Origin of the sequence: Microbacterium sp. 1154, from assembly GCF_031455375.1 — a bacterium.
Classification (GTDB): Bacteria; Actinomycetota; Actinomycetes; order Actinomycetales; family Microbacteriaceae; genus Microbacterium.
Window position 1 is genome coordinate 112,511 of the sequence record NZ_JAVDSN010000003.1, and the last position, 57,158, is coordinate 169,668.

The window sequence follows — 57,158 nt, forward strand, 5'->3', positions numbered from 1 at the left end:
GGATCGAAAATATTCGGGAGAATGTTTACACGCCGCTGAACAGGTCTTTTTATTGCCCTTGTGGACTTTCTGCCCCCGTCTTCGCAATATTTCGCAATCCGATCCCGAGGGGGTCCCGAAGACCCTGTGTAAGCCGCTCCACGGCGAACCGCCCCTCGCACCGGGGTGTCCCAAACGGGTCGCAGACGCGATCCGGATGATTTCGGAGGAATGTCATGCTCACCAACAAGAAGCCCGTTGTCGCTGGTCTCGCCCTCGTTCTGGGCTCGGCCTTTGCTCTCACCGCATGTTCGGGCGGCACCACCTCGGGTGGCTCGACCACCGAAGAGAGCTCGATGCCCTCGTCGTCGGCATCGCCGTCGATGTCGTCCAGCGCCATGGACCCCGCCGCCAACCTCGTCGGCCCCGGCTGCGCTGACTACGCCGCCGCCGTTCCCTCGGGCTCGGGCTCGGTCGCCGGTATGGCTGCTGACCCGGTGGCCACCGCCGCCTCGAACAACCCGCTGCTCAAGACGCTCACCGCGGCCGTCAGCGGTCAGCTCAACCCCGACGTCAACCTGGTCGACACGCTGAACGGTTCCGAGTTCACCGTCTTCGCTCCGGTCGACGACGCGTTCGCCAAGATCCCGGCCGCCACCATCGACGGCCTGAAGACCGACTCCGCCACGCTGACCAAGATCCTCACGTACCACGTGATCCCCGGCCAGCTGACCCCCAGCGAGATCGACGGCACGCACGCCACGGTCGAGGGCCAGGATGTCACCGTCGCCGGTTCGGGTGACGCGATCACCGTCAACGGTTCCACCAACGTCATCTGCGGTGGCGTCCAGACCGCCAACGCGACCGTGTACCTCATCGACTCGGTGCTGATGCCCCCCACCATGTAATTCTCGGACGCGCGTTCATCCGCGCTTCCGACCGGTCGATGATCGACCGATCCAGACGGCGAGCGCCGGACCCCAGGCGAGGGGGTTCGGCGCTCGCTTTCGTGGTGCCGGGGGGGGCTCAGGAGCCTCCGACGGTCCTGATGATCTCGTCCTGAACGAGACGCGCGGCGATCGGCCCGGCATTCATGAACCACGGATCGAAATCGACGGCGGTCGTTCGCTGATCCTCGACCGCCCCGAGCGTCGGCCAGAGCGGAGCCTGCTCGATGAACGCCCGCCCCTGCTCCGTGCCGCCGTAGTAAACGCGGTCGGCGTCGGCGAGGTCGATCTGCTCGGCGCTGATCTCCTTGGACGTGTCGTCGAACTGCTGCGATGCGGGGCGGCCCAGCCCGAGGTCCTCGGCGATGCCCCCCGCGAACGACGGGAGACCCATGATGCGCGTTCGGTCGCCGGTCGACTGGAGGAACGACACCGTGGGCTCGCCAGCCGGGTGGGTCTGCGCAAAGGCCGCACTCTCCGTCTGCAGCTCGTCGAGCACTCCCCGCGCGGCACCCTCGTCTCCGAGGGCCTCGGCGATGAGGAGCAGGTCGCTCTTCCAGTTGACGCCGTTCCCCTTGGTCACCACGGTGGGCGCGATGGCGGAGAGCGCGTCGTAGAGCTGCGCGCCCCGCGTCGAATTGATGAGGATCAGGTCGGGAGCGGCCTGCGCGATCGTCTCCAGATCGGGCTCGGTCCGCTCGCCGATGTCGGTCATGGCGTCCAGCGCCGCGGTCTTGTCGGGAAGCGCCTCGCGCAGGTACTGCGGCACGAGGCCGCTGTTCTCGGCGCGGGTCGCGGCGACGGGGACCTGCCCCAGCGAGAGGAGAGCGTCGAGCTGGCCCGTGGAGACGACGGCGATGCGCTGCGGCTTCGACGCGATCTCCGTCGTTCCGGCGAAGTGGGTCACCTCGCGGGGAAAGACCCCATCCGCTTCGGGCGAGCCCATTCCCGGTTCGAGGTCGCGCGAGACGATCCACTGACCGGTCGCGCCCGCCTCGGCGTCGACGGTCGAGGGCGCGGCCGCGGTACCGGAGCATCCGGTGAGGACCAGCGCGGTGACGACGAACCCGGCGGCGAGCAGGCGTCGAGGACGGAAAGGGGCACGGGAGGACGCGAAACGAAGAACAGTCACCAAGTGAGGTTATCCTTACCTTTGTGCTCGACGTCCACCCGCCCGCCACCCCGGGCGTGGCTCACCTCGCGCGGCGCCGACGTTCTTCGCCTGCGCGGGCCCTCGTGTTCACCCTGGCCGTGGGCGGCATCCTGGCCCTTCTGATCCTCGCGAGCCTCGCCGTGGGTTCTCGCGCTCTCGCGCCCGGTGACGTGTTGGCCGCCCTCTTCACAGATCGACGGGATGCCACGGGCGTCATCGTCCACGAACTTCGTCTGCCCCGAACGCTCACGGCGATCTTCACCGGCGCCTGTCTCGGCATCGCGGGCGTGCTCATGCGGGCGGCGACGCGGAACCCCCTGGCCGACCCGGGCCTGCTCGGCGTGAATGCGGGCGCGGCGCTGGGCGTGGTCGTCGCCATCGGATTCTTCGGCGTCGCCACCGCGAGCGGCTACGTCTGGTTCGCGTTCGTCGGCGCCGCCGGAGCGTCGCTGCTCGTCCACGCGGCCGCCCGCGGCGACCGCCGCGACGACGCGATCGGCCTCGTCCTGGCGGGCGTCGCGTTGAGCGCCTGTCTCGGTGCGGTCGTCCGGATCATCACTCTGGTCGACGACGACACGTTCGAGTCGTTCCGCTTCTGGGCCGTCGGGTCGTTCGAGCGTCGTGACCCCACGGTGGCCGTGCAGCTGCTGCCGTTCGCGGCGGTAGGGATCGTGCTGGCCCTTCTCGTCTCGCGCGGTCTCGATCAGCTGCAGCTCGGAAGCGACCTGGCCCGATCGCTGGGCGTCTCTCCGCCACTTGTGATGCTCGGCGCCGGCGCTGCGATCACCCTGCTCTGCGCCGCCGCGACCTCGGCTGCCGGTCCCCTCGCCTTCATCGGGCTGCTCGTGGCGCACGCCGTGCGCGGGGCGGTCGGTACTTCGGTGCGCGTCTCGCTCCCCCTCGCGGCCGTCACGGGCGCCGCCCTAACCCTGGCGAGCGACGTGCTGGGACGCGTGATCGCTCTTCCGGGTGAGGTCGAGGCCGGAATCGTTGCCGCCTTCCTCGGTGCCCCGCTGTTGTTGTGGCTCATCCTGCGAAAGACGAAGACACCGTGAGCCTGGGAACGCCCCTGCGCACGTCCGCTCGATCACGGAGGCGTCGCCGGTACGCCCTGGTTCTCGTGACCACCCTGGTCGTGGCTTCGATCGCCGCCGTGGTGGGCCTCACGACGGGCTCCTTTCACGCGTCGCTGGAGCAAGTGGCATCCGCTCTCACCGGTGAGAGCGACGGACGCACCACCGTCGTGGTGGTGGGGCTGCGGGTACCGCGGGTGCTCGCCGCGCTCGCGATCGGCGCGGCGCTGGGACTGGCCGGCGCCGTATTCCAGACCCTTGCCCGCAACCCGCTCGCGAGCCCCGACATCATCGGATTCAGCGCCGGCTCCGCCACGGGAGCCCTCGTGGGCCTCACGCTGCTCGCTCCGACGGCGTCTCCCGCGGCGGGCGCGTGGATGGGCGGGCTGCTCACCGTCGTCGTGGTCATGGCCATCGCCCGGAGCGTCGGCGTCTCTCGGGAGCGGACCATCCTCGCGGGGATCGCCCTGTCGACCCTGCTGTCAGCTGTCAACGACTACCTGCTCACCCGCGCTCCCCTCGAGATCGCACGGAACGCGACGCAGTGGCTGCACGGGAGCCTCGCGGCCACCTCGTTCGACGATGTGGGGCTGTTGCTCGTGACGATCGGCATCCTGTCGCTCGTTCTGGTGATCATGTACCGGGATTTCCGCGCTCTCGAACTGGGCGATGACACCGCGGTCGCGCTCGGCGTACGCACCGGTCGGGTCCGCCTGCTGCTGATCGTGGTCGCCGCGCTGTTGACGGGCACCGCGACGGCTGTCGCCGGACCCATCGGCTTCATCGCCCTCGCGGCACCCCAGCTCGCCCGACGCACGATGGGAACGAGCGGGATTCCCCTCGTCGGCTCCGCCGTGACGGGCGCGGCAGTGCTGCTGGTCGCCGACGTGATCGCCCAGCGAGCGCTGGCTCCGCTGCAGATCCCGGTGGGGCTGTTGACCGCCGTCGTCGGCGGCGCGTACCTCTTCTGGATCGTGTCGCGCCGACGGAGGTGAACACGAGCGCCCCCGCGAGGCCGGTAGGCTGGTCGTCGAGGGCCTCTAGCTCAGTCGGTAGAGCATCGGACTTTTAATCCGCGGGTCGTGGGTTCGAGCCCCACGGGGCCCACCACGTCAGCGACACTCGAAACTCGCCTAGAGCGATGTACGAGTGCTCCTGCCTCAGTAGTCGCATCCCCGCCCCCGTTCCTTGGGGCGGTTGTCGTCGAGATCTCAGAACGCCGACGGGCGCTAGGGGGGATTCCCCCACCGGGTGCTCGCCGCCATAGTCTGACGAGATGGCCGACCCCCTCGCCGACTTTCTCTCCGGCGACCCGCAGCGCATCTGGCAGGCCTCGTGGGACATCATCGGGACGCGGGACAAGAACGTCCTGGAGCATCTCCGTCCCGCGCTTCCCGCCATCGAACGGGCTACGGCGAACATCGAACTCGGCGGGATGATCTTCTCGAACAGAGACGCCCTGGTCCACGCCCTCGACAAAGTGCAGAACTACCGCGCATGGAAGTGCTGGTGCGACGACTACCGGCGTCTCCTCGCCTTCGACCCGACGAGGGAAGAGGAACGCGGTCACGTGAGAATGCTCACTCAGGATCGTTCGGGGTGGCCGGTGACCTACGAGTGCGAGTGCACCATCTGCGGAAGAGGATTCCGCGTCGATGAAGGCGAGCATCACTCGCGATGGTGGCAATGGACGCCGCGCTAGCTCCCACAGAGGGTCTCGCAGGGAAGTTGCGGTCGCGACTGTTTCGCGCCGATCCTCTTCGGGCGAGAAGTCAGTCTTGATCGAACCGCACGTCGACCATCTTGTGCGTCCACGCGAGCACGTCGGGCGTCACACCAGCGGCGAGCGCCTCGTGCACGTACTGCTCCCACTTCACCCGGAGTTCCTGTGCCGAACTCGGCGGCATCTCCATCGAGGCTTCGATGGCCTGCTGCCAGGTCGAGGCGGAGACGTTCAACGCGGCGATGATCTTCGGAGCCATCTCTTCGTTCGCGCGGGCCGTGCGCTCGTCCAGCGCCCCCAGAGCGTCGAGGACGTACGCGTCGAGAAGCCGGAGGAGGGGCTTACCGGCATATCGCACGGCGAGGTCGGTCGTCATATCCATCTCCCGGTCGGGGGCGAGCGGCATCCACTTCACGCTAACCTCGTGGGGCCCCGCCCGACAGCCCGATGCACCACGACGCGTGAGATCAATTGACGCGCCGATGCCGGCACCGATGACCGGCCACGAGTTGCGCCCCCGGATAAACAGGCGCGCAAACGCAGAAGCGGGTGGAGACACATTCAACCGCCGTAGGTATCCCTCCCCGACTCGGCACAGTCAGCCAGCGTGAGGTTCATCCAGTCGACGGACCCGCCGAAGCCCCTGTTGGCCCAGAACATGACGGCCTCACCGAACGTCAGCTGCAGGACACCGTCGCCCGTTACCTGCCATGTGGCGTCGCCACTATAGAGACCCTCCGAACGGGTTATGCAAGTGTCGGAATCACCCACCTCACCCTGCGGCACATTCCACACCTCAGCCGTGCCGTCTTTTCTCAGTACAAACTTCGACAAGGTCGGGTCGGTCGGATCCTGAAATCCACGAGGCACGTCCGGATCAGTCATTATCCAGGTCGCGGGAAGCGGAACCTGGTCCGGTACCGATCTGTCATCCAACGCACAGGACGTCAAGGCCGCCACCACGGCGGTGCAGCCGATCGCTATTGATACGGACCTCGTGATGCCGGTGAGACTCATGTGCGGGATTCCCCGTTTGGAGTGATGAAGCGCGGGTGGGAATCCCGACGGGACTCACACCGATCAGTGACGCGACCGCCACCTACCGCGAGGTGCCGGTCCCGCATGGATCCTCGAGCCACCTCCCGCTCGGGCCCAACCAATCGAAGCCCGCCGGCTTCGGATCTGCTCGCTCGAGGTCGAAGGTCACACGCAAGCCGTCGAGGTTCTTCGCACTGCTGCCGGTATAGACGAAGATCGCGCTGACACCGTTCGTCACCACGGCAGGGTCCGGCTCTTGCCAAGCCGCCCCTTCAGGGGGCTGCTGGATGCTGAACCGTTGCCCCCTTTCCAGGTCGAAAACCCCACCCGCCACGAATGAAGACATCCCGGATGGTTCAGCACCGGTCGCCTCTATCCGCACCTGCAGGGAGGCGTATCGACGAGTTTTCTCGCCACACCACACGAAGTCGAGGGTCTGGTCGCTCGCCTTCACCCACAAGGGGTCATCGTTTGGCACCGACCACAGAGGAGCACATCCGGCAACGAGCGCAAGACACGCCGTCGCGACAACGGCCACGCTCGCCGCACGGAGAAGGTTCGCGCGCCTACCTCGTTCGAACATGTCCGCCCTCCACGACCGTCACTCGACCTCACCGATCAGAACGAGCGGATGGACCACCGATGCCGGCGAAGTCCTCGAGGCGGTGCACGAGTGCGTTCGTCCGGGCGCGGCCGTAGGGGAACATGCTCGTCACGCCGGATCGGGTGGGCTGGGCCTCGATGACGCTGCCATCCCGCAGCCACAATGCGAGCTGCGGTTCGAAGAAGAACCCGCCGAGGATGTCCAGGCGCGCCACGCGCACCACGTCGGACGGCTGAACGATACGCAATGTCGTGTCGACGGTCGCGGCCGTCAGCGTTCCATCGCCCAGCCACAGCCAGCCTCGAGAGGGCTTCACGGGAGGTCCGTTGGCCGCACCCGCCGGCTGTGAGCTCTGCGAGACGGTCACGCCCGCGAGGAGCACGGCCGCCTCGCTCGAGTGAGGAAGCCGTTCACCTAGGGCGGCGCGGACGGGGCGGAGAGAGATTCCCTGAATGCAGAGCACGTACGCGACGAATGCCACGCTGCCGATGAGCCAGAACCATTGCGGAGTCGACGGCTCCCGCCGGAACAACGGAAGGAAGGTCATCAGCATGCCGAGGGTCAGCCCGCACAGCACGATCCCGACCGACGAGACCGCGCGAAACCGGAACTCGGGCGGCACCGTCGACAGGCGCACACGAGCAACATCGGTGAGGCGCCCTCCGTTTTCCGACGCACTGACCATGAGTCCCCCAGCCCCCAGTCCTGTGTGGAGCGTAACCCACCCGCCCGCGCGATCGTGGGCCCCGCCGGGATGACGGGGCCCACAATCGAGGAGTCAGTTCACCCGCGACCAAGGCCGCAGCACCATCAGCCCCGCACCGACCGTTACGGCATGTGCAGCGTTCTTCTGCCCTGAGCATCCACCAGCCCGGATCGGGCCTGAGTGTCGTAGGCCTCTCGAACGGGTACGGCGATGCCCCAGCGTGTCCATTCACGAACGCTGGTCGTCGTGTCGTCGAAAGCGTTCCACGTTTCATCCCCCACGTGTTCGGGCAGGGGAACGTGAATGCGAAAGACACCCGGAACGGGTGCTGAGCTGGAGAACTCGATCTCTACGCCGCGCTTGAGCGGGCGCAGGTATCGCAGGGTCAGTTCCTTCAGGTACCCGCATTCGAACTCGTCGCGAAGCGGACCGAGAAAATCGAGTCGGCTCATCCGGCTACCCGGCGAACCCATGCGGGGCTCGCGTAAGGGCTGACGCAGTATGCGGTGGTGATGCCGCGGGGTGTCATGCGCGACCTCGTCCGACCCTGGTTGACGTCGTCAAAGAGCCGCCTTGCGGATGCACCCTAGAGCGACGACGAGCTTGTGAGGCCCTCTCAGATACGGCCGGCGTTGTGGGTGTCACGCGAGTAGCTGAGGATGAAGTATCCGATCAGCGGGAACAGCCAGAGTAGGACGATCGAGAAGAGAGCGCCGTGGCCGAATGCTCGCCCCAGCCGTAGGGCGACGATGACGGCGAACACGATGTTGACGATGGGGACGAGGTAGAGCAGCGTCCACCACGCGGACAGACCCGCGGCGCGGACGATGAAGAACGCGGCGACGACGGGAATCAGCGCCGTCCATGCGGGTTGCCCGGCTTTTCTCAAGAGTGGCCAGACCGCAGCGACGAACAGGATGTACCCGATAACACCGCCGATTGCACCGCCGACGGTCGACCCGGAGTTATCCGTGGTTTGCATGTTCGCAAGAAGAGGCGCGGCCTCGAGAAAAGTAAGCATGGCGTGAGTCTAGGGACGAAGCTCCCACCGCGGTGGCGGAGGCACACGCACCGATTCAGCGTCAGCTGTCGTGGGCCCTGCCCCAAGGACGGGGCCCACGACCAAGCGATCAGCTCACCCGCGACCGACGCCGCAGCGCCACCAGCCCCGCACCCGCCGCGATCAACGCGAACGCGCCCAGGCCGAGGCCCCAGGGCAGCTCAGCGCCGGTACGGGCGAGGGTTCCGGCTGCGACCACCTGCACGCCGAGGCGCGAGAGAGTGGAGCCGTCGGCCCGCGAGATTACGAGCGTGTGCGCGCCCATCGCGAAGTCGGCGGGAACCGTCACGCGAAAGGTGACCGCGCCGCGAGCATCCGCGGCCGGGATGCCGGTGATCGTCAGCGGCTGGCTGTTGAGCACTGCGCTGATCTGCTCGCCCGCCGCGAGCCCCGTCACCGAGACCGTGAACGACCCACCCTGCTCGACGCGCGTCGAGCTCGCCGTTGCCGTCGGGCCCGCGGACGGGCTCTGCGATGCCGCAGGCTGGCCGGGCACGGAGGCGCTCGGCGAGGGAGAGACCGCCGGGTCCGGCGAGGTCGACGGGTCGGGAGACGGCTCCGGCGAAGGAGTCACCTCGGTCACCAGGGTTCCCTTCGTGAACAGGGTGCCGACCTCGGTGGCATCCAGCGCCCGTCCGTAGACCCGCACCTCGTCGAGGTCCCCGCCGTAGAGACTGTCCGCCCCGTACTGCGACTTGGCCAGCAGGCCGCCGATGCCGCCGGTCGCCTCGAGGTCGGAGGCGTCGAAGATCGTGGCGATCTCGGCGACCTTCGCGCCGTTGACGTACGTGGTCAGGGTCTTCTTGCCCGTGAGCACGAGGGTGACCTGCGCCCACGTACCGATGGGCAGGGCGGCCGCGCCGGACTTGTTCTCGGTGAAGCCCGACTTGATCGCGGCGGCCACCCCTCCGCAGTCCGCGCTGGTGAAGAGGTAGTTCGTCGTGCTCGATCCGAGCGACAGCGGCCACTCGCAGGCGGCCGCGCCGTCCCACTTCATCCATGTCGACACGGTGAGATCGCGCGTGCCGTCGGGCAGCACGTCTCCCGCGATCGTCGCGTAGGCCGCGTTCGAGCCCGCGCGGCCGCCCGGGAACGACAGGGCGGAGTCCCCGGCCGCATCCCGGGCGCCCGGCGCGGTCGTGGCACCCGCGCCGCGGATCGTCGCGTCGTGCCCGTTCCCCGAGACGTCGGTCACGCGGGAGCCGTCGGTCGTGGCATCCAGTCCGTCGAAGCTGTAGCGCAGCAGCAGATCGGCCTCGGCCGTCACCACCGTCAGCGTCAGCGTCGCCGTGCGGCCGTCGCTCGTCGTGGCCGTGATGGTCGACGTGCCGGCCGACACCGCGGTCACCCGACCGGACCCGTCGATCGTCGCCACCGCGGGGGTGCTCGAGGTCCAGGTCACCCTCTGGTCGGCGTTGGCGGGAGCGACCGCGGCGGTGAGCGAGGTGCTCGCCCCGACGGCGAGGGCGCCCGAGTCGTAGCCGATCGACAGAGAAGTGGATGCCACCGGGCTGCCCACCGCGGTCACGGTGGCGATCGCGGGGGTCACGGAGCCGTCGTTCAGCGCGCCGCGGATCTGCACGCTGTCGCCGGGGGTCTTCAGGGCCGAGAGGTCCTGCGGCTCCCAGGTGACGCCGACGTCGATCGCGCCGGCGGACCGGTCGGCCTTGACCGTCGCGGGCAACGCCACCGAGCTGGTACCCGGGGCCACCTCGTACGACAGCGGTTCGACGGAGGTCACGAGCTGCTCGGGGTTGTACGTCGCGATGAGGCGATCGCGTTCCTCTCGGGTGATGCCGAAGGCGACGCCGTGCCGCGGGGAGGGCGGCAGCGAGTACTTCGCGGGAACCTTCCAGTCGACCTTCCCCTCTTCGAGCGACTCCGTGTAAAGCGGGATGTAGCCACCGCCGCCGTACCAATCGACGAGCACGTAGTTGCGGTCGCCGTTGATGTCGCCGGGATTGGATCGGAAGGCCGAGGGCCCCTCGGTCTCGGGAAGCCCCGCGTTCGCCGAGAGGCACGTGTCGAACTTCGTCCACTCGCCCGACGACGACGGGGCACGCAGGTCGGTGCCCTTCTCCGCCACGATGTCGGGACGGCAGGCGGTCTGCTCGGTGCCCTTCGTGAAGCGATAGTAGACGCCGTCGCGCTCCATGATCGTCGTGTCGATCAGTCCCGCGTTGGTCGCGCGGAGGCCGGGGATGTCGCCGGACTTGATGTACGGCACCGCGGGAGTGAAGTTCACGAAGTCGCGGGTCGTCGCCATGAGGATCTGCGGCCCGTTGCCGTCTTCCTGCGTGTGCGCGTCGTCGAGGAAAAGGCGCGACGACCAGTACACGACGTAGGCGTCGATGGTCGGGTCGTAGTGGGCCTCGGGCGCCCACGTCATGCCCGCGCTCGGCGGTGACACCTCGATGTGACGCTGCTCACCCCAGTTGACGAGGTCGGTCGACTCCCAGATCTCGAGGTAGCGGCTGCCGTTGTCGGTCGGGAAGCCCTTCCGCGCCGCGGAGAGGTCGGTGGCGATGAGGAAGAAGCGGTCGCCCTCCTTCGAACGCAGCACGAACGGGTCACGCAGACCCATGTCGCCCTTCGTCGACTCCAGGACGGGGTTGGCGTTGTTCAACGTGCGCCAGTTGAGCGCGTCGTTGCCCTCCGAGACGGCGAAGCGGATCTTCTCGCCGTCGATGCTGTTGTCGCGGAAGTACACGAACATGTACGCCTCGTCGTCTTCGCGGGTGTGCTCGGACGCTGCGAGCACGGTGACGGGCAGCTCGACGGTGCGGGTCGCCTCCCCCAGGCGGAGGGTCGCGGTGAGCGTCACCGCCGTGTCGGCGGTGCCGCGCGTGACGCGGCCCTTCGCCACGACGTCGGGCGAGACGCCCGAGTCGGTGTCGGTGATGACCGCGGTGTCGGACGACGACCACGAAATTTCGACCTCACCGGCCTGTGCCGACGAGAAGGTGCGCTTCAGATCGGCGCCGGTCGCGGGAAGGGTGATCGAACCGCGCACGTCGCCGGAGAGCCCGGCCTGCGAGGGCAGGGCGTCGGCGACCTGGCGGACGGCCTCATCCTGCTCCGTCGCGGAGAGTGCGCGCACGGTCACCGCGATGGCCGGGGCGACGCGCGTCTGGCCGCCGAGGGTGAAGGTCGGCGTCAGTTGGACCGTCGCGTCTCCGGCGCTGGCGGAGGGACGCGTGACGGTGCCGTCGGCGGCCACCACCTCGGCGTTGCTCGTCGCCCACGAGATCGAGGAGCCGGCCGCCGTGAAGGCCGGGAGCTGCAGATCCCGGTCGACGCTCGAGGTGTCGCCGAGCGACACGGAGTCGGATGCCAGGACGGCGCGGTAGCCGTCTGCTCCGGCGCTGCGGATGTCGTCGGCCGACAGCGCGCTGTTCCAGATGCGGACGTCGTCGATCGCTCCGACGTAGAAGGGGTCGTCCCAGAACGAGCGCCCGAGGTAGCCGCCGACACCGTTCTGACCGAGAGCGGCGTCGATGGTCTGCGTGATGCCGGTGAGATCGGCATCCGCCCCGTCGAGCTGCCCATTGACGTAGTAGCTCAGGCGCTGCCCGGGCTGGAAGACCAGCGTGACGTTGGCCCACTGCCCCACCGGGAGGGCAGCTCCGCCGTTCCCGACGCGTCGCTCCCCCGATCCGTCCGACACCGCCCCATAGGTGCCATTGCAGCTCGTCGAGGCCAGGACGTTCTTCGTCGTCGAGCGGCCGAGGCCGAACGCGAGCTGGCACGCACCGTTGCCCGCGCCCTCCCACTTCGTCCAGAGGCTGACGGTCAGCGCGGTGTCGGTGGAGGCGACGATGTCGTTCGGCAGCGACACGTACGACGCGACCGCGTCGGCGTCGTTGCGGCCGCCCGACAGGTGGATGGCCTTGTCGCTCGCGGCTCCCGTGACGCCGGGGACGATCGTGATCCCGCCGTTCACGACGGATCCGTCGGCCCGAGGCGAGCGGGTGCCGGTGTCGGGAATCGCGGTGCCGGCGCCGAGCGTCCCGCTGAGGGTGTCGAAGGTGTAGTGCAAGCCGGGTTCGGGCACGTTCGCGGCGAGCGCCGCGGGGGTCGTGACGAACGTCGACGCGGCGACCGCGGCGACGGCGCCGGCGGCGAGAAGACGATGGACGCGCATGGGGGCAGGACGCTCCGTTCGGTGCGGGGACGGGCAGGCGATGCGGCGCCCGTCGCCGAGAACGAAAGACCGGCAACCCTGCTGCTCTTCCGAGTCGGCGCCTGTTAGCGCTCACACTCACGAGCAAGCTACAAGTGCCGTGCGACGAGGTCAAGCAACAATGCGGTCATGAGTGAAGGTTCACATTCCGCTTGCGCCTTCCGCCTCGCATTGTTTAGTGTCGGTCGCGACCCAGGCCGGAAACCGCAATCCCGGCCAGGACCGCCACGACGACGTGCGGTCTCGGTCGCCGGACCGGCGACCCGGACGCGACGCTTCGCCGTTCGCCCGAAAGGCTCCCCGCATGCGTTCACGTCGCCCTGCCGCTCTCGCCCTCGCCGCCGCTCTGGTCGGCGCGGGGCTCGTCACCGGCATCGCTCCGGCACAGGCCGCCGTCCCCGCGGCCGCCCTCCTGTACGACTTCGACGGCATCGACACCGGCTCTCTCGCCGCCGGGGCTCAGATCCCGGATGCCGCCGGAGCCCATGCCGGAACCCTGCGCGGCGCCGGCGCGAGTGTCGTCGAGGGCCCGCGCGGCGGATCCGACCGCGCGCTCTCGCTGCCGGGCGGGACGTCGACGTCGGGGGCGGCCTTCGTCGAGATCGCGCCCGGCCTGACCGACACCTCGACGGGCGACGTCACGATCTCGGCGTGGGTCCGCTGGTCGGGCGGGCAGGATTGCGCGTGGGCGTACAGCCTCGGCAGCTCGAACGACCGGTACCTCTTCGCGACACCGCGCTGCGGGGGGAACCTGATCGGCGCCGTGAAATCCGGCACCGAGCAGAGGGCGACCGGAAACGGGCCCGCGTCGTCGACGCGGTGGAGCCACATCGCCGTCGCCCTGCAGTCGGGGCAGCGCGTCACCACCTACGTCGACGGCGAGGCCGTGGCCTCCACCGCGACGACCGCCACGGGCGCCGCCACCGTCGGGTCTTCGGTGTTCTCGGGGCTCGTCGGCAAGTCGCTGTACCCGGGCGACCCGTTCTTCGCCGGCGCCGTCGACGACGTCCGCGTCGATCGCGCGGCACTCGACGCGGAGCAGGTGCGAGCGATCGCGGCTCCCGCGGCAGACGCGATCGCGCGAGCCGATGCGGCCGCCGTCGACCTCGGCGACACCTCCGCCGTCACCGCCGACCTGACGCTCCCCCGCACCGGGGCCGGCGGCTCGTCGATCGCGTGGGCGTCGAGCGCGCCCACCGTCGTCTCCACCGACGGACGGGTGACCCGCCCCGCCCCCGGCTCACCCGACGCCACCGTCACGCTGACACCGACGGCGACCTTCGCGGGCACCTCGGCGGCCGGTGCGCCCGCACAGGTCACCGTGAAGGCGGACTCCGCCGCCGACCTCTCGGCTCGGTTGAGCGCGTCTCTCGTCGTGCCGCCGATCGTGGCATCCGAAACCTCTCTCCCGGCCGTCGCGGGCGTCGACCTGCGCTGGAGCGGCGACACCGTCGCGGACGGGGCGCTCGTGAACCCGGGCTCGGGCGACCGCACCTCCCAGGTCACCGCCTCCGCGACCTGGGGAGCCACCACGTTCTCGAAGACGTTCACCGTGACGGTGCTCGATCCCGCCACGGCGCAGAGCCTGGTCGCGTACACCCGCACGCCGACGAACGACCACGATGCGAACCAGGACACCGTCGCGCGGAGCATCCACCTCGCGGTGGGTTCGTCCGCCGACACCGCGCAGCCCCTGCAGGACAACTACGGCGTGGTCTTCGCGCGCGGCGAGCACGTGGGCCTCGACAACGTCGAGCAGCGCGGGATCGGCTCCCCCTCGCCGTTCTTCTTCGCCGACGGCCGGCTCGGATTCATCGCCACGCGCGTCGAGATGTCGGGGACACCGGATGCCACGGCCTCGAGCGGGGCGCTCGTGTTCCGCGCCGAAGACGACCGGGGTTCGCAGTTCGCGGAGCTCGGCACGATCGACCTGGGGACCACCGATGGAGTCGTCACTCCGCGCGCCGTGTGGGACTCGGGGCAGCAGCGCTACCTCGTGTCGTGGGCCGACCGCAACGGCCAGGCCCGGTACACCACCGTGACCGACCTCGCCCGCACCGAGCGAGTCGCCGACCTCTTCAATCCCGAGGACGACGGCACGCGCAGCCGCGTCGTCTCGACGGGCAACCGCGGAGACGTCATCGCCGGCTCCCCGCTCGGTGTCGCGGATCCGTCCTGGGGCTCGTTCGCGGGTCGCGTCGCGAATGCCGAGCCCGGCGGCATGCTGCCGGTCAACGGAACGATCGCCGCGGCCCTCACCCAGCGGTACGACCGCGTCGTGAACACCGCCGTCTCGGTCGCGCCAGTGACGATCACGGCCGGCGCCGGCGACGACCTCGACCGCACGCGCGCCAACCTCTCGTACAGCGACGGGTCGACCGCGACCCTGCCCGTCGACTGGAACGCCGACGAGCTCGCGGCGGCGCGCGCCGCCGCCCAGGGCACCGTCACGGTCACGGGCACCGTTCGGCAGAAGGACTACAGCGTCCCCTTCGCCGCCAACCGCGCCGACCCGACCATCTACCGGTACGAGCGCGACGGCCGCACGCAGTACCTCTTCATCGCGACCGATGACACGAACAACAACAACATCGCCTCACCCCACCTGCCCATCCGCGTCGCGGACACGCTCGACGGGCTGTCGGATGCCGCGGGCGGAGCCCAGCGCGAGGTCGACCTGTTGAACCGCTGGACGCGTCGCGACACCACCACCGACGGTCGAACCATCGCCGGTTGCTACTGGGCACCCGAGATCCACGAGATCGGCGGCACGCTGTCGATCCTGTTCTCGCCGTGCTTCAACTCGGGTGACTCGCAGGCCAACGACGGCGCCGACTGGCGCACGGTGCAGTCGTACATCATGCAGCTCCGCGACGGCGGGGATCCCGCGAACCCGTCGGACTGGTTGAAGCCGGCACCGGTCCTGCAGGCCGATGGGACAGCGCTCGGTCGCGAGGGCTATAGCAACATCAGCCTCGACATGACCTACTTCGAGGCGAACGGGCAGGCCTACTACACGTGGTCGCAGCGCTACACCTCCCCCGGTTTCGGCGACCCGCTCACGTGGATCGCGAAGGTCGACCCCGCCGATCCCACCCGGATCGTGGGCGAGGCGAAACCCGTGATCTCGCCGTCGCTCTCGTGGGAGCTGCGCCTGGCCGAAGGCTCGTTCGCGATGGAGCGCGATGGCAAGATCTTCCTCATCTACTCGAGCGACGGCGTGAGCCCCCGCTATGTCGTCGGCGGCGTCTGGGCCGACCTCGACAGCGATCTGATGGACATCGACAGCTGGCACAAGTACAACACCCCGCTCATGAAGAGCGTGCCGATGCCCGACGGCGTCTGGGATTACCTCACCTACCCGCAGGGCCCGGGTCACGGCGCGGTCACCACCGACGAGGACGGCAACGAGCTCTACGTGTTCCACACCTGGGGCGACGGCGTCGAAGGCAACGGCCGTGACACCCGCATCGGCCGCGTGCACTGGGCCGCCGGCGACCGACCCGTGCTCGACATGAGCAAGGACGAGCAGGTGCTCCCCGCCCTGCGCACGGTGACGATGAGTGTCACGATCGTCCCCGCCGATGGACCGTCACCCTCCCCCGAACCCACCGCGCAACCCTCTCCCGCGCCCAGCGACTCCGTGTCGGAGGCGACGGCCACGGCGAGCGCCACACGCGTCGCTCCGGGAGAGTCATTCACGGTCACCGCGACCGGGCTGAACGGCGGCGAGCAGATCTCCGCCGTCCTGCGGAGCACGCCTCTTCCGATCGCCGGGATCCCCACCGCCGACGCCTCGGGTCGCGTCGTCTTCCAAGTCACCGTCCCCGCCGGCTTCGACCTCGGCGCTCACACGCTCGAGGTCGTGCGGGGCGATGGCCGCGTCCTCGGCCGGCTCGCCATCGAGGTCGTGGCGCCGGGGTCGCTGGCGGAGACGGGTGTTGCTACGACGGGGGTTGCGGTTCTCCTCGGCTCGGCGGCTCTCCTCACCGGAGGGGCGGCGCTGGCGCTGCGTCGGAGACGTCACGCCCTTTCACGCCGCAGCTGAGCACAGGAACGGGCGCCGCGCGAGCCCCTCGGCCGCGCGGCGCCCGCGTGTGCTGTCACATACCGTCGGCGATCATCGCCCAGATGATCTGAACGTGACGGTCGGCGTTGAGGTCGGACATCTCGTTGTCGTAATTGAGGCCGTAGGGCCAGATGTGCGACCCACCGCAGTTGAGCACCGCACCGGCCCCGTCGAACTCGGCGAGCTTCGCGTTGGCGTTCGCGCCCGTCCACCGCCCGTTCTGGCACATCGCGTACCAGGCGTTGGCCGTGCCGTTGCCGACGGTGTGCGAGATCTCGTGCAGGGCCGTGCGCTCCTGCATGAAGCCGCGGTTTTCGCCGAAGCGGATGGTGCCGTCGATGCTCGCCTCGGCGGTGGGCACCCCGGGAACGTAATAGACGTTCAGGTGGCGATCGAAGTCGCTGAACTCGTTGTAGCGCGAGACCGCGGCATCCATCGCCGCTCGGATGCGGTTGTACGCGTCGGCTTGATCGGCCGTGGGGTTCGCCTCGGTGTAGAGGGTGTAGGTCATTCGACCCGCGGCCTCTGCCGGGGTCGACGTCACCGTCAGTGGGGCGACGACGGCGGCGAGCGCCGCTGCCGCGACGACGACGCGCTGGAAGAGGGGGCGGGATCGGGGGGATGCGTGCTGCATGGTCATTCTCCTTCGAATGGTCCGCGGCATCGGCGCCGCGTCCTGAGACGATAAGCGCAACGCACCACCGTGGAGAAGGAGCGCGTGAGGGTTCTCATCGACTTCTCATCGTGCGGCGGCGTGACGGGTGGAAATTACCGTCGTAACGCGAGGTATTCGGAACACATCACATCGAAGATGACGCATGTGAAGCCTCACATCAGGCGTGAAAACTCTCAGTCCAACAGCTCCACGCCGAACCCTGCGACCACATCCCGCACCTCGACGAGGTAGCGCTGCGCCTGCTCGGTCAGGGGGATGGACGTGCGACCGATCCAGCCGATCTCGATCCTCTCGTCGACGTCGAGCGGGACGGCCACGATCTCGGGGTCGAGATCGTCGCTGATGATGCCGGTCGAGATCGTGTACCCGTCGAGGCCGATCATGAGGTTGAAGATCGTCGCGCGGTCGGAGACCCGGATCTCCTGCCTGCTCGAGAGGGTCGAGAGGATCTCTTCCGCGAAGTAAAAGGAGTTGTTCGCGCCCTGGTCGAAGGTGAGACGCGGGAGGTCCGCCAGGTCGTCCAGCGTCGCGCGCTCGCGACCGGCGAGCGCATTGCGTCGAGAGACGAAGATGTGCGGCTCGGCGCGGAAGAGCGGGTGGAAGGCGAGCCCCGAGTCCCGTAGCAGCTTGTCGAGGACGTTCCGATTGAAGTCGTTGCGGAACAGGATGCCGAGTTCGCTGCGCAGCGTCCGGACGTCTTCGATGATGTCCCAGGTGCGCGTCTCGCGCAGCGAGAACTCGTACTCCGCGGCATCCGTCGCCTTCACCATCCGCACGAACGCGTCCACGACGAACGAGTAGTGCTGTGCCGAGACGCCGAGCAGGCGTCGTGAGGGCGGTCGCCCCAGGTAGCGCTGCTCCAGCAGTTCCGCCTGCTCCACCACCTGCCGGGCGTAGCCGAGGAACTCCACTCCGTCGACGGTCAGGGTGACGCCGCGCGCCGAACGGGTGAGCAGGTCTCTCCCCACCCGCGTCTCGAGGTCGCGCATCGCCGCCGACATCGTGGGCTGCGCGACGTAGAGCAGGTCGGCCGCGGCGCTGATCGACCCCTCAGCCGCCACCTCGATGAAGTACTGCAGCTGCTGCAGGGTGATGCCGCTCGCGCGTCTGGCCATAGACCCAGGCTATATCTCGGCATAGCTGGGCGGAATTACCCGATGACCTGCCGTCGGCGGGACGATGAGGACACGATCACCGCACGGCCGTCCCGGCCCCTTCCGATTGGCTCGACATGGCGAACGACATCACGTTCCGCATCTCCACCACGCGCTTCGACGAGGACTATGCGCCGTCGTCGAGCTCGCGGATCACCACGAACTTCGCAAACCTCGCCCGGGGCGAGCACCGCCAGCAGAACCTGCGCAACGCCCTCGCCATGATCGACCGCCGCTTCAACGAGCTCGCCGACGCCGACAACCCCTCGGGTGACCGCTACCGCGTCGAGCTCGACATCGTCTCGGCCGAGCTGCGGTTCGACGACGAGGGCGACGACCGCGAGTTCCCCCTCCTCGAGGTGCTCGACGTCCACATCGTCGACACCCAGACGGGCGAACGCCACCAGGGGATCGTCGGCAACAACTTCTCGTCGTACCTCCGCGACTACGACTTCAGCGTGCTCCTCCCCTCCGTCAACGACGGCGCCACCGCCTTCACGCTGCCCGAGGACTTCGGCATCCTGCACGGCAAGCTCTTCCAGCACTTCCTCGACTCCGAGGCCTACCGCGAGCGCTACACGCAGTCGCCGGTCGTGTGCATCAGCGTGTCGACGAGCCGGACGTACCACCGCACGGGGGTCGTCCACCCGGTGCTGGGTCACGAGTACGCGCAGGACTCGTTCTCGCTGACCGACGAGTACTTCGGCAAGATGGGCCTGCAGGTGCGCTACTTCATGCCGCGCGGCAGCGTCGCCCCGCTGGCGCTCTACTTCCGCGGCGATCTGCTCGCGGACTACACCGACCTGCAGCTGGCCGGCACGATCGCGACGATGGAGACGTTCCAGAAGATCTACCGCCCCGAGATCTACAACGCGCACGAGCCCGCCGCGGACGTCTACCGTCCCACGCTGGCCCACGAGGACTTCACTCGCACGAACATCGCGTACGACCGCGAAGAGCGCAGCCGCCTGGGCATCACGCAGGGCCGCTACACCGAGGAGCACTTCGTGAAGCCCCACCGCGCCGTGCTCGACGCGTGGCTCGTCTCCGACGCCCTCCCGACCCGATGACCTCCCCGAAGGCGACCACCGTGAACACCCTCGTCCCCACCTCCATCGTCGGAAGCCTCCCCAAGCCCGCCTGGCTCGCCAAGCCCGAGGTGCTGTGGTCGCCGTGGGAGCTCGAGGGCGACACGCTCGTCGAGGGCAAGCACGATGCCCTGCGCAGCGCGGCGAAAGAGCAGGAGCGCCGCGGACTCGACATCGTCAGCGACGGAGAGCAGACCCGTCAGCACTTCGTCACGACCTTCATCGAGCACCTCGAGGGCGTCGACTTCGAGAACCGTGAGACCGTGCGCATCCGCGACCGCTACGACGCGAGCGTGCCGACGGTGGTGGGTGCGGTCAGCCGGCGCCAGCCGGTCTTCGTCGAGGATGCCGCGTTCCTGCGTCAGCAGACGGACCGCCCGATCAAGTGGGCCCTCCCCGGCCCCATGACGATGATCGACACCCTCGCCGACCGTCACTACCGCAGCCGCGAGAAGCTCGCGTGGGAGTTCGCGACCATCCTCAACCAGGAGGCGCGCGAGCTCGAGGCCGCCGGGGTCGACGTCATCCAGTTCGACGAGCCCGCCTTCAACGTCTTCTTCGACGAGATGAAGGACTGGGGCGTGGCGACGCTCGAGCGGGCGGCCGAGGGACTGCGCGCCGAGACGGTCGTGCACATCTGCTACGGCTACGGCATCAAGGCGAACACCGACTGGAAGGCGACGCTCGGGGCCGAGTGGCGCCAGTACGAGGAGTCGTTCCCGCTGCTGCAGCGCTCGAGCATCGACACCGTATCGCTCGAGAGCCACAACTCGCACGTGCCGATCGACCTCATCGAGCTCATCCGCGGCAAGAATGTCATGCTCGGCGCGATCGACGTGGCCAGCCACGAGGTGGAGACCCCCGAAGAGGTGGCCGACACCCTGCGACGTGCCCTGCAGTTCGTGGATGCCGACAAGCTCGTCGCCAGCTCGAACTGCGGCATGGCGCCCCTTCCGCGCCAGGTGGCGTTCGACAAGCTCAGCGCCCTGTCGGCGGGCGCCGGCATCCTGCGCGACGAGCTCGCGGGCGTTCCCGCCTGAGGGCGGCGCGATCCGTGGCAGAGTCGACGGTGACCCCTTCACCGCCGAGGAGAACCATGCCCATCGCCGCCGATGATCCCCGCCTGACGTCCGCCTTCGCCGCGTCGTCCACCCGCTACGACGACGTGCCGTTCCTGCGCGCCGGGGCGAGCGGCATCCCTCTCCCCCGCATCTCGCTGGGTCTCTGGCAGAACTTCGGAAGCGGCCGCACGCTCGACTCGCAGCGCGAGATCCTCCGCCACGCCGTCGACCGGGGCGTCGTGCACATCGACCTCGCGAACAACTACGGCCCGCCCTACGGCGCGGCCGAGACGACCTTCGGAACGGTGCTCGACAGCGACCTGCGCTCCTACCGAGACGAGCTGTTCGTCTCGACCAAGGCCGGGTACGACATGTGGCCGGGGCCCTACGGCGACGGCGGATCGCGCAAGTACCTCGTGCGCTCGCTCGAGCAGAGCCTCACCCGCATGCGCACCGACTACGTCGACGTGTTCTACTCGCACCGGGTCGACACCGAGACGCCGATCGAAGAGACGGTCACCGCCCTCGCCGATATCGTACGCAGCGGCAAGGCGCTCTACGTCGGCATCTCGAACTACCCGGCGGAGCTCACGCGCCGCGCACACGAGCTGCTGGCCGCCGAGGGAGTGCGTCTGTTCATCCACCAACCGCGGTACTCGCTGTTCGACCGCACGCCCGAGGCGGAGCTCTTCCCGACGCTGCGCGAGCTCTCGGTCGGCAGTGCCGTCTTCTCGCCCCTCGCGCAGGGTCTGCTGACCGCGAAGTACCTCGACGGCACCGTGCCCGCCGACTCGCGAGCAGCCGACAGTCGCTTCCTCGACGAGTCCGCCCTCACCGAGGATTACCTCGAGCGCATCCGTGGCATCGACGGGGTCGCCCGCGAGGCGGGGCTGTCGATCCCGCAGCTGGCCGTGGCGTGGGTGCTGCGCGACCCGGTGGTCACGACCGCGATCATCGGGGCGTCGCGCCCGAGCCAGATCGACGACGCCGTCGAGGCGAGCAAGGCCACGTTGAGCGACGACGTGATCGCCGCCCTCGAACCCTTCGCCGCCCCCTCGGGCGGGTCGCTGCGCTGACCGACGCACAACCGCGGCGTCGGCGCAAGCGGCGCGGCGTCCGGCCCCTGATCGTGTGAGGTGAGAATCCACACGCGAATCGAGGAGGCGCTATGGGTGTCGCACGTTGGATCGGAACCGGAGCGGTCGGACTCGCCGGAGCCGTCCTGGCCCGGACGGCGATCGGCCGCGCAGCCGCCGCGGGAACGGTCGCCTACCGGGTCTGGAAGGACCCGAAGGTGCAGAAGATCCGCCGCAAGGTGCAGGCGAAGGTTCTCAAGCAGCGCTCGCAGCGCTGAGGAGCCCGGGCCCGGGTCGCGATCGTCGACCCGGGCCTTATGCGTGCGCGGGGGCCGGCTCCAGCGGCAGGGGCGAGACGGGCTTGGTGACCCCGAACGCGAAGGTCGTGTCGATCGACGACAGCGAAGGGATCGCGCGAAGGTGCTCGCGGAGGAGCCGCTCGTACTCCTCGAAGCTCGGCGTGACGATGCGCACGAGGTAGTCCCAGTCGCCGGCGAGCAGATGCGCTTCGACGATGTGCGGGATCGCGCGCAGGCGTTGCTCCACGGCATCCACGGTCGCCCCCTCGTGCGAAGCGAGACGCAGGCGGACGAAAGCCGTGATGGTGAGGTCGACCGCCTTCGGCGAGACCACCGCGCGGTAGCCCTCGATGACGCCCGCCTGTTCGAGCTGACGCACGCGTCGCAGACACGGCGACGGTGAGAGGCCGACGCGGTCGGCGAGTTCTTGGTTGGAGAGCCGCCCGTCGTTCTGCAACTCGCGCAGGATGAGTCGGTCGATGCGGTCGAGGGCGTCCATAGGGCAGATTCTGCCAATACGAAGACGTTTAGAGCAAGAATCGCAATCGCCTGCGTCGGCGATCTTCCTACGCTCGCAGGGTGACGACGTTCGCCCTTCCGCTCCCCCTCGCCCTGCCCCGCCGCACCGTCGTCGGCATCGCGGCCCTCACCGCCGTCGTCGCTCTCTGGTCGTCGTTCGCTCTCTCCACGCGCGCCCTCGAGGGCGCCGGACTCACCCTGGCGGATGCCGCGATCGTCCGCTTCGCCGTTCCCGCTGTCCTCCTGAGTCCGTGGGTCCCGCGAACGTTCCGCGCCCTGCGAACCGAACGCCCCGCCGTGCTCGCTCTCGTCCTGTTGGCGGGGCTCCCGCACTTCCTCCTGTTCGCCTGGGGCGCGCACCTCACCTCCGCGGCGCTCACCGGGCTGCTCGTTCCGGGCACCGTGCCCCTGTTCGTCGCGGGGCTGCTCTTTCTGTTCGCGCGCCGCACCGTGTCACGTCGACGTCTGCTCGCCCTCGCCGCGATCGTCGCGGGCGTCGCGGCCAGCGCGCTGTTCATCGGCGGACCGTCCGGGCCCGGCGGCATCGTCGTGCTGCTCGCCGCCGGCCTGGTCTGGGCGGCCTACACGCTCGGGGTCGCGCGCTCGCGCCTCGATCCGGTCGCGGTCATCGTCATCGTGTCGGTGACGTCCGTCGCATCCGCTCTGCTGCTGGCGGTCACGGGCGTCCTGCCCTCGGCCCTCCTCGCCGGTACAGCTGACCTGGGCACCGTGGGCGCCTATGCCCTCATCCAGGGGGTCGGGACCGGGCTGCTCTCGACGGCCTGTTACGTCGTGGCGGTCAAGAACCTCGGCAGCAGCCTGCCCGCCGCCGCCGGAGCCCTCAGCCCCGTTCTCACGGCCGTCGTCGCCGTCCCGCTCCTGGGCGAGACCCTCGGGCTGGGCCTCGGCCTCGCCCTGGCGCTCATCGTGACGGGTGTCGCGGTCTTCGCCCTGACCCCGGCGACCGCGCGCACCCCGGGCGCCGAGCTCTGACGGCATCCGTTTCGCCCTCCGCTCCGAAGAAGACCAGAGACTTGTCGCGTATGCGCGATGAGCGGAGACGAGGGATGCCATGACCACCGACACCGCGGACCGGACCGAGAAGACCACCACGGTCCGTCGCCCGCACGCCTGGATCTGGGCAGCCCTGGCCGGCATCATGTCGGCGGCCGCTCTTCTCGCCGTCGCCGAGGCGCTCGCGGCGCTCGTCGCCCGCTCCGCGAGTCCGATCCTCGCGGTCGGCTCGTTCATCGTCGACATCGTCCCGCGCCCCCTCAAAGAACTCGCGATCACGCTGTTCGGCGAGAGCGACAAGATCGCCCTGCTCGCCGGCGTCGGCCTCGGGGCCGCCGTCGCCGCCGCCGTCGCCGGAGTGCTCGAGTACCGGTTCCGTTACGTCGGAGTGGTCCTGCTCGCGATCGGCGGGGTGCTCGCGACCGCCGCCATCGTCACCCGCACCGGAGCCGGTGCTCTCGCCTGGCTCCCCCCGGTCGTCGGCACGATCGCCGGCATCGTCATCCTTCTGCTCGCGATCGTGCGCCTGCGGCGCTGGGTCTCTGCGGCCATGGCGGACAACCGCGACGCCGTCGGGGCCAACCGGCGCCAGTTCCTGCTCTTCACCGGCATCAGCGCCGTCGGCGCGGTCATCGTCGGCGTCGGCGCTCGGGTGCTGAACACCGCCACCTCATCCGTCGCCGCTGCCCGTGACGCGCTGAGGATTCCCGCGGCGCGCACGACGGTGACCGTGCCCGAAGGGGCGAACTGGGAGATCAACGGCCTGACCCCGATCATCACCCCGAACGGCGACTTCTACCGCGTCGACACCGCGCTCACGGTCCCCAACGTCGATCCCACGACCTGGCGCCTCTCGATCGAGGGGATGGTCGACAACCCGATCGAACTCAGCTTCGACGACCTGGTCAACATGGGCCTCGACGAGTACGGCGTCACCCTCACCTGCGTCTCGAACGAGGTCGGCGGCGGTCTCGTCGGCAACGCCATCTGGACCGGCATCCCGATCCGCGACGTGCTGCGCATGGCCGGCGTCCAGGGAGATGCCGACATGGTCCTCTCGGAGAGCGTCGACGGATACACGGCATCCACTCCCCTCGCCTCCCTGACCGACGACAACCTCGACGCGATCTTCGCCGTGAAGATGAACGGCGAACCGCTCCCGTTCGAGCACGGCTTCCCCGTGCGCATGGTCGTCCCGGGCCTGTACGGATACGTCTCGGCGACGAAGTGGGTCACAAAGCTCACCGTCACCCGCTTCGACAAGGACGAGGCGTACTGGACCCCCCGCGGCTACTCCGCCGAGGCCCCGATCAAGATGTCATCGCGCGTCGACACCCCCAAGATCGGCTCGCCCGTCGCGGCCGGTGCCGTCGTCATCGCCGGTATGGCCTGGGCGCAGCCCGTGGGCGTGCAGAAGGTCGAGGTCAGCATCGACAACGGAGAATGGCAAGAGACCCAGCTGTCCACCCCGATCAACGACCAGTCGTGGGTGCAGTGGAAGCTCGACTGGACCGCCGACGCGGGCACGCACTACATCGCGGTCCGCGCCACCGACAAGCAGGGCAACCTGCAGATCCAGGATCAGGCGCCCATCGCGCCCGACGGATCCAGCGGCTGGCAGCGAACGCTCGTCACCGTCTCGTCGTAAGGCGCCGCCCGGTAATGTCAATCGCTGTTCCCGGGCGCGCCCGCGAGACATGATCGGCGTATGCCTTCAGCAAGCACCCCGGCCCACCTGGGCGTTCTCGTATGACCACCGCTACGAACGAGCCTTCTCTGTCATCCACCCCTTCCGGCCACGATCCCGCCCACGCCCTGACGAGCATCCGGCGCTCGATCCCTCAGGACTGGGACGAGCAGGTCGACCTCTTCGCCATCGTCAAGCTCGACAGTGGCGGGTTCGTGCGCGGCTGGAACCTCGGCGCCGAACGCATCAAGGGGTACCACGAGGACGAGATCCTCGGCTCGCACTTCTCGCGCTTCTACCGCGAGGAGGACCGGCGTCGCGCCAAGCCCGACCTGCTGCTCGCTGCCGCCCAGCGTGACGGACACGTCGAAGACACCGGTTGGCGCGTCCGCAGCGACGGCAGCGAGTTCTGGGCGCGCGTGACCATCTCGGCCATCCGCAGCGACCAAGGGCAGGTGCGAGGCTTCGTCAAGATCGTCCGCGACCTGACCGCCGAGAAACGCGCTGCCGACGAGCGGTCGGCGCTGCAGCGCACCTTCGCGCACGACCTGCTCTCGCCCGTCACCGCCCTGCGCGGCTACCTCGACCTGATCGGCGAGGAGTTGCCCCCCGACCACCGGCTCCTGCGCCTCGCGGGAGAGGCGAGTGACCACATCATCGCGATGGCTCAGTCGCTCATGACCGATGTCGACACCGCGACACAGCGCGGGCGCCGCCGAGCGAGTCTCGACCTCATCGCACGCGGGGCGGTCTCGCTGGTGCTCCCCGGAGATGCGCCCGGTCGGGTCGTCTTCGGGCAGATGGATGCCGTTCCCGTCTGGGGCGACGTGCTGGGGCTCCGCCGGGCGATCGCCAACGTCCTCGAGAACGCCGCGAAGTACTCCGACGACCTCATCGAGATCGATGCGTTCGAAACCGACGAGGGCGCCGCGGTGCGCGTGCGCGACCGAGGACGCGGCATCCACGCCGACGACCTGGCCTCGATCACCGACGAGGGCAACCGTGGGCGGCTCGCCGACGCCGGCGACGGCGGGCACGGCATCGGTCTCGCAAGCGTCCGACGCGTCGTGAGCGAGCACGGCGGGACGCTGCGCATCACCAGCACCCTGGGCGAGGGGACGAGCGTGACGATCACGATCCCCCGCGCCGACGACGACATCGACGCAGAGCCGGCGGGCTGAGCGCTCCGGCTCAGGCGTCCGAGGTCGTGAGTTCTGCGCCCGCGGTCCCGATCTCGGTCAGAGCCGCGGCACTCGAGGCGGGGTGTACTCCCGCGACCAGGTCGGTCAGCACGCGCACGCGCCGTCCGGCGCCCAGGGCATCGAGGGCCGAGGCCCGCACGCAGTAGTCCGTCGCGATCCCGACGACGTCGATATCCCGGATGCCGTGGCTCTCGAGCAACTGCGCCGCCGTCTCACCCTCATCGGTGACGCCCTCGAACAGCGAGTAGGCGGGCTTCCCCTGCCCCTTCTTGAGGTGGTGGGTCACGCGCGAGGTGTCGAAGACCTCGTCGTAGTCGGCCCCGAAGGTTCCGCCGACGCAGTGGACGGGCCACGTGTCGACGAAGTCGGGGGCGTCGGAGAAGTGGCCTCCGTTGTGGTCGTCGCCGTGGTGCCAGTCGCGCGAAGCTACGACGAGCGCGTAGTCGTCGGCGTGGGCGGCGAGGTACCGCGAGATGCGCTCGGCGACCGCGTCGCCCCCTTCGACACCCAGCGCCCCGCGCTCGGTGAAGTCGTTCTGGACATCGACGATGAACAGGGCGCGCGTCATGCGTCGAGCCTACGCGCCTCGGCATCCATCCGGCCCAGCTTCGAGGGCCACCAGATGCGACGGCCCAGGTCGTAGGCCAGAGCGGGCACGAGGAGGGACCGCACCACGAACGTGTCGAGCAGGACCCCGAACGCCACGATGAACGCCAGCTGGGCGAGGAAGAGGATCGGAATGACCCCGAGGGCGGCGAACGTCGCCGCGAGCACGAGACCGGCCGAGGTGATCACACCCCCCGTGGCGACGAGTCCGCGCAGGATCCCGGCCCGCGTGCCGTGTGCGAGCGACTCCTCCCGCACCCTCGACATCAGGAAGATGTTGTAGTCCACCCCGAGCGCCACCAAGAAGACGAAGCCGTAGAGCGGCACCGCCGGATCCGCGCCCGGAAAGTCCAGGACGCCGTCGAAGACCAACGCGCTGACGCCGAGAGCCGCTCCGAACGACACGATGACGGTGCCGATCAGGATGACCGGCGCGACGACCGAGCGCAGCAGCGCCATGAGGATCAGCAGGATCACCGCGAGCACGATGGGGATGATGAGCGTGCGATCGCGGATCGAGGTGTCGATCGAGTCGATATCGGTCGCGGTGACCCCGCCGACCAGGGCCGTCCCCTCCCCCAGCTCGTCGGTCAGATCGGTTCGGAGCTGACGGACCGTGTCGTCCGCCGCGGAGGAATCGGCCGTGTCGGCGAGGGTCGCCGCGAACAGCACGTCGCCGTCGGCGACCGTCGGGGTGGGTGCGGGTGTGCCCGGCGCGCCGATCGCCGTCGTCTGCAGAACGCCGTCGACCACGGTCACCGGCGACTGTCCCCCGGGAACGTCAGCGGTCAGCACCGAGACCGCGTCGATCCCCGAGGCGTTCTGCAGCACGGTCGCCGCCCGAGCGGCCTCGGGCTCGGGGACGAGCACGTACGCCGGGCTGCCGGAGCCGCCCGGGAAGTGCTCGGCCAGGGCGGCTTGGCCGTCGCGCGCCTCCGAAGCACCGAGGACGAGCGCGCTCGCGGGCACGCCGTCCGCGCGCAGCTGCGTCACGCCGAGGCACGCGGCGAGGAGCACGAGCGTGCACACGATCCACACGGGACGAGCTCGACGGGCCACGAACCGCGCCTGACGGGGCCAGAGGCCCTTCGCCGGCTGCGTGAGGTCGGCGGGGAGGGCTGCCGTACCCGGCTTCGGCAGGAACGGCCAGAACGCGGCGCGACCGACCAGCGCGAGCAGTGCGGGCAGGAACGTCAGCGCCGAGAGCACCGCGAACGCGATGCCGATCGAGGCGATCGGCCCCAGAGCGCGGTTGGTGGCCAGATCCGACAGCAACAGGCAGAGCAGCCCGGCGATCACGGTGCCGCCCGAGGCCAGGATGGGCTCGAACGCGCCCTTCCACGCCCGGGTCGTGGCATCCCATCGGCTCAGCCCCTCGCCGATGGCCTCGCGGAACCGCGCGACGTACAGGAGGGCGTAGTCGGTGGCCGCGCCGATGACGAGGATGAAGAGGATCCCCTGCACCTGGCCGTTGAGCACGACGATCCCCGCGTACGCGAGCCACCACACGGTGAGAAGGGCGACGCACAGCGCGAAGACCGAGGTCAACAGGACGAGGATCGGCAGCAGCGGAGAGCGGTAGACGATCACGAGGATGACGAACACCGCCACGAGCGCGACGACCAGCAGAAGACCGTCGATGCCGAGGAAGCCCTTGACGAGATCCGCGGTGAACCCGGCCGGGCCCGTGACCCACGCCTCGACGCCCGCCGGGGCCTCGGCCGACACCTTCTCGCGCACCTGCTCGACGACGTCGCGCACCTCGCCGGAGCTGTCGATCGGGACGAAGATCTGCGCCGCCTGGCCGTCGTCCGAGACGACCGGAGGCGACGCGTCGCCCGAGACCCCGTCGACGGACGCGATATCCGTCGCGAGCGTCTGCAGGGCGGAGACCTGCGCGTCGCTCAGAGCACTGCCGTCGGCCGTGTCGGCGACGACGATCGCGGGGATGGTGTCGCTCCCCGTGAAGTCCGTCAGCCGTTCGCTCACGCGCGTCGCGTCCGCTGACTGCGGCAGGAACGACGACTGATCGTTCGTCGAGACCTGGTCGACCTTGCCGAAGAACGGTCCCCCGATCGATCCCCCCACGACCCACAGCAGGACGAGCAGACTCGGGATGCCGACACGCAGCCACCGCGAGACGTGCGTGGGCCGCGCAGAGCGGCGAGCGGAGCGACGAGTGGGCATGGACGACGGAAACATATAGCTAGCTTATCTAGCGATATGCCTCCGGCGCCAGTCGATCACCCGCGGGCGAAGAGCACCACGATCGAGACGACGAACGCCAAGACGCCCAGGCCGAGCACCCCGGCAGCGAGCAACGAGACGAAACGGACCAGGGGCGAGGAGCGCGTCAGCCGCATGCGGTTCGCCGCGCCGCGGCGATAGAAGATGTCGGCCATGTCCGCGGCACCGATCTTCGCCTCGTCGTGCGCCGAGAGCGGCGCCTCGTTCACTCCCCCGTCGTCGTCGAACCAGCGGACCACGCGACCGCCGTCGACGTGCTCCACGACCGCGCGGGCGGGCAGCCAGGTGCCGTCCGCCAACAGGAGGAACACCGCGGCGAACGCCAGCAGCAGGCCGCCCCCCAGCCCGACCCACGTGAAGATCTCGATGACGGCATCGAGGGCGTTCGACACGGGAACTCCAGCGAGGTCAGCGGGCGGAGGAGGGCCGTCACGCGAGCGCGGAACGAGACGGATTCAGCCTATCGGGCGGCCGCCGGGCTCGCCGCCGACGCCGTCGGCAGGGCCTCGAGACGCCGCGTCGCCATCAGGGCGAGAGCGAGCGGCAGCGCCGCGACCACCACGAACGAGACGTCGATCGCCTGCCACCCCAGAGGGAGCCCGCGGAGGGCGCCCGCGATGAGCGCGAGAGGCACGATGCCCGCGCACGCGACGAGGCCCCACTGGATGATGAACACGTTTCGCATCGGGTCTCGCCACGGACCGATGAACGCGAGCGCGATCAGCAGGTGGGCGAACGCCAGCCAGTCGGTGCCGTAAGCGATGAACGGGAACGCCACGGCGGTGGCATCCAGTCCTTCGCCCACTCGATCCACCCACCCGACGAACTCCGGAGCGAGGGTGTCGAGACCGATCGAGCGCAGAATCCCACGGCCGAGGGCGACTTCCTCGCGGAGCGGGAACGCCGTGATCCCACTGACGACGAGCCCCGCGATGACCACCGCCAGAAAGATCCGGATGCGGCGAACGAGGACGCTTCGCTCGGCCATGACTCCCCCTTCGTCAGACGACCGTTGAGGCTGACAGTAGACGGAAGCGCACCGCGGGAGCGGCGGGATACCTCGCCGACGAAGAAAGGCCCCCACCCGGTGGAAGCGGGTGAGGGCCTTCGGAGCCGCCTAAGGGAATCGAACCCTTGACCTATTCATTACGAGTGAATCGCTCTGCCGTCTGAGCTAAGGCGGCATGTGCGCGCTGTCGCGTGCACGATCATCGATCTTACATGCTCCAGCGGGTGCCGAGGTACGCGGTCAGTAGTCGCCGGCCGCGGTGCGGTCGGCGAGGATGTCGCGACTCGACGACAGACCCAGGCGGGTGGCGCCGGCGGCGATCATCTCCTCGGCGGCGGCGCGGGTGCGCACGCCCCCCGACGCCTTGACCTCGGCGCGGTCGCCAACGGTGCGCTTCATCAGCTCGACGGCGTGGACGCTCGCGCCGCCCGCGGGGTGGAAGCCGGTCGACGTCTTCACGAAATCGGCGCCCGCGTTCACGGCGGCCTCGCAGACGGCGACGATCGCCTCGTCGGACAGAGCCGCTGACTCGATGATGACCTTCAGCACGGTGGGGGCGGGAGCCGCGGCGCGCACCGCGCGGATCTCGGACTCGACGATCTCGTAACGCCCCTCGATCGCGGCACCCACGTCGATGACCATGTCGATCTCGTCGGCGCCCTGAGCTACCGACAGGGCGGCCTCGGCCGCCTTGACCTCGGCGTGGTGCTTGCCGCTCGGGAAGCCGCACACGACCGCGAGCTTGAGCCCCTCGGGGAGCTGCACCGGCAGGAACGAGGGCGAGATGCACACGCTGTAGGTGCCGAGCTCGGCGCCCTCGGCGATGAGGCGCTCAACGTCGGCGCGGGTGGCCTCGGGCTTGAGCAGCGTGTGATCGATGTACGACGCCAGGTCGGCGATGGGCGCGGTCATGGGGGTCTCCTCGGGGTGTGACATCTTCAGCCTAGGCGGGCGGCCGGGCGGGCACGGGACGCTATTCGCAGCGCAGCCCTGGGGAGGGCACGGTGCCGTCGACGAGGTAATCGTCGACGGCCGCGTTCACGCAGTCGTTGCCCTTGTTGTACGCGAGGTGCCCCTCTCCCACGTAGGTCACGAGCACTCCCTGGGACAGCTGCCCGGCGAGCGCCTGCGCCTCGGTGTACGGCGTGGCGGGGTCACCCGTCGTACCGAGGACGACGATCGGCGGGGAGCCCGGGGCGGTGATCGCCTCGCGGGTACCGGTCGGCGGGGCCGGCCACGCGGCGCACGCGTCGGGCCCGAGCCAGTAGGGCGCGACGACGGGCGCCTTCTGCTGCAGCTCTTGCTCGATCTGCGGGTTGTTCTCGTCACCCTCGTCGGGATAGTCGACGCAGTTGTAGGCGCGCAGCGCCTGCATCGTGTTGTCCTGGTATTTGCCGTCGACGCGACCGTTGTAGAAGTCGGCGAGTTGGAACGCGACGGAGGCGTCGCCGTTCTGCACCCCGCTGAGGGCGATGCGCAGGTACGGCCAGTTCTGGTCGCTGTAGAGCGCCGCCACGATCGATGTCACGAGGGTGTCCGCGCCGAGTTGCCGACCGTCGGGGCCGGTCAGAGGGCGGGCGTCGACCCGCTCGAGCAGCGACGACAGGTCGTTCATCGCGTCGTCGACGGACCCGCTGAACGGGCACTCCGAGTTTGTCAGACAGTCCGCCATGAAGGCGCGCAGGGCGTTCTCGAACCCCACCGCCTGGGCGATCCCGCTCGCGCTGCTCGGCAGGCTGGGGTCGATGCCGCCGTCGAGCACCATGCGGCCAACGCGGTCAGGGAAGAGCCCCGCGTAGGTGGTGCCGAGGAACGAGCCGTACGAGAAGCCGAGGTAGTTGAGCTTCTCGTCACCCAGGACGGCACGGAGCAGGTCCATGTCGCGCGCCGCGTTCTCGGTCGAGACATAGGGCAGGATGCCGTCGCTGTTCTGCTGACACGCCTGCGCGAAGTCGGCCTGCCGCTTTTCGAGGGCGGCGTTGCGCTCGTCACTGCCGCGCGCGCCCGGCGGGATGTCGTAGAGGAACGCGTCCATGCCCGCCGCGTCGTAGCAGGTGACCGGCGCAGACTGGCCGACACCGCGCGGGTCGAAGCCGATGACGTCATAGTCCCTCGTGAGCGTCTCGTCCGCCACGAGCGAGAGGGAGTCACGCACGGTGGAGACACCGCTCACGCCCGGGCCGCCGGGGTTGGTCAGCAGCGACCCCAGGGGCTGGCCCGAGGTCGCCCGGTGCCGGATGACGGCCAGGGACAGCTCGCCCTTCGACGGATCGGAGTAGTCGCGCGGGGCCGTGACCGTGGTGCAGTCGAAGCCCGCCGAACCGCAGTCCGTCCAGGAGAGCGTCTGCCCGTAGTAGGGCAGCAGCGAGGCGTCGATGCCCGCTGTCTGGGGAGTCAGCGACGGGCCGGCCGCGGGCGCGAGGGGCGGTATCTGCGCGTAGAGGCAGCCCGACAGCGTGAGAGCCAGACCCGCGATGCCCGCGACGACGGCGGCGAGACGGCGACGCATGCTCACGGGGCGGATCCGTTGGCGACGGTGATCATGAGGCTCTCCAACGCCAGCAGCGGGGCGGCGTTCTGTTCGAGGTTGCGGCGGGTGACCGAGATCCGGTCGAGGACTCCGAGAGTGCGGGAGGGTGACCATTCCGAGGCCAGGGCGCGCAGGGCGTCGAGGCGCTCGCTGTTCACGAGATCACCCTCACGGCCGTACTGGATCATCACGACGTCGCGGAACAGCGACTGCAGGTCGGTCAGCACCCGATCGATACCGTCGCGCAGGCTGCGGGTGGCGCGGCGCTTCTGGTCGTCCTCGAGCGCGTTGACCTGGCCGCGGACGGAGGGAGGGATCGCGGCGCCTTCGGCCACGCCGAGCATCCGGAGGAGCGAGCGCTGCTCCTCCTCGTCGCGCGTGGCGGTGAGCGCCTTGGCGTCGTCGGTGGCCAGGCGCACGATGCGTCCCGCGACGTCGACGGCATCGCCGATGCCGCGCACGGCGAGGACGGCGGCGAGGGTCTCGGCCCGGCGTCCGCGGGCGTCATCGTCGGTCGCGAGGCGCTGCGCCATACCGATGTGGCGCTGCGCGTGCCGTGCGGATTCCTCCGCGATGTCGGGGCTCACCCCGGTGCGCTCCACGATCAGGGCGGCGACGTCGGAGACGGACGGCTCGCGCAGACGCAAGACGCGCACACGCGAGCGGATGGTGGGCAGGAGGTCGGCATCGCTGGGCGCGCAGAGCACCCACACCGTCTTCTCGGGGGGCTCTTCGAGGGCTTTGAGCAGCACGTTCGAGGTGCGCTCCGCCATGCGGTCGGCGTCTTCGACGACGATCACGCGATGGCGGCCGAGCGAGGGTGCGAAGGAGGCGCGTTCGACCAGGCGTCGCGCCTCGTCGATGCGGATGACGACCTGCTCGGTGCGCAGGGCGGTGAGATCGGGGTGGGTGCGGGCGAGCACCTGGCGCTGTGCCTGCTCGTCACCCGGGTCGGCGATGAGAGCCGCGGCGAACGCGTAGGCCAGGGTGGAGCGGCCGGAGCCCGGAGGGCCGGTGATGAGCCACGCGTGGGCGAGTGCAGAGGGGTCGGACGCCGCGTTCTGCAGGGTTTGCACCGCCTCGTCCTGACCCCACACGGCATCCCACGGAAATGCTGCCGTCCCGGCGGGGGAAGCGGACGGGTCGAGGACGACGGACATGGGCTCCAGCCTAACCGCGGGGTCGGACACGGCCGCTGGCGAGCGGCTGTGCATCGTCCGTCGCCGCGTCAGCCGAGGCGCTCGGCGATGGCCGCGCGTACGTCGTGCGCGAGCTCTTCGGCCGGACGTGTGGCGTCGAGCACCAGGAACCGCTGCGGCTCTTGGGCGGCGAGGGCGAGGAATCCGGCACGTACGCGCCCGTGGAACTCGCTCTTCTCCGCCTCGAGACGGTCGAACGGCTTGTCGTCGGCATCCAGGCGTCGGCGTGCCGCCGCCGGATCGAGGTCGAGCAGGACCGTGAGATCGGGAAGCAGACCATCGGTCGCCCAGAGTGACAGGGCGCGGATGTCATCGGCATCCAGGACTCTGCCCGCGCCCTGGTAGGCGACCGAGGAGTCGAGGTAGCGATCTTGGATCACGACGTCGCCGCGGGCGATGGCCGGCTGCACGACGGTCTCGACGTGGTGGGCCCGATCCGCGGCGTAGAGAAGCGCCTCGGCGCGCGCCGCGATGTGGCCGCGATGGTGGAGGACGATGTCGCGGATGCGCACGCCCACCTCGGTGCCCCCGGGCTCGCGCGTGCGCACGACGACACGGCCGCGGGAGGTCACCCACTCCTCGAGCATCGAGGCCTGGGTGGTCTTGCCCGCGCCGTCGCCCCCCTCGAAGGTGACGAACAGGCCGGGGCCCCCGGCCCCGGCCGCCCGGGGGACGGTCAGCGGTCGGGTGCGATCCTCGGTCACGATTTCTTCGCCGGCGCCTTGCGCGTGGTCGTGGCCTTGGGCGCCGCCGCTGAGGCGGAGGCCGTCTTGGCCGCGGTGGCCTTCGCCGCGGTCGACTTCGCTGCCGTGGTCTTGGACGCCGTGGTCTTTGTCGCGGTCGTCTTGGCCGCCGTCTTCGCCGCGGTCGTCTTGGCCGCCGCCGTCTTCGCCGCGGTCGTCTTGGCCGGGGCCTTGCGGGCCGCCGTCTTCTTCGGGGCCGGACCCTTCGCGCGCTTGTCGGCGATCAACTCGACCGCACGCTCGAAGGTGATGGCCATGGCGTCCTCGCCGCGAGGCACGGTCGCATTGGTCTCACCGTCGGTGACGTACGGACCGAAACGTCCATCCTTCAGCTTGATCGGCTTGCCGCTCACGGGGTCGGCGTCGAATTCCTTCAACGCGCTGGATGCCCGGCGCGCGCCGTACTTGGGCTCGGCGTACTTCGCGAGGGCCTGTTCGAGCGTGATGTCGAAGATCTGCTTCTCGTCGTCGAGCGACCGTGAGTCGGTGCCCTTCTTGAGGTACGGACCGAAGCGACCGTTCTGAGCGGTGATCTCTTCGCCCGATTCGGGGTCGGTTCCCACGACGCGCGGGAGCGACAGCAGCTGCAGCGCCGTGTCGAGATCGACGGTGTCGACCGACATCGACCGGAACAGCGACGCCGTACGGGGCTTGGGAGCTGCCTCCTTCTTCGCGCCGCGCTTCTTCGGAGCCTCGACGACCTCACCCGTGGCCTGGTCGACCTCTTCGGGCTCTTCGGCGTCGACTTCCTGCACGTACGGGCCGAATCGACCGTCCTTGACGACGACGAGCTTGCCGTTGTCGGGGTTCTCGCCGAGCACACGGTCCCCGGCGACGGGAGCATCGATGAGCTCCTGCGCCTTCGCGGGCGTGAGCTCGTCGGGAGCCAGGTCTTCGGGGATGTTCACGATGCGCGACTTGGCGTCGGGACCGGCCGCGGGGTCCGTTACTTCGAGGTACGGCCCGTACTTGCCGAAGCGCAACGTCGCCGTGTCGGTGATACGCGTGGAATTGAGCTCACGAGCGTCGATCTCGCCCAGATTGTCGACGATGTGGCGCAGGCCCACCTGCCTCTCGGACCCGTAGTAGAACGACTTCAGCCACTCGGTGCGGCGCTGCTCGCCGCGCGCGATGGCATCCAGATCGTCCTCGAGGGCTGCGGTGAAGTCGTAGTCGACGAGATCCGCGAAGTGCTCCTCGAGCAGACGCACGACGCTGAAGGCAAGCCAGCTCGGCACCAGGGCCTGCCCGCGCTTGCTGACATACCCGCGGTCGAGGATCACGCCGATGATGCTGGCGAAGGTCGAGGGCCGACCGATCCCCTTCTCTTCCAAGGCCTTGACCAGGCTCGCCTCTGTGTAGCGCGGCTTCGGCGAGGTGCTGTGACCCTTGGGCTCGACATCGCTGACCGACAGCGAGTCGCCCACGGCGACAGCCGGCAGTGACTGGTCGGCGTCGTCGTCGTTGCGCTTCTCGTCGGCACCCTCTTCGTACGCCTCGAGGAATCCCTTGAAGGTGTAGACGGTTCCGGATGCCGTGAACTCGGCGACCTGGGCATCCGCCTTCACCGTGAGGGTGACGGTCGTCGTCTCGTACTTGGCATCCGCCATCTGGCTGGCGACCGTGCGCTTCCAGATGAGGTCGTAGAGCTTCTGCTCGTCGCGGTCCAGCGAGGACGCGAGCGAGGCGGGAGTGCGGAACGTCTCGCCCGAGGGACGGATGGCCTCGTGCGCCTCTTGGGCGTTCTTCGACTTGCTCTTGTAGACGCGCGGGTTCGCGGGGACCGCCTTGTCGCCGTAGAGCGAGACGGCCTGCGCGCGTGCCGCCGAGATGGCCTGCCCCGACAGCGCGACCGAGTCGGTACGCATATAGGTGATGAAGCCCTTCTCGTAGAGTCGCTGCGCGACGCCCATGGCGTGCTTGGCGCTCATCGAGAGCTTGCGACCGGCCTCCTGCTGCAGCGTGGAGGTCGTGAAGGGCGCGCGAGGGCTGCGCGTGCCGGGCTTGGCTTCGACCTTGGCGACGGACGCGGTACCGGCCGCGGTGATCGCGTCGGCGAGAGCGCGGGCCTGCGCCTCGTCGAGGACCACGACGGCCTTCTTGAGCTGGCCGTTGTCGTCGTAGTCGCCACCGCGGGCGATGGGGGCGCCGTCGAGACGGTTCAGACGGGTGGTGAAGGACGACCCCGCCTGGGAGGCGAGGGCTTCCACGTCCCAGTATGAGGCGGAGACGAACGCCATGCGCTCACGCTCACGCTCGACGACCATGCGGGTGGCCGCGGACTGCACGCGTCCGGCGCTGAGCGCCGTGCCCTCGCGGCCCGAACCGACCTTGCGCCAGAGCACCGGCGAGACGTCCCACCCGTAGAGGCGGTCGAGAACGCGTCGGGTCTCTTGCGCGTCGACGAGAGACACGTCGAGTTCGCGGGTGTGCTCGGCGGCTTCTTTGATGGCGTCCTTGGTGATCTCGTGGAAGATCATGCGGCGGACGGGGACCTTGGGCTTGAGGACCTCGAGCAGGTGCCACGCGATGGCTTCGCCCTCGCGGTCACCATCAGTGGCGAGCAGGACTTCGTCGGCGCTCTTCAGAGCCCGCTTGAGTTCGGCGACCGTCTTGGTCTTGCGGTCGTTGACGACGTAGAAGGGGTCGAAGTCGTTTTCGACGTCGATGGAGTACTTGCCGTACGCCGCCTTCTTGTCGGCCGGGATCTCCTTCTTCGACGCGAGGTCGCGAATGTGACCGACCGAGCTGAGCACCTCGTAGTCGTCGCCGAGGTATCCCTGGATCGACTTCATCTTCGTCGGGGACTCGACGATGACGAGCTTCTTTCCGTTTGCCACTGGGGTCCTTTCGTCGATGCACACCATACACACGCCTCCCTGTTCGGGTTCCGGGAGGTCTCACGGGCTCGCGGTCTCAGGGGGTCCGGCCCGTGAGCGCGCATCGAATGAAATCCCACCGTACGCCCCGGCGACGGTGATCGTGGCGACGAGGCCATCGACATCGCACTCTCGTAGGTGCGCGTCCCCTGCCTCGACAACGCGGGCGGCCACGTCGCAGGGCACTCCCGTCACCGCCCCGCTCGCAGCGTCCGCGGCGGCGAGGGCGGCGGCATCGGCGGTCCCCGCCAGACGTTCGGCGGCGAGCGCGGCCCCGCCGACGGCGGCCAAGGCAGCGATGAGGCTCGCGACCACCGCGATGACTCCGACGGTGGATACCGTGCCCGACATCAGCGGCCTCCGTCGAGGGCGCAGGCCCGGGCGGAGGCGGGAGGAAGGGGAAGCCCCAGCGGCACGGGGGCCGACGCGCGAACGCACACCACCCCTCCACCGCGGTCCACCGAGGCGGACGCGCCGGCCTCGGCGAGGCGCGACAGCGCTCCCTCGTCGCCCCGCCCGAGGAGCCGTGCGGCTTCGGCGGTGAGCTGCTGCACGCGGAGGGTGGTGATCGCCGATCCGAGCACACCGGCGCCGAGGGCGAGCACGATCAGGACAGCAGGCAGCGCCACGGCGAATTCGGCGGTCACCGCTCCGCGGTCCCCCAGCGGTGGCATCCTCACTGCACCGTCAGCGCGCGTCGCACGAGATCCGTGAGAATGCCGCGCACCTCGTCGCTGCGCATGATAACGACGAGCAATCCGGCGAACGCGACGGCGGCCATGGTCGCGATGGCGTACTCGGCTGTCGCGGCACCCCGTTCGTCGAGGAAAAGGGCGCCGGCGCGGGCGGTCGTCAGCGGGGGAAGATCTGCCGCGGGCCGGGGACGAAACGAGGTGTGGACGAAACGGATCATGGGGAGCTCCTTCTCTTCGGGGGTGGATGAGGGCGGTCACGGTAGTGCCGTGGACCGCAGGACGGCGAGCGCGGCCGGCACGACGGCGATCAGGAGGAACGCGGGAAGGGTGCACACGCCGAGAGGCACGAGCAAGCGTGTCGAGAGCTTCGCCGCGGCGACTCGACCGTCGGTTCGAGCCCGGTAACGCGCGATCCAGGCGTTGCCGCGCAGGAGCTCAGCGGCCGGCACTCCGGCTCTGGTGGCCAGCTCCAGGGTTCGAAGAACGTCAGCTCGTCCCGTCCGGTCGATACCGAGGCCGTCGACGACCCGACGAGCGCGGTCGACCGAGACCCCCGCGGAAAGCGCCACCGCCCACAGCTCCGCCTCGAGCCCGGGAATCGTCGGCGGCGGCTGCGCCGTGCGAGAGAGGCGACGCATCCAGATGTACGCCGTCGTCATCAGGATGAGTCCGAGCACCAGGCAGCCCTGCCCGAGAGGATCGCCGAGCAGCGTGCCGATCGGGTCGAATCCCAGAAGACCACCGAGAGGAACGCCCACGAGAGGCAGCCAGCCGAGCAGGCGGGCTGTCGCGGCCGGTTCGGCGAGGGCGACCCGCACGTCAGCCGTCACCTCGGCCGTCTCGCGCATCGCACCCACGACCGACCGCAGAGCGTCGGACAACGGTGCACCGGCGGCGACGGCCACACTCCAGATCGCCGCCAGGCCGCCCCACGCATCCCCCGCCTCTTGCAGGACGGGGCCGACATCCCTCCCCTGCTCGGCAGCGTCAGCCGCGGCGCACAGGGTCGGATCGCCGCTCTCGGCGAGATATCTCCAAGCAAGGGTCGGGGCGGTCCCGCCGGACAGGAGAACGGCCAGACGCAGAACCGTCTCGATCGGGTCTGCGCTTCCTGTGCCCTCACGCGGATGGCGAGCGGATCGGCCGGCGGTCCGCACGTTCACGTCCACCCCTCAGGTTCGATGCAGAGGCGCCTGTCACGGACGACCGGCCGACCCCAGCCGGTGACGCGTCGACGCCCGCCGACCCGATCCACGTGGACCACCGCACCGATGGCCCCGACGCTCTGACGCGCGCAGGTTTCGGCATCCATTCCCGCAAGCGCTCCGAGGGCTTCGAGACGCGGCGCGACGTCGACCAGACTGCTCGCGTGGAGGGTGCCCGCTCCCCCGTCGTGGCCGGTGTTCAGCGCCATGAGCAGGTCTCGGATCTCCTCCCCGCGGCACTCGCCGAGAACGAGCCGGTCAGGACGCATGCGTAGGGCCTCCCGCAGGAGACGGGAGAGGGAGATGCCCCCGGCGCCTTCGATATTGGGCTGTCGCGCCTCGAGCGCGATGTGGTGCGGGTGGTCGGGATGCAGTTCCGCGACCTCCTCGATCGTGATGATGCGCTCCGTCGCGGGCACGCGCGACAGCAGAGCCGTGAGGAGGGTGGTCTTCCCCGCACCGGTCGGCCCGGCGATGAGCACGTTCTCGCGACCGTCGACGAGACTTTCCAGCCCCTTCCGTTGACGCGCCGAGAACATCCCCGCCCGCTCGAGGTCGGACAGGTCGGGTCCGTCGAACTTCGGAACCCGCACGGAGATGCTCGTCCCACTCGCGGACACGGGAGCCAGAACGGCGTGCACCCGTACGCCCCTCTCGAGACGGACGTCCACGCAGGGGGACGCGTCGTCGAGGTGACGTCCCCCGAGTGCGATCAAGCGCACGGCCAAGCGTCGGACCTCTGCCTCGCTCGCCTGCCACGACCTCACGCACTCGAGCCCCTCGCCCCGGTCGACGAAGAGTCCCCGATCTCCGTTGACGAAAAGGTCGGTCACCGACGGGTCGTCGAGGAAGGGACGGAGGAAGGCGACCGCCGGATCGAGCGTGTCGACGGCCGTTTCGTCGAGGCTGAAGCGGAGTGGGGCAAGGGAGGTCACGACGACGACGGTAGGGTCACGACGCCGTGGCGCGCTGGTCTCACGAAGCGTTCAGTGGAGGCGGCAACGCTATCCGCTACTGGGGAGGAACGACCCCGCAGGCGCGCGATGACTCCTCGTCAGCGAGAGCCGTCGACGCAAAAAGAAGGGGGCGGCATCCCTACAGTGGGGGGCGAGGGATGCCGCCACGCGCCGGGGAAAAATTGGGGGGCTCCCCCCGACGCAAATGCCGGAAGCGATGTTCGGGCGGTAGCTAGCGTACGCGTGCAGATGGGTCCGGCCAACTCAACAGACCTATTCATGGCGATATATCACCTGTTTCCCATCCACCCCGATCCCATCTATCGGAGGTGGCCGGTGTCGGAGGCGGTCGATAGCGTGACCGGAGTGAGGACACCGCGCGCAGGTGCGCGGGTCCGTGAACGCGAAGGAGCGCCGCGATGAGCAGCCAGATCGACCACCTCCTCAACGAGACCCGCCGGTTCGCGCCGCCGGCCGACTTCGCCGCGCAGGCTGTCGCCGACAGCTCTCTCTACGAGCGCGCCGCCACGGATCGCGAGGGCTTCTGGGCCGATCAGGCCCGCGAACTGCACTGGCACACTCCGTTCACCCAGGTGCTCGACTGGTCCAACCCGCCGTTCGCGGAATGGTTCGCCGACGGCGAGCTCAACGTCGCGTACAACTGCCTCGACCGCCACGTCGAGGCCGGCAACGGCGATCGCATCGCCCTGCGCTGGGAGGGAGAGCCCGGCGACCAGCGCAACGTCACCTACGCCGAACTGACGGACGAGGTCAAGCGCCTCGCAAACGTCCTCACCGAGCTCGGCGTCGAGCGAGGCGACCGAGTCGCGCTGTACCTGCCGATGATCCCCGAGGCCATCGCCTCGATGCTCGCCGTCGCGCGCATCGGAGCCGTGCACTCCGTCGTCTTCGGCGGGTTCTCGGCCGACAGTCTGCGCGCGCGCATCGACGACGCCGGCGCGAAGCTCGTGATCACCGCCGACGGAGGATGGCGCAAGGGAAAGGTGTCGCCCCTCAAGCCCGCGGTCGACCAGGCGCTCGCCGACCGCAACGGCTCCGGCGAGCAGGAGACGGTCGAGCACGTGCTGGTGGTCAAGCGCGGCGGCAACGAGGTCGACTGGTCCGAGGGACGCGATCTCTGGTGGCACGACGTTGTGCCGAACGCCTCCGCCGATCACGTCGCCGAGGCGTTCCCCGCCGAGACGCCGCTCTTCATCCTGTACACCTCGGGAACCACCGGCAAGCCCAAGGGGATCCTGCACACCTCGGGCGGATACCTCACCCAAGCCGCGTTCACCAACCGCGTCGTGCACGACGTGCACCCGGAGACCGACGTGTACTGGTGCACCGCAGACATCGGCTGGATCACGGGACACACCTACGTCACGTACGGCCCGCTGGCCAACGGCGCGACACAGCTCCTCTACGAAGGCACCCCCGACACACCTCACCCGGGCCGCTGGTGGGAACTCATCGAGAAGCACGGCGTGACGGTCTTCTACACGGCACCGACGGCCATTCGATCGTTCATGAAAATCGGGCGCGATGTTCCGCAGGGCTTCGATCTGTCGTCGCTGCGTCTTCTCGGCTCCGTCGGCGAACCCATCAACCCCGAGGCGTGGGTCTGGTACCGCGAGATCATCGGTGCCGACCAGGCCCCCATCGTCGACACGTGGTGGCAGACCGAGACGGGGGCCGTGATGATCTCCGCGCTCCCGGGCGTCACCGAGACCAAGCCCGGCTCAGCCCAAGTACCGGTTCCCGGCATCTCGATCGCCGTCGTCGACGAGCAGGGCGAACCGGTCGGCAAGGGCAGCGGGGGCCTTCTCGTCGTCACCGAGCCGTGGCCGAGCATGCTCCGCGGCATCTGGGGCGACCCCGACCGGTACCGCGAGACCTACTGGGAGAAGTTCGCCGACAAGGGCTACTACTTCGCCGGCGACGGAGCCCGACTGGACGACGACGGCGACGTCTGGCTGCTCGGCCGGGTCGACGACGTCATGAACGTCTCGGGCCACCGCCTCTCGACGGCCGAGATCGAATCGGCCCTGGTCGGACACGAGGGCGTCGCCGAGGCCGCCGTGGTCGGTGCGAGCGACGAAACCACCGGCCAGGCGGTGGTCGCCTTCGTCTGTATCAAGCAGAGTTACTCGACGAAGCACGAGGAGTTGACGGGTCTCGTCGACGAGTTGCGGGCGTGGGTGTCCCAGCAGATCGGCGCGATCGCTCGCCCTCGAGATGTGTACCTCGTCACGGAATTGCCGAAGACACGATCCGGCAAGATCATGCGCCGCCTCCTCCGAGACGTGGCGGAAGGTCGCGAGGTCGGTGACACGACGACCCTCGCTGACACGATGGTCATGAGCACGATCAAGGGGCAGGTCACGAGCAAGTAGCTGCGGGGGGGGGCGAGCCTGGTGCTCGAAGACGTCTGAAGCGTCGGCGGCTCGGTACTCCAAACCTGCCGCCGACGCCCCCCGGGTGTCAGCTGCCGAGGTTCTCGAGTTCAGCAACGTCATCAGCGGTGAGCTGCAGCGCAGCCCCCGTGATGTTCTCGCTGAGGTGCTCCTTGTTGGACGTGCCGGGGATAAGCATGATGTTTGCCGAACGCTGCAGCAGCCACGCAAGGGCGACGCTCATCGGGGTGCTTCTCAGGCGGTTCGCCACCGCCGTGAGCGCACCGGACTGCAGCGGGGTGAAGCCGCCGAGAGGAAAGAACGGGATGTAAGCGATGCCCTCAGAGGCTAGGTCGTCGATCAGGTGATCGTCCGCACGGTTGGCGAGGTTGTACATGTTCTGCACCGAGACGATCGGGGCGATCGAACGGGCCTGTGCGACCTGCTCCCCCGTGGCGTTGCTGACGCCGAGGTGACGGATCACCCCCTGCTCCTGCAGTTCAACAAGAGTTGTGAATGCCTCCTCAATGCCCCCGGGGACCGGCCCGTTCGCATCGCCGAGACGGAGATGCACCAGGTCGAGAGCATCGAGACCGAGAGTCTCGAGATTGTCATCGATCTGCTGCCGGAGCTCGTCGGGCTGACGGGCGACCGGCCACCCGCCCTCGGCGTCCCGCCGCCCTCCCACCTTCGTGGCGATGAAGAGGTCCTTCGCGTCGGGCTGTAGAGCTTCCCGAAGCACCTCGTTGACGGTGCGGGGACCGTACGCCTCGGACGTGTCGATGTGGACGATGCCCGCGGCTCTCGCGGCGCGGAGAACGTCGAGGGCGGCGTCGTGGTCTTTCGGAGGTCCCATTACCCAGGGACCGGCGAGTTGCATCGCGCCGTAACCGAATCGGGGAATGGTTCGATCCCCGATCACGAAAGAGCCGCCGGGAAGGGTGGGAGAGGAGTCGTTCATAGCCTCGTCTTTCAGAACTGTTGCGCGCCGGTTGGCGCCTCGCTCTACAGTGGGGTGACAACTCTCCAAGAGGAAGTAGGCACCTCAAGGTGCCTAACCCTCCCCGTGAACGGACCTACCGGCATGACGACGATCACCTCCGTGGCGAAGCGATCTGAACAGAAGAACGAGTACAACGCCTTCTTGTCCGACTGCCCCAGCCGGCAGCTCCTCGCGCGGATCTCTGACAAGTGGGTCGCGCTCGTACTGTGCAGCCTGGGTGGTGTTCCCCAGCCGACACAGTGCTCCCCCGCCGGGGTCGACCCACAGGTCGGAAGAGAAGCGCGACCACTTCGCTACTCGGAGCTGTCTCGGCAACTCGCCGGTGTGAGCCAGAAGATGCTCACGCAGACGCTTCGTACCCTCGAACGAGACGGACTCATCACCAGAACGGTGATCGCTACGGTCCCCGTGACGGTGAGCTACGAACTCACGCCGCTCGGGCACTCGCTGCACCTCATCGTGCGCGAGCTCAAGGGATGGGCGCAGGACAACATGGACGACGTGGCCGCCAATCGCGCGAGCTACGACACGCCCGCTGGCCCGACAGACGAGGGTACTCCCGCCGCGGCGAGATAGTCCTCCGCTCCCGGGCACGCTCAATAGATGCAAACGCCGGCCAGGCGGTGGTCGCCTTCGTCATCATCAAGAGCCGTTACCTCACGCAGAACGCCGTCGAAGGCCTCGGCGACGAGCTTCGCATGTGGGTGGGCGCCCAGATCGGCCCCATCGCGCGTCCCCGCGATGTCTACATCGTCGGCGAGCTTCCCAAGACGCGTTCGGGCAAGATCATGCGCCGCCTCCTCCGCGACGTCGCGCAGGGCCGCGAGGTCGGAGACACCACCACCCTTGCTGACACCGCCGTGATGAGCGTCATCAGCGCCCAGGTGAAGTGAGGGACGATTCCGGATGCCGCGGCTATGGCATCCGAGATCCCTCCTCGTGGGCGACGCGCAGTGCTGGCCGAGAGACCGGCGCGCTGGAACAATGGGGGCATCAATGTTCCTGGGGGATGAGCGTGGCGGATCACATTCGTATTGAGTTCGGCAGAGTCGGTCAGATGGTGGAAGCACTGCGGGCTGCGTCCGCCGGAATCCGCGGAGAACTCCAGGAACTCGACGCTCGACTCGCGGCGATGGAGAGCGGATGGCAGGGCGAGGCTCGCGAGGCGTACTCTCTTGCTCGCGCCAACTGGGAGGAGCAGATGCAGGCCATGCAGACGCTGCTCGACGGCTGTGCCGAAGTACTCCTCCGAACCGGCCAGGCCATCGCCGAGACCGAGACCTCCCTCGCGAAGTCCTTCTGACCCTGCGGCCCTGACCTAAACTGCGAACGTGATCTTCGGCAAGCGCAAGCGCGAAGAAGCCGCGCGGCAACGGGAAGCACTGAGGCAAGACGTCACCGCGCAGGGCTGGACGTGGAGCGAAGCACAGCCTCCGCCCGCCTTCGAACTGGCTGAGGCCGTCCTGCGGGGAAAGGACGGCTTCGACATCTGGCCGGTCGGATTGACACAAGTCGTCGATGGCTCCGTCGATACCCGCTCGTTCCGGGCAGCATGCGTCGTGGGGTACCAGTACAGCACCACCAACGGCGGTATCCCTTACGGCGATCGGCGCGAAACCCACGCCGTGTGGATCGGGTTACCCGAGTCCCTGCCCGAACTTCGACTCGTTGACACCACCGCAACGCAGAAGGACTATGGACTCGTCCTCCCGCCACTCGATCCGCCGCGCACTCCCGACGGACGCTGGCAGATCGAGGGCTTCGTCCCGGCGTTTGCTACCGACGTCCTCCAAGGCGCCTTCGTCGGCGCTCTCGCAGCTCTCCCGCCTGTGAACGCCCTCGTCATCCGAGCGGGCATGATCGTCGTTTACGGCCTCGCTGTCTACGACCTTCCGGCCATCCGATCCGTCGCGTCAACGCTTGCCACGCTGGTCGGCTCTGTTCCTCCCGCAGCTTGGGGGCGCGCAAACCCTCTCACCGCCGGCACAGGCGTCTTTCCCAGCGACATCGCTGGCGGCGCACGGTTGACCCTCGACCAGCGCCTGGTTCGCCCCGATTGGAAAGGATTCGGGCTAGCGGGCAGGGTGCCCTGGCAAGACGCACCGAAAGCTCCCGGGAACGTCATCATGAAGCGCAGCGAGGCGGTTGAGCACTGGGAGACTCCTCCGGGTGCGCGTCCGGGCCTGTATCTCAGTGCGCAATTCGGGGGCGTGACCATCGGGTCGGGGGCACCCCTCGGCATCCCCACTGTCATGTCTACGCTCTCAGGCGAAACGGGCCCTCCGCGCACGTAACGAGTGACCCCGCGACAGTTTCGGACGAGCTACGGCATCACCGGACAGAGTCCGATGTGCGGTTCACTCCCGTTTCGGTGAGGAGTCCGATTGGTCGAGCATGCTCAGCGGTCCGGCCAGGCCAGCCCGCGCCTCTTCGAGCACGGACGCTCCGGCCACTCCTCTGTCTGTCGCGTTCACTACCGCCGTCATCTTGTCCTGAAGATCGAGCAGTGAACTGCGGATCGTCGATGTAATCAGACGGCTGAGCGCTCGCGGGCCGAGAGCGAGACCGCGAGACGAAATTTGCAGATCGGTGAGCAAACCCCGCGACGAGACGGTCGCCCGAACCTCGCCCTGATACGAGGATGCGGTGCCCGTCAGGGAATCCATGACGTCGAGCACACCTGTGAAGGCCGCCCCGCGTTCACGTGCCGCCGCGTATTGCGTCTCGCGAAGGGCTAAGCGCTCTTGCACGTCGACTGGAAGGCCAATGAAGTCCGGCTCACCCATCACTTTCCTTCCGAGCTTTCCGCTTCGGCATCCGCTGACTTCGCCAGACCCGAATTGGTCCCCTTGACGATGTTGACGAGATCCACCGGCTGAAAACTCACCTGGACCCTGTCGATCCCCAACACCTCCTCCAGACCACTCGTCCTCACCTTGAATTCGCGGCCGAACTGGGTGAATCGTTCAACGACGCTCTGGATTCTCTGCATCACTTCTTGGATCTTCTCGACCCACCGAGCGACCTGAGGCACGCGAGCGGCGATCTTCGTGCTGCACTGTGCAACAACGGCGGGGATGCCCACCCCGACAGACGCGAGCGCGATGACGACCGCCTGGATCAACTGCCCGACGAGATCGGCGATGATCCCCTTCACGATCTCGTAGACAATTTGCACGACAGAAGCCGCGAGGCGGAGCCCGTTCGCGTTGCTGTGCGCTGCCTCGGCAAGTGAACGCATAATCGCCGTCAGTCCGTTGGCCACCGTCTCGTACCCCGTCGCAGCGGCGCCGTGCCACGATTCCCGGAGGTTGCGCAGAGCCTGCTCGCGTTCTTCGGCCACAGCGGTGAGTGCGTCACCGACGTTGTCCCAGGTCTCACCCAGCGCGCGAACCATTTCCGGACTTCCGGTCAGCCGCTCGAGCTCTTCGTGCAGAGGCGACATGTAGTCGAGGAGAAAAGAGGCGCAGGAGGAAGCCAGCGTCGCGATCGGATTCGCGATCACGCTGACAACATCGAGCACGGATCCCGCAGCGTCGATCACGCCAGAGGTGATGTTGCCGCTACCGAAGTCACTGACGGAGTCGGCGATCGCGCCGGCGACGGGCAGCGCACCCAGCACGGCCTCTCCGCTGAGCCCGCTCTCGTAGGTCGGGGCGACGATGAGCGACATCAGATGACTCTCGCGATCTCGGCAGCGAGGTGATCATCGAGGAGCGCGTACGTGGTGCCTGCTGCGGCCACCGCGGTCGCTTCTGCCTCGAGTGCGAGCCGCAGCGCACCGAGAGCGCCGACGGTCGTCGTCTGCTGCAGGGTCACCACCGGCACGAGGAACGAGCAGAGCAAGCCGAACGCCTCGGGCTGCAGGGCGACCGCACGCAAAGCCGCCGCACCGGCGCTGTCGAACTGATCCGCTGAAGCTCGTAGGCGGGATGCGTGCGCATGCAGAACGTCTGCCTGCACGTCGAGATCTGTCATCGTGGGCCCCCCTCGTATCCGTCCTTTGCGCCGCCGTCAGCCGACGCCTCCGCGTCCAATCACTGCACCCGTTCGAAAAGTTCGTCAATCCGTTGAGAGAAGTCAACAGTCGGAGCCTGGAGGTGCGGTTGCAGGATCGCCGCCCGAAGTGGCTCTGCCTGCCGCTGGAGATCTTCGATCGCTCGAGCCGTCGCAGACTGAACCCAGTCCGAGACGGTTGGGCCGTCAGCACCCGAGATCGCGTCCGACAGCACGACGTCGATGACGATGCCCTGATGGTCGACCGTCACCGTCGCTCCACCGTCATCGCTTCGACCGACTCCCCTCAACATGGCGAGTTCACCCGACAGCTCCTGCGCAATGTGGGAGAGCTCCTTGGCTCGTTCCAGCTGGCCGGCGATGGCGATGAGCATCTGTGCAGCGTCATCCATGCGAGTCCTTCCCCCCGGTGATCGACTCGGCCTCGATGCTAGCGAATCAGCGCCCCCGCGACGAGACCGATCGCCGTATCGCGCGTTCGACCCCGGGGATGACGAGCAAGGCCCCTCCGCCCCGCACTGCCGGGTACACCCCTGCCACCCAGACGACGGACGCCAGGGCGTCGCCGGCGTAGTGCACTCCGATGACCACGACCGACACGGACATGCCCACGACCAGGACCAGCGCGACCACGATGCCGAGGACGCGCCACCGGGTCGCCCAGAGGGCGCAGATCAGCGCGGCGGCGAAGGATGCCGTGAAAGCGACGTGACCGCTCGGGAACGACGGGTCGGCCGTCGCGCCGACCGCATGCGTCACCGCCTCGGCCAACCCGGGCCGCGGGCGGCGGCAACGAACCCTCGGATCACGTGTCGCACGTCGAGGGGATGGCCTCCAGTTATTACGACAGCGTTCGCGTATCGGGTTCCAGGTCCAGTCGATCCATGAAACGCTAAGAACATGGACGCAATCACATCGCTTGTGCTGCTGATCACCCTCGCCGCGGTTGCTTTGTATGCGCTGTACTGGGTAGTCCGAAAGGCGATACGTGACGAAATGACCGCAGCATACTCGAGGAACGAGGGGCAAGATCGCACCCCCGACCGCCGCAATTCAACCTCTGAATAGCCTGGCAATCAGTCGGCAGTCCGCTCCAAAATGAGTTGACACAGTTGCCACCCTCCTCCTTGTGCATAAACGTGTTGTCCGTCCCAGATGACCAACGAGGAGATATTTATGTCAATTCGTAAGAAGTCCTGTGCCGTCGTTAGCGGCGGTGCTCTTGCGCTTGGAATGCTCACGCTCGCTCCGGCCGCTCACGCAGCTCCCACCGAACTCACACACGATGAGTTCATGGCTGAGATCGAGAATTACCAGAACGAGAACCCCGGGGACTACGTGGGCCTCGAACAGTTTGTCGAGAGCATCGGCGGCGAATTCAAGGTCAGCACAAACATCACTGGACCGACTACGGCGAAGGGCGCAGAAGAGGCTTTGGCGAAGAATTCCGATCCAACGAGCACCGATGCGATCGCGGCGGCGGGGTCTCTCCCGTCGGATTCTTTCACAGTCGCCATTACCTCCTTCCGACAAGGAACGAGTCCCATCATCGATGTGACCGGTAGCTGGGATTGGCGCAACGACTTCGCAGGACAAACCGATCCGCGTGACGTTGCCTCCCTCGGCTTCAATTCGTCCTGCGGCGCTCGTTCAAATCCGCGTGCAACCACACAGGATCTGAACGGCGGAGTCACGAACACCACCACGCTGTACGACAGCGGTGTCACCACCAATTCCGTGGTGTGGGAGGTGGACGCGGCGGTCAGCGGATTTGTCAACAGCGCAGACCAGGGTCGCGTGACTGTCACGTGGGACACTTCAGGGTGCACCGACACGTTGCAGGCAGGTTTCATTTACGAGGGCAATCAGGGCGGTTCGCTCGACTCCATTTCCGCTAGCTTCGGAGCGCTGAGCATCGGCTATTCGGGCGGTACGCTGGCTCTGCAGAAGTCCACGGCACCGCTAACGCTGTAACGCTGACGGCGGGCATAGATACCCGCCAGTTCAATAGCGCCAAGGCTGTGTCTTGCTGAGAGTGAGCCACAGCCTTGGCACTATTCGATCCGAGGTAGGGAGCTCCGGGTACCTCCGATCCGAGTTCCTCTTGTGCAACGACGCGCTGCTGGAGAAGTGACGAACGATCAACCCCAGCGGTTCAGGTGCAGCTTGGGGCGGGGATCTGGAGGCGCTTGGGCAGCTTCTGAAGAGTGCAGATAACCGGTTACCCGCTGTAGTCGCTCACGCCCATCTTTCATCCGCGCTCGCGCGGCTCGTCAAATTGTCGGCGAGCGGCCACGGGCGAGGCGATGCGCTTGTCGGTGGTGCGCGTAGTTTCGGCACCGCGTGACCACCGGCGCGAAGTCGACCCTCGACCTATGCGTGAGGCGCCCCGACCGGGCCGGATACGAATTGGCCGAAAAGGTGCGCTGGCAAGAAGCGCTCGACGCCCCCGCCCATCTGATCATGAAGCGCAGCGGAGCCATCGATCTGTAGTACCCGTAGCCGGCTGCGCGGCCCGGACTCTTCCTAAGGGCTCGATTCGGCGATTGGTTACTCGGTCCGGAGAACCCGGACGGTATCGCAACGGTCGCATCGACCCTCCTCCCGAGTACTCGAGAACCGGAAAGCTGAACCCCCGCGAGCCGCCATCATCGCTCGGATCCCCTCGCACCGACGCGCCGTCGGAACAGCAGAGCGTCGACGCGGGGGATGAACATGGCCCCTCCCGCCCGCACCGCCGGATACACCCCCGCCACCCAGACGATGGATGCCAGGGCGTCGCCAGCGTAGTGGACGCCGATGATCACGACGGACACCGACATCCCGACGACGAGGACCACCCCGATGACGATCCCCAGTGCGCGCCATCGCGTCGCCCAGAGCGCGCAGATCAGCACGGCGGCGAAGGATGCCGTGAAAGCGACGTGACCGCTCGGGAACGACGGGTCGGCTGTTGCGCCCACGGCCTGTGTCATCGCGTCGGACATTCCCGGCCGCGGTCGGTCGACGATGAGCTTCGCCGCTTCCGCGAGACCCCACGTCACGGCCACTCCCCCGAAGAAGGCGAGGGCGACCTGCCACCGGCGGGAGAGAACTCCAACGGCGACCGTGGCGACGATCATGATGCCCGCGGCGGGCAGCGGTTTCAGCGAGCGGTAGAACGCCTCCGCCACCTGAGTGAGCGCGCTGACATGCAGGTGATGCGCCGCGTTCGAGAACGCCACGTCTATCGGCACGAAGCGGAGAACGAATCCCACGGCGATGAGCACAACGATGGTCGAGATCGCCACCACGATGTCGCGCCGGAGGTGAGCCGAAGGAGTGAGAAGAGCGCTCTCGGCCATCGACGGCCCACTCGGCGCGGAAGAGGAGGTCACGGGGGCATCCTGCCCCCGCACACTTCTGAATCAGCCGAGACAGCGACCAAACGACGACGAGAGGGACGCCCCGTGCAGCCGGGGCGTCCCTCTCGTGCGAATGCCGGGGTGCCGGCATCCGGAATCGTCGTCAGGCGACGGTGAAGATGACCTCGACCTCGACGGGGCTGTCGAGGGGAAGGACGGGCACCCCGACCGCGGAACGAGCGTGGGCGCCGGTCTCACCGAAGACCTCGCCGAGGAACTCGCTCGCGCCGTTGATGACGCCGGGCTGCCCGGTGAATTCGGGGACGGATGCCACGAAGCCGGTGAGCTTGAGCACGCCGGTGAGGTTGTCGACGCCGCCGACGACAGCTGCTGCCGCAGCGATCGCATTCAGCGCGCTCTGACGGGCGTAGGTCTTCGCGTCGGCGGGGTCGACGAGACCCTCGGACTCGCCGACCTTGCCGGTCGCAGGCAGGGCGCCCTGGACCATGGGGAGCTGGCCCGAGGTGTAGACGAGGTCGCCATGGCGCTTGGCCGGGATGTAGGACGCGACCGGCGGAACGACCGACGGCACGTCGACGCCGAGGGCGGCGAGGCGCTCGGAGACGCTCACTGCTGGCCCTCGAACTGGCGCGCGGCGGTCTCGGCGGCACCCAGCCCGGCGTTGGCGGCACCGCCCCCGGTGGGACGCTTGAAGTAGGCGACGAGCCCACCCTCGGGACCGGGAACCACCTGCACGAGTTCCCACCCCTGCTTGCCCCAGTTGTTGAGGATGGCCGCGGTGTTGTGGATCAGCAGGGGCGTGGTGAGGTACTCCCACGTGGTCATGACGGGCTCCCGGAGGTGGCTCGGAGCGCGCAGAGATCGTGCGCGCGAGGGTGGACGCGTCCGCGCGCGAGCGCACGCCTTCAAGGCATCGCCCAGCAACGTCGCTTAGCATCAAGCCTATGCCCGAGAACAAACGAACGGCTAGCGGTGCCCTCGGCGGCATCGTCGGCCTGGTCGGCCTGAGCGCGGTCGCCGGACTCCTGGTCACCGCCGCCGTGACGCCGGCTATCGCCGTCTCCGGTGCCGCTGCCTCCAGCGCGATCACCGTCTTCGACAACATGCCCAGCTACCTCAAGCCCGACGAGCTCATGCAGCCGACGACGCTGATGGCCGGCGACCGGGTGCTGGCGAAGTTCTACGACCAGAACCGTTCTCCGGTCACCTTCGACCAGGTCTCGCCCGTCATGTACGACGCAATCCTCTCGTCGGAAGACCCGCGTTACTACCAGCACGGCGGTGTCGACCTCATCGGTACGACGCGCGCGTTGCTCAGCAACGCCTCGGGCGGCGAGACGCAGGGTGGCTCGTCGATCAGCCAGCAGTACGTGAAGAACGTGCTCGTGCAGCGTTGCGAGCGCGACGCGAAGGCCGTCGAGGCCACCGAGACCACCGCGGCGGTCTCGCGTGACGAAGCGCTGCAGAAGTGCGCCCTCGAGGCTGTGCAGTCCGACGGCGCAGCGGGTTACCAGCGCAAGCTGCAGGAGATGCGGTACGCGATCCAGCTCGAGAAGGAGTACACGAAGGACCAGATCCTTCTCGGGTACCTCAACATCGCTAACTTCGGCGGCACGACCTACGGCATCGACGCCGCGGCTCGCTACTACTTCGACACTCCTGCCGCCAACCTGAGCGTCGGCCAGGCGGCGGTCCTCGCGGGCATGGTGCAGAACCCGAACCGTTTCCGCATCGACCGCGAGAGCGGCTCGATCAGCGACGGCGAGACGTCCTGGAACAAGGCACCCGACGGCTCGATCGACGACGTCGACCAGAGCACGATCCAGGCGCTCTACACGCTGCGCGACAACGGCGAGATCACCCAAGAGCAGCTCGTCAACGCCGCCGACGGCTACAGCGAGACCAAGGGCCGTCAGCTCTACGTTCTCAGCCGCATGGAGATCGACGGCAAGATCACGCACGAACAGTACGTCGCCGCCGCAATCGAGCCGATCACCCCCAAGATCACGCCGACCGACCAGGGCTGCGCGTCGTCCGCAGCGCCGTACTTCTGCCAGTACGTCGTGTCGACGATCCTCAACTCTCCTGCCTTCGGAGCCGAGACCGATGATCGCGTCCGCGCTCTGCGGCAGGACGGTCTGACCATCCAGACCACTCTGGACTGGAACGTCCAGGATGCCGCTCAGAAGACGATGAGCGACAACGCCCCGGCGTCCATGGACCAGCTGAAGTTCGGAGCGACCGCTGTCAGCCTCGAGGCGAAGACAGGCCGCCTCCTCGCCATCGCGCAGAACACGAAGTTCACGCAGGACCCGAGCCTGGCCGAATCGGACCCCTCGTACAACTCGATCGTCTTCGCGGGCGATTCGACGAACGGCGGCTCGATCGGCTTCAGCGCCGGATCGACGTTCAAGCTCTTCACTCTCGTCGATTGGCTCGAGAAGGGCCACTCCCTGAACGAGACGCTGAACGGACGCCTACGCCCCGTGCCGAATATGACCAACTCGTGCGCCGGCAACTGGGTGAACCAGGGCAACTACACGATCAACAACTTCGGTAACAGCGGCGGTTACGTCGGCACGCCAATGATGTTCACGCGCGACTCGCTCAACACCGGCTACCTCGCCATGGCGGCCGAGCTCGACCTCTGCGACATCGCCAAGGTCGTGAAGAAGATGGGCGTCACCACGGGTGACGGCAAAGAGATCACGATGGCGAACGCGAACGAGGTCATCGGTAGCGACAACATCTCTCCGATCGCCATGGCTGGCGCTTTCGCCACCGTGGCGAACGGCGGCAGCCGCTGCCCGGCCAAGGTCATCGACAAGGTGACCGCGGCAGACGGCTCCGATCGCCCCATCCCCGACCTGCAGTGCGAGACGGCGCTCACGCCCGAGATCGCCGCCACCGCCGCCTACGCTCTGCAGGGCGTCATGACGGGGAACGGCACCGGTGCAGCTGCCAATCCCGGCGACGGCACCCCGGTGCTCGGCAAGACCGGTACTCATGAGGCCCACGAGACCTGGATGATCGAGTCGTCCACGAACACCACCACCGCGGTGTGGGTCGGAAACTGGGACGGTGGAACGACCACTCTGTTCGGAAAGTACGCGAACCGCATCCAATTGAGTGACCTGCGTTACCGCCTGGCTCGAGATGTCCAGCGCGCAGCGGACGACATCTACGGCGGAGACCGCTTCCCCGACCCCGTCTCGAACCTCCTTCGCACGCAGCAGCGCGACCTGCCGAACGTGGTGGGCCAGAGCATCGACAACGCCACCTCCACGCTTACGGCAGCCGGCTTCCGCGTGACGGTCGGCGACCCCGTCGACTCCCCCTCGGGTGCCGACACGGTGGCCGCGCAGAACCCGGGCGGCGCCACGGCCCCCGCGGGTTCGCAGATCACGCTGAGTCCCGGCAACGGGCAGGGCGCGACGGTGCCGAACGTGGGCGGTCAGACCGTTCCCGCGGCTCAGGCCGCGTTGAACGCGGCCGGGTTCACGAACGTGTCGATCGGCGGCTGTCAGGTGGATGGCAACGCCCCGAATGAGGGCCGGGTGACGTCGACAAATCCCGCCGCCGACACCGCGACGAACAAGAGCACCGCCATCGCGCTGTCGATCACCGCGAAGAAGTGTTGATGAAGTCCGTTCTCAAGACGACCGCCCTCGCGCCCCTCGGGGTCGCGGGGGCGGCCGCTGTCGGGGCGGCGGTGTGGGGAATGGGCATCGAGCGCTACCTCTTCACCGTCCGCTACCACGCGCTGCGTGTGCTTCCCAAGGGAGCTGAGCCGGTCCGCGTCCTGCATGTCTCCGACGCGCACATGGCCCCGTGGCAGCACCGCAAGCAGGAATGGATGGCGCGCCTGGCGGAGCTGTCTCCCGACCTCGTCGTCAACACGGGCGACAATCTGGGTCACCGTGACGGGCTCACCGGCATCCGGGCAGCCTTCGCGCCCCTGCGCGGCGTTCCGGGTCTCGTCGTGCACGGGTCGAATGACTTCCAGGAACCGGCTCCTCGTAACCCGCTGCGCTACTTCACCGGGCCGTCCGGGCATCAGCCCGCGCACAAGCATCTCGATGTCGAAGCTCTCGACCGGTACTTCGCCGACGACCTCGGTTGGAAGATCCTTGATGACTCCGCGGTGTCGCTCGAGGTGAAGGGGCTCCGCGTCACCGCCTTCGGCGTCAACGACGCGCACCGCAAGTGGGATCACCCCGAGCTCATCCCCCCGGTGTTGGAACGCCTGGATGCCGCCGACCTCACTCTCGGCGTGATGCACGCGCCCTACCGGCGCACTCTCGACACGTTCACCGACCTCGGCGCCGACGTGCTGCTCGCGGGACACACGCACGGTGGACAGGTGCGGGTGCCGTTCCGTCGCGAGGCGCTCGTGTCGAACTGCGACATCCCGCTGGATCAAGCACGCGGGCTCAGCGACTGGACCCACGAAGGCCGCACCGTGCCGCTGAACGTCAGCGCGGGGCTCGGGCACTCGATCTACGCGCCCGTGCGTTTCGCGTGCCGCCCGGAGGCATCGTTGCTCACTCTGCTGCCGCGCTGACACGTTCTCCACAGTCGCCTCAGGGGTCGATCCGTACACGGATCGGCCCCTTCGCACGTCCGGGATACGGGCCGTTCCCCGAGGATCGAGTTCCTCGACCGAAGGGACTCCCCCGATGCGCCACCGTCCACCCTCTCTCCGACGGCTCCCCGCCGTCTTGACGCTCGCCGCCGTGCTCTTGGGCATCGCCGTGGCCCCGGCTGCGAACGCCGCCGACCGAGGCACGGGCTTCGGCACGTGGGCGCCGCTCTCCCGCACCGGATGGCACGGATCTATGCGAGTGGGAGACGTTCACACCTACTGCATCCACCCCGGTCTCCCCGTCGCCACCGGAACCACGACCGACCACGGCGTGTCCACCGACGTCAACGGGCTCACCCCGCAGCAACTCGTCTCCATCAACTACCTCGTCAGCACCTACGGACAGACCGGCGACGCGGTGCAGGCGGCGAGCGTCGGTTGGGCGGTGAAAGCCATCGTCGACAGGGATACGACGCTGCACTCCTGGGGGTACGGCGGGAACGAGCTGACCGAGGCGATCGACTACATCATGCGTCGAGCGAGCCCCGAGAACAGCAGCGCGATCCAGCAGCGCACGGTGCAGTATCTAGCCGAAGCCGAGAGCGTGGCCGTTCCACGCGTCGGCGGCGCGCTGACGCTGTCGATGGACGAAGACGATCCCACGCGGGGAGCGGTGACGCTCGATGTAGACCCGACCGCCTCGGGAACACTCCGACTCGAGAACGCGCTCTTCGCCGACACGGGAAGCTCCGAGCGCGTCGGAGTCCAGGGGGCAGCCACGTACCCGATCATCGCCCCGGCGACGGCGTCCGACGATGGACGGCCGTACGTCGCCCGCGCTGCGGGGACATTCACCGTGCGTTCGGCGGCCATCCGGTACTACTCGACCCCGGGGCAGCAGGAATCGGCCGGGCCGGCCGAACCGACCACCTTCACCCTGACGGCCCAAGACGCCTCACCGCGGCCCGTGCGCTTCTCCCCCCGGATCGAGACGGCGGCCACCATCGACTCCCGCGGCCGATTCGTCGATGACGTCATGGTGTCCGCCGGTGACGGTGTCTGGCCGCGACAGAGCGACGGGTCTTTCGTCATCGTGAGCGCAACCGCCGACGTCTACCGGACGAATGCGTTTCCCGCCGAGTCACCCGTGATCCCGTCGAACCTCAGCCCGGTAGCCCACCTCGAACTCCGCAGCGACCCGAAGATCGGCCCCGCCGTCTATCGGACGGTGTCCGCCTCCCTGCCCGGTCCGGGCGTCTACACGGCGGTGTGGCGCATCGAGCGCACGTCACAGGATCCTGATTCGGTCGCCAACTTCCCTCCGCGCTACTTCTGGATGGAGCGTTTCGCCACTCCCGCGCAGACGGAGCAACTGGCTTTCGCCCCGCCGCCCGCTGACCCCGAGCCCTCCC

Annotated in this window: 55 protein-coding genes, 2 tRNA genes and 1 pseudogene (1 of these 58 cut by a window edge); 23 read left to right on the top strand and 35 right to left on the bottom strand. The window is 68.4% G+C overall.

Translation table 11 applies throughout. The annotated features are described in order from the left end of the window. The first annotated feature begins 215 nt into the window (after positions 1-215). A complete protein-coding gene (locus J2X55_RS12255; RefSeq protein ID WP_115919094.1) occupies positions 216-887 on the top strand; it encodes a fasciclin domain-containing protein in 672 nt (223 codons plus the stop codon). A gap of 118 nt (positions 888-1,005) precedes the next feature. Here the strand turns inward: J2X55_RS12255 and J2X55_RS12260 are convergent, their stop codons facing one another. Continuing rightward, positions 1,006-2,058 carry an iron-siderophore ABC transporter substrate-binding protein gene (locus tag J2X55_RS12260; RefSeq protein WP_309823731.1) on the bottom strand — a complete coding sequence of 351 codons (1,053 nt, stop codon included), beginning with the start codon at positions 2,056-2,058 and terminating at the stop codon, positions 1,006-1,008. 23 nt (positions 2,059-2,081) lie between these two features. On the opposite strand from J2X55_RS12260, the gene J2X55_RS12265 reads away from it, so the two are divergent. The 4 genes from J2X55_RS12265 (at position 2,082) to J2X55_RS12280 (ending at position 4,854) form a co-directional block, all read left to right on the top strand. Continuing rightward, complete coding sequence (locus J2X55_RS12265; RefSeq protein WP_309823732.1) at positions 2,082-3,134, top strand: iron ABC transporter permease; 1,053 nt, start codon at positions 2,082-2,084, stop codon at positions 3,132-3,134. Beyond that, entirely contained in the window at positions 3,131-4,147 is a 1,017-nt protein-coding gene (locus J2X55_RS12270) for an iron chelate uptake ABC transporter family permease subunit (protein ID WP_309823733.1), read from the top strand. Before J2X55_RS12265 ends, J2X55_RS12270 begins: the two co-directional genes overlap by 4 nt. A gap of 39 nt (positions 4,148-4,186) precedes the next feature. Next, a tRNA-Lys gene (locus J2X55_RS12275) sits at positions 4,187-4,262 on the top strand. A 166-nt stretch (positions 4,263-4,428) separates the two neighbouring features. After that, complete coding sequence (locus J2X55_RS12280; protein WP_309823735.1) at positions 4,429-4,854, top strand: hypothetical protein; 426 nt, start codon at positions 4,429-4,431, stop codon at positions 4,852-4,854. Between the two features lie 70 nt (positions 4,855-4,924). Here the strand turns inward: J2X55_RS12280 and J2X55_RS12285 are convergent, their stop codons facing one another. From J2X55_RS12285 to J2X55_RS12315, 7 genes are all read right to left on the bottom strand, one after another. Further along, positions 4,925-5,281 (bottom strand): hypothetical protein, encoded by a 357-nt coding sequence (locus tag J2X55_RS12285; protein ID WP_309823737.1) that lies wholly within the window; start codon positions 5,279-5,281, stop codon positions 4,925-4,927. A 155-nt stretch (positions 5,282-5,436) separates the two neighbouring features. Then, entirely contained in the window at positions 5,437-5,892 is a 456-nt protein-coding gene (locus J2X55_RS12290) for a hypothetical protein (RefSeq protein ID WP_309823739.1), read from the bottom strand. Between the two features lie 82 nt (positions 5,893-5,974). Further along, positions 5,975-6,391: a hypothetical protein gene (locus tag J2X55_RS12295; protein WP_309823741.1), complete on the bottom strand. Its 417-nt coding sequence runs from the start codon at positions 6,389-6,391 to the stop codon at positions 5,975-5,977. A 133-nt stretch (positions 6,392-6,524) separates the two neighbouring features. Continuing rightward, positions 6,525-7,154 (bottom strand): hypothetical protein, encoded by a 630-nt coding sequence (locus J2X55_RS12300; protein WP_309823743.1) that lies wholly within the window; start codon positions 7,152-7,154, stop codon positions 6,525-6,527. A 191-nt stretch (positions 7,155-7,345) separates the two neighbouring features. Continuing rightward, a complete protein-coding gene (locus tag J2X55_RS12305; RefSeq protein ID WP_309823745.1) occupies positions 7,346-7,675 on the bottom strand; it encodes a hypothetical protein in 330 nt (109 codons plus the stop codon). A gap of 164 nt (positions 7,676-7,839) precedes the next feature. Further along, the gene (locus J2X55_RS12310; RefSeq protein WP_309823746.1) at positions 7,840-8,205 is read right to left on the bottom strand and encodes a DUF5684 domain-containing protein; all 366 of its coding nucleotides are present in this window, start codon (positions 8,203-8,205) and stop codon (positions 7,840-7,842) included. 148 nt (positions 8,206-8,353) lie between these two features. Beyond that, entirely contained in the window at positions 8,354-12,427 is a 4,074-nt protein-coding gene (locus tag J2X55_RS12315; protein WP_309823748.1) for a LamG-like jellyroll fold domain-containing protein, read from the bottom strand. A gap of 343 nt (positions 12,428-12,770) precedes the next feature. On the opposite strand from J2X55_RS12315, the gene J2X55_RS12320 reads away from it, so the two are divergent. Continuing rightward, positions 12,771-16,514 carry an immunoglobulin-like domain-containing protein gene (locus J2X55_RS12320; protein WP_309823749.1) on the top strand — a complete coding sequence of 1,248 codons (3,744 nt, stop codon included), beginning with the start codon at positions 12,771-12,773 and terminating at the stop codon, positions 16,512-16,514. A gap of 55 nt (positions 16,515-16,569) precedes the next feature. On the opposite strand, the gene J2X55_RS12325 is transcribed toward J2X55_RS12320, so the two are convergent. Both J2X55_RS12325 and J2X55_RS12330 read right to left on the bottom strand, forming a co-directional pair. Beyond that, entirely contained in the window at positions 16,570-17,169 is a 600-nt protein-coding gene (locus J2X55_RS12325) for a hypothetical protein (RefSeq protein WP_115919940.1), read from the bottom strand. Positions 17,170-17,384: 215 nt separating this feature from the next. Then, positions 17,385-18,326: a LysR family transcriptional regulator gene (locus J2X55_RS12330; RefSeq protein ID WP_115919108.1), complete on the bottom strand. Its 942-nt coding sequence runs from the start codon at positions 18,324-18,326 to the stop codon at positions 17,385-17,387. 116 nt (positions 18,327-18,442) lie between these two features. On the opposite strand from J2X55_RS12330, the gene J2X55_RS12335 reads away from it, so the two are divergent. From J2X55_RS12335 to J2X55_RS12350, 4 genes are all read left to right on the top strand, one after another. Next, positions 18,443-19,435, top strand: coding sequence for a putative oxygenase MesX (locus tag J2X55_RS12335; RefSeq protein ID WP_309823752.1), 993 nt, complete (start codon positions 18,443-18,445; stop codon positions 19,433-19,435). A gap of 20 nt (positions 19,436-19,455) precedes the next feature. After that, on the top strand, positions 19,456-20,493 hold the full coding sequence (locus J2X55_RS12340; RefSeq protein WP_309823753.1) for a methionine synthase: 1,038 nt from the start codon (positions 19,456-19,458) through the stop codon (positions 20,491-20,493). A gap of 56 nt (positions 20,494-20,549) precedes the next feature. Beyond that, entirely contained in the window at positions 20,550-21,590 is a 1,041-nt protein-coding gene (locus J2X55_RS12345) for an aldo/keto reductase (protein ID WP_309823755.1), read from the top strand. A 92-nt stretch (positions 21,591-21,682) separates the two neighbouring features. Then, positions 21,683-21,868, top strand: coding sequence for a hypothetical protein (locus tag J2X55_RS12350; protein WP_150958653.1), 186 nt, complete (start codon positions 21,683-21,685; stop codon positions 21,866-21,868). A gap of 37 nt (positions 21,869-21,905) precedes the next feature. Here J2X55_RS12350 and J2X55_RS12355 read toward each other — a convergent pair whose 3' ends face one another. Next, positions 21,906-22,388 (bottom strand): Lrp/AsnC family transcriptional regulator, encoded by a 483-nt coding sequence (locus J2X55_RS12355; protein ID WP_115919116.1) that lies wholly within the window; start codon positions 22,386-22,388, stop codon positions 21,906-21,908. Positions 22,389-22,468: 80 nt separating this feature from the next. Here J2X55_RS12355 and J2X55_RS12360 point away from each other — a divergent pair, with 80 nt between their 5' ends. From J2X55_RS12360 to J2X55_RS12370, 3 genes are all read left to right on the top strand, one after another. Next, on the top strand, positions 22,469-23,401 hold the full coding sequence (locus tag J2X55_RS12360) for a DMT family transporter (RefSeq protein ID WP_309823756.1): 933 nt from the start codon (positions 22,469-22,471) through the stop codon (positions 23,399-23,401). Between the two features lie 79 nt (positions 23,402-23,480). Next, the gene (locus tag J2X55_RS12365) at positions 23,481-25,070 is read left to right on the top strand and encodes a molybdopterin-dependent oxidoreductase (protein WP_309823758.1); all 1,590 of its coding nucleotides are present in this window, start codon (positions 23,481-23,483) and stop codon (positions 25,068-25,070) included. 101 nt (positions 25,071-25,171) lie between these two features. Then, the gene (locus tag J2X55_RS12370; RefSeq protein ID WP_309823760.1) at positions 25,172-26,290 is read left to right on the top strand and encodes a PAS domain-containing sensor histidine kinase; all 1,119 of its coding nucleotides are present in this window, start codon (positions 25,172-25,174) and stop codon (positions 26,288-26,290) included. A 10-nt stretch (positions 26,291-26,300) separates the two neighbouring features. Here J2X55_RS12370 and J2X55_RS12375 read toward each other — a convergent pair whose 3' ends face one another. From J2X55_RS12375 to J2X55_RS12445, 15 genes are all read right to left on the bottom strand, one after another. Continuing rightward, the gene (locus tag J2X55_RS12375; protein ID WP_309823762.1) at positions 26,301-26,879 is read right to left on the bottom strand and encodes an isochorismatase family protein; all 579 of its coding nucleotides are present in this window, start codon (positions 26,877-26,879) and stop codon (positions 26,301-26,303) included. Then, complete coding sequence (locus tag J2X55_RS12380; protein WP_309823763.1) at positions 26,876-29,104, bottom strand: efflux RND transporter permease subunit; 2,229 nt, start codon at positions 29,102-29,104, stop codon at positions 26,876-26,878. Before J2X55_RS12380 ends, J2X55_RS12375 begins: the two co-directional genes overlap by 4 nt. A gap of 56 nt (positions 29,105-29,160) precedes the next feature. After that, the gene (locus J2X55_RS12385; protein ID WP_210112035.1) at positions 29,161-29,556 is read right to left on the bottom strand and encodes a hypothetical protein; all 396 of its coding nucleotides are present in this window, start codon (positions 29,554-29,556) and stop codon (positions 29,161-29,163) included. Positions 29,557-29,624: 68 nt separating this feature from the next. Then, a complete protein-coding gene (locus tag J2X55_RS12390) occupies positions 29,625-30,152 on the bottom strand; it encodes a hypothetical protein (protein ID WP_309823765.1) in 528 nt (175 codons plus the stop codon). A 123-nt stretch (positions 30,153-30,275) separates the two neighbouring features. Then, a tRNA-Thr gene (locus J2X55_RS12395) sits at positions 30,276-30,348 on the bottom strand. 65 nt (positions 30,349-30,413) lie between these two features. After that, positions 30,414-31,109 (bottom strand): deoxyribose-phosphate aldolase, encoded by a 696-nt coding sequence (gene deoC / locus J2X55_RS12400; RefSeq protein ID WP_115919132.1) that lies wholly within the window; start codon positions 31,107-31,109, stop codon positions 30,414-30,416. 37 nt (positions 31,110-31,146) lie between these two features. Then, on the bottom strand, positions 31,147-32,682 hold the full coding sequence (locus tag J2X55_RS12405) for an alpha/beta hydrolase (protein ID WP_309824028.1): 1,536 nt from the start codon (positions 32,680-32,682) through the stop codon (positions 31,147-31,149). A 2-nt stretch (positions 32,683-32,684) separates the two neighbouring features. Then, a complete protein-coding gene (locus J2X55_RS12410; protein ID WP_309823768.1) occupies positions 32,685-33,863 on the bottom strand; it encodes a DNA polymerase III subunit delta' in 1,179 nt (392 codons plus the stop codon). A gap of 68 nt (positions 33,864-33,931) precedes the next feature. Beyond that, positions 33,932-34,606: a dTMP kinase gene (gene tmk, locus J2X55_RS12415; RefSeq protein ID WP_115919134.1), complete on the bottom strand. Its 675-nt coding sequence runs from the start codon at positions 34,604-34,606 to the stop codon at positions 33,932-33,934. Then, entirely contained in the window at positions 34,603-37,485 is a 2,883-nt protein-coding gene (gene topA, locus J2X55_RS12420) for a type I DNA topoisomerase (RefSeq protein WP_309823769.1), read from the bottom strand. The genes tmk and topA overlap by 4 nt, the downstream gene beginning before the upstream one ends. 60 nt (positions 37,486-37,545) lie before the next feature. After that, the gene (locus J2X55_RS12425; protein WP_115919138.1) at positions 37,546-37,875 is read right to left on the bottom strand and encodes an Rv3654c family TadE-like protein; all 330 of its coding nucleotides are present in this window, start codon (positions 37,873-37,875) and stop codon (positions 37,546-37,548) included. After that, entirely contained in the window at positions 37,875-38,171 is a 297-nt protein-coding gene (locus J2X55_RS12430) for a TadE family protein (RefSeq protein WP_309823770.1), read from the bottom strand. Before J2X55_RS12430 ends, J2X55_RS12425 begins: the two co-directional genes overlap by 1 nt. A 29-nt stretch (positions 38,172-38,200) precedes the next feature. After that, the gene (locus J2X55_RS12435; protein WP_309823771.1) at positions 38,201-38,437 is read right to left on the bottom strand and encodes a DUF4244 domain-containing protein; all 237 of its coding nucleotides are present in this window, start codon (positions 38,435-38,437) and stop codon (positions 38,201-38,203) included. A gap of 36 nt (positions 38,438-38,473) precedes the next feature. Beyond that, positions 38,474-39,382 (bottom strand): pilus assembly protein TadB, encoded by a 909-nt coding sequence (locus J2X55_RS12440; protein WP_309823773.1) that lies wholly within the window; start codon positions 39,380-39,382, stop codon positions 38,474-38,476. Further along, a complete protein-coding gene (locus tag J2X55_RS12445) occupies positions 39,379-40,359 on the bottom strand; it encodes a TadA family conjugal transfer-associated ATPase (protein WP_309823775.1) in 981 nt (326 codons plus the stop codon). The genes J2X55_RS12440 and J2X55_RS12445 overlap by 4 nt, the downstream gene beginning before the upstream one ends. Positions 40,360-40,799: 440 nt before the next feature. On the opposite strand from J2X55_RS12445, the gene acs reads away from it, so the two are divergent. After that, the gene (acs, locus tag J2X55_RS12450; RefSeq protein ID WP_309823777.1) at positions 40,800-42,776 is read left to right on the top strand and encodes an acetate--CoA ligase; all 1,977 of its coding nucleotides are present in this window, start codon (positions 40,800-40,802) and stop codon (positions 42,774-42,776) included. An 88-nt stretch (positions 42,777-42,864) separates the two neighbouring features. Here the strand turns inward: acs and J2X55_RS12455 are convergent, their stop codons facing one another. Next, complete coding sequence (locus J2X55_RS12455; protein WP_115919160.1) at positions 42,865-43,737, bottom strand: oxidoreductase; 873 nt, start codon at positions 43,735-43,737, stop codon at positions 42,865-42,867. A gap of 141 nt (positions 43,738-43,878) precedes the next feature. Between J2X55_RS12455 and J2X55_RS12460 the strand changes: the two genes are divergently transcribed. The 4 genes and pseudogenes from J2X55_RS12460 to J2X55_RS12475 all read left to right on the top strand — a co-directional run bounded on the left by J2X55_RS12460 (position 43,879) and on the right by J2X55_RS12475 (position 46,073). After that, positions 43,879-44,355, top strand: a complete 477-nt coding sequence (locus tag J2X55_RS12460) for a helix-turn-helix domain-containing protein (protein WP_309823778.1) — start codon at positions 43,879-43,881, stop codon at positions 44,353-44,355. 26 nt (positions 44,356-44,381) lie between these two features. Next, positions 44,382-44,672 (top strand): annotated as a pseudogene (locus J2X55_RS12465) (acetyl-coenzyme A synthetase); the annotation flags it as partial. Between the two features lie 116 nt (positions 44,673-44,788). Next, a complete protein-coding gene (locus tag J2X55_RS12470) occupies positions 44,789-45,082 on the top strand; it encodes a WXG100 family type VII secretion target (RefSeq protein ID WP_115919162.1) in 294 nt (97 codons plus the stop codon). 28 nt (positions 45,083-45,110) lie between these two features. Continuing rightward, a complete protein-coding gene (locus J2X55_RS12475; RefSeq protein WP_147302427.1) occupies positions 45,111-46,073 on the top strand; it encodes a hypothetical protein in 963 nt (320 codons plus the stop codon). Between the two features lie 63 nt (positions 46,074-46,136). On the opposite strand, the gene J2X55_RS12480 is transcribed toward J2X55_RS12475, so the two are convergent. The 5 genes from J2X55_RS12480 to J2X55_RS12500 are packed head-to-tail and all read right to left on the bottom strand — an operon-like array spanning position 46,137 to position 48,825. Then, the gene (locus J2X55_RS12480; RefSeq protein WP_309823779.1) at positions 46,137-46,565 is read right to left on the bottom strand and encodes a hypothetical protein; all 429 of its coding nucleotides are present in this window, start codon (positions 46,563-46,565) and stop codon (positions 46,137-46,139) included. Continuing rightward, on the bottom strand, positions 46,565-47,452 hold the full coding sequence (locus J2X55_RS12485; protein ID WP_309823781.1) for a hypothetical protein: 888 nt from the start codon (positions 47,450-47,452) through the stop codon (positions 46,565-46,567). Before J2X55_RS12485 ends, J2X55_RS12480 begins: the two co-directional genes overlap by 1 nt. Then, a complete protein-coding gene (locus J2X55_RS12490; protein WP_309823782.1) occupies positions 47,452-47,757 on the bottom strand; it encodes a type VII secretion target in 306 nt (101 codons plus the stop codon). The genes J2X55_RS12485 and J2X55_RS12490 overlap by 1 nt, the downstream gene beginning before the upstream one ends. 59 nt (positions 47,758-47,816) lie before the next feature. Next, positions 47,817-48,188: a YbaB/EbfC family nucleoid-associated protein gene (locus tag J2X55_RS12495; protein WP_309823784.1), complete on the bottom strand. Its 372-nt coding sequence runs from the start codon at positions 48,186-48,188 to the stop codon at positions 47,817-47,819. 46 nt (positions 48,189-48,234) lie between these two features. Next, positions 48,235-48,825, bottom strand: a complete 591-nt coding sequence (locus J2X55_RS12500; RefSeq protein ID WP_309823786.1) for a phosphatase PAP2 family protein — start codon at positions 48,823-48,825, stop codon at positions 48,235-48,237. A 264-nt stretch (positions 48,826-49,089) separates the two neighbouring features. Here J2X55_RS12500 and J2X55_RS12505 point away from each other — a divergent pair, with 264 nt between their 5' ends. Beyond that, positions 49,090-49,770, top strand: coding sequence for a hypothetical protein (locus tag J2X55_RS12505; RefSeq protein WP_309823788.1), 681 nt, complete (start codon positions 49,090-49,092; stop codon positions 49,768-49,770). Between the two features lie 369 nt (positions 49,771-50,139). Continuing rightward, positions 50,140-50,289 carry a hypothetical protein gene (locus tag J2X55_RS12510; RefSeq protein ID WP_309823790.1) on the top strand — a complete coding sequence of 50 codons (150 nt, stop codon included), beginning with the start codon at positions 50,140-50,142 and terminating at the stop codon, positions 50,287-50,289. Positions 50,290-50,444: 155 nt separating this feature from the next. Here J2X55_RS12510 and J2X55_RS12515 read toward each other — a convergent pair whose 3' ends face one another. From J2X55_RS12515 to J2X55_RS12525, 3 genes are all read right to left on the bottom strand, one after another. Beyond that, positions 50,445-51,173, bottom strand: a complete 729-nt coding sequence (locus tag J2X55_RS12515; RefSeq protein WP_309823791.1) for a phosphatase PAP2 family protein — start codon at positions 51,171-51,173, stop codon at positions 50,445-50,447. A gap of 130 nt (positions 51,174-51,303) precedes the next feature. Further along, on the bottom strand, positions 51,304-51,771 hold the full coding sequence (locus J2X55_RS12520) for a RidA family protein (RefSeq protein WP_309823793.1): 468 nt from the start codon (positions 51,769-51,771) through the stop codon (positions 51,304-51,306). Next, positions 51,768-51,986 carry a DUF4177 domain-containing protein gene (locus J2X55_RS12525; RefSeq protein ID WP_115919177.1) on the bottom strand — a complete coding sequence of 73 codons (219 nt, stop codon included), beginning with the start codon at positions 51,984-51,986 and terminating at the stop codon, positions 51,768-51,770. The genes J2X55_RS12520 and J2X55_RS12525 overlap by 4 nt, the downstream gene beginning before the upstream one ends. Before the next feature lie 119 nt (positions 51,987-52,105). Between J2X55_RS12525 and J2X55_RS12530 the strand changes: the two genes are divergently transcribed. The 3 genes from J2X55_RS12530 to J2X55_RS12540 form a co-directional block, all read left to right on the top strand. Beyond that, complete coding sequence (locus J2X55_RS12530) at positions 52,106-54,802, top strand: transglycosylase domain-containing protein (RefSeq protein ID WP_309823795.1); 2,697 nt, start codon at positions 52,106-52,108, stop codon at positions 54,800-54,802. Then, entirely contained in the window at positions 54,802-55,725 is a 924-nt protein-coding gene (locus J2X55_RS12535; RefSeq protein ID WP_309823797.1) for a metallophosphoesterase, read from the top strand. Before J2X55_RS12530 ends, J2X55_RS12535 begins: the two co-directional genes overlap by 1 nt. A gap of 172 nt (positions 55,726-55,897) precedes the next feature. Further along, positions 55,898-57,158, top strand: partial view of a hypothetical protein gene (locus J2X55_RS12540; RefSeq protein ID WP_309823798.1) — the 5' portion only. The gene runs 200 nt beyond the window's last position; the window shows 1,261 of its 1,461 coding nt (coding positions 1-1,261); the start codon lies at positions 55,898-55,900; the stop codon falls past the right edge of the window.

Bases quoted from the DNA above. Each gene is read 5' to 3' on its own strand.
- J2X55_RS12255 (WP_115919094.1), top strand. From the start codon at position 216: ATGCTCACCAACAAGAAGCCCGTTGTCGCTGGTCTCGCCCTCGTTCTG.
- J2X55_RS12280 (WP_309823735.1), top strand. From the start codon at position 4,429: ATGGCCGACCCCCTCGCCGACTTTCTCTCCGGCGACCCGCAGCGCATC.
- J2X55_RS12285 (WP_309823737.1), bottom strand. From the start codon at position 5,281: ATGCCGCTCGCCCCCGACCGGGAGATGGATATGACGACCGACCTCGCC.
- J2X55_RS12290 (WP_309823739.1), bottom strand. From the start codon at position 5,892: ATGAGTCTCACCGGCATCACGAGGTCCGTATCAATAGCGATCGGCTGC.
- J2X55_RS12305 (WP_309823745.1), bottom strand. From the start codon at position 7,675: ATGAGCCGACTCGATTTTCTCGGTCCGCTTCGCGACGAGTTCGAATGC.
- J2X55_RS12310 (WP_309823746.1), bottom strand. From the start codon at position 8,205: ATGCAAACCACGGATAACTCCGGGTCGACCGTCGGCGGTGCAATCGGC.
- J2X55_RS12315 (WP_309823748.1), bottom strand. From the start codon at position 12,427: ATGCGCGTCCATCGTCTTCTCGCCGCCGGCGCCGTCGCCGCGGTCGCC.
- J2X55_RS12320 (WP_309823749.1), top strand. From the start codon at position 12,771: ATGCGTTCACGTCGCCCTGCCGCTCTCGCCCTCGCCGCCGCTCTGGTC.
- J2X55_RS12325 (WP_115919940.1), bottom strand. From the start codon at position 17,169: ATGCAGCACGCATCCCCCCGATCCCGCCCCCTCTTCCAGCGCGTCGTC.
- J2X55_RS12330 (WP_115919108.1), bottom strand. From the start codon at position 18,326: ATGGCCAGACGCGCGAGCGGCATCACCCTGCAGCAGCTGCAGTACTTC.
- J2X55_RS12335 (WP_309823752.1), top strand. From the start codon at position 18,443: ATGGCGAACGACATCACGTTCCGCATCTCCACCACGCGCTTCGACGAG.
- J2X55_RS12345 (WP_309823755.1), top strand. From the start codon at position 20,550: ATGCCCATCGCCGCCGATGATCCCCGCCTGACGTCCGCCTTCGCCGCG.
- J2X55_RS12350 (WP_150958653.1), top strand. From the start codon at position 21,683: ATGGGTGTCGCACGTTGGATCGGAACCGGAGCGGTCGGACTCGCCGGA.
- J2X55_RS12355 (WP_115919116.1), bottom strand. From the start codon at position 22,388: ATGGACGCCCTCGACCGCATCGACCGACTCATCCTGCGCGAGTTGCAG.
- J2X55_RS12365 (WP_309823758.1), top strand. From the start codon at position 23,481: ATGACCACCGACACCGCGGACCGGACCGAGAAGACCACCACGGTCCGT.
- J2X55_RS12370 (WP_309823760.1), top strand. From the start codon at position 25,172: ATGACCACCGCTACGAACGAGCCTTCTCTGTCATCCACCCCTTCCGGC.
- J2X55_RS12375 (WP_309823762.1), bottom strand. From the start codon at position 26,879: ATGACGCGCGCCCTGTTCATCGTCGATGTCCAGAACGACTTCACCGAG.
- J2X55_RS12380 (WP_309823763.1), bottom strand. From the start codon at position 29,104: ATGCCCACTCGTCGCTCCGCTCGCCGCTCTGCGCGGCCCACGCACGTC.
- J2X55_RS12390 (WP_309823765.1), bottom strand. From the start codon at position 30,152: ATGGCCGAGCGAAGCGTCCTCGTTCGCCGCATCCGGATCTTTCTGGCG.
- deoC (WP_115919132.1), bottom strand. From the start codon at position 31,109: ATGTCACACCCCGAGGAGACCCCCATGACCGCGCCCATCGCCGACCTG.
- J2X55_RS12405 (WP_309824028.1), bottom strand. From the start codon at position 32,682: ATGCGTCGCCGTCTCGCCGCCGTCGTCGCGGGCATCGCGGGTCTGGCT.
- J2X55_RS12410 (WP_309823768.1), bottom strand. From the start codon at position 33,863: ATGTCCGTCGTCCTCGACCCGTCCGCTTCCCCCGCCGGGACGGCAGCA.
- J2X55_RS12425 (WP_115919138.1), bottom strand. From the start codon at position 37,875: ATGTCGGGCACGGTATCCACCGTCGGAGTCATCGCGGTGGTCGCGAGC.
- J2X55_RS12435 (WP_309823771.1), bottom strand. From the start codon at position 38,437: ATGATCCGTTTCGTCCACACCTCGTTTCGTCCCCGGCCCGCGGCAGAT.
- acs (WP_309823777.1), top strand. From the start codon at position 40,800: ATGAGCAGCCAGATCGACCACCTCCTCAACGAGACCCGCCGGTTCGCG.
- J2X55_RS12455 (WP_115919160.1), bottom strand. From the start codon at position 43,737: ATGAACGACTCCTCTCCCACCCTTCCCGGCGGCTCTTTCGTGATCGGG.
- J2X55_RS12470 (WP_115919162.1), top strand. From the start codon at position 44,789: ATGAGCGTGGCGGATCACATTCGTATTGAGTTCGGCAGAGTCGGTCAG.
- J2X55_RS12480 (WP_309823779.1), bottom strand. From the start codon at position 46,565: ATGGGTGAGCCGGACTTCATTGGCCTTCCAGTCGACGTGCAAGAGCGC.
- J2X55_RS12485 (WP_309823781.1), bottom strand. From the start codon at position 47,452: ATGTCGCTCATCGTCGCCCCGACCTACGAGAGCGGGCTCAGCGGAGAG.
- J2X55_RS12490 (WP_309823782.1), bottom strand. From the start codon at position 47,757: ATGACAGATCTCGACGTGCAGGCAGACGTTCTGCATGCGCACGCATCC.
- J2X55_RS12495 (WP_309823784.1), bottom strand. From the start codon at position 48,188: ATGGATGACGCTGCACAGATGCTCATCGCCATCGCCGGCCAGCTGGAA.
- J2X55_RS12505 (WP_309823788.1), top strand. From the start codon at position 49,090: ATGGCTGAGATCGAGAATTACCAGAACGAGAACCCCGGGGACTACGTG.
- J2X55_RS12525 (WP_115919177.1), bottom strand. From the start codon at position 51,986: ATGACCACGTGGGAGTACCTCACCACGCCCCTGCTGATCCACAACACC.
- J2X55_RS12530 (WP_309823795.1), top strand. From the start codon at position 52,106: ATGCCCGAGAACAAACGAACGGCTAGCGGTGCCCTCGGCGGCATCGTC.
- J2X55_RS12535 (WP_309823797.1), top strand. From the start codon at position 54,802: ATGAAGTCCGTTCTCAAGACGACCGCCCTCGCGCCCCTCGGGGTCGCG.